Genomic DNA, 57,671 nt, shown 5'->3' on the forward strand with positions numbered 1-57,671 from the left:
TAAACAGATGACATTACCGCGATCGCCGTAGGTACTCATCAGCGTCGGATAAAGCCAGCCAATTGTGAGTTCAAGTTGTTCGGTCATGGTGACAGTCAAATTTTTTGATTTTTAACGCAAAGTAGCGCCAAGGAAATCGCAGAGGTACGCAAAGGAAGGCTACTTTCTGCGTACCGAGAGCGTTTAACATCTACAGAATTTTTCGTCCAGTCAAAATACCTCGGACTTCTAGCATCGCTGAGTAAGTCGGTAGAATGTGCAGGGTTTCGCCGGTAGCGGTGTGTTCTAAAGCAGTGGCGATCGCTTCTTGTAAATCTTCTTTCACAATCAGTTTGCAGCCATGTTCCTCGTCTGCTTGGCTGTATTGCAGGCGCAGCGCCATATCGTAAACGCGATCGCCGCTGACTACCACCGTTCCTCCCTGTTCTACCAATTTTTCGGTGTCTACATCCCAAATCCAAGAGACATCAGTCCCATCTGGGGTGCGATCGTTTAGCACCATCAGCGTTGTGGAGGAACCGCCGTGGCTTCTTTGCTGATTTACAGCGCGGATGGTTTCATTCAGCGCTACGGGATTTTTTGATAGCAAAATCCGCACCTTTTTCCCGGCGACTTCTAATTCCTCAGCCCGTCCAAACGCTGCATGGAAGTTTTTAATCGTGTCCAGGATATTTGCGGTATCAACGCCAATTTCTTGCGCCGCTAAAATAGCCGCCAGCGTGTTGTATTTGTTGTAAATCCCAATCAGAATCTGAGGCCATTGGCGACTATCGATTGCCAAGGGGCCTTTTTCAAAGCCACAGCTAGGACACCGATAATCGCCCTGATGAGATAAGTAGACGCCCTGATAATCGAGAGAATGTCCGCACCGGGGACAATATATAGAATCTACTGCATGAGGAATTTCGTCAAGATAAGCTTCAGGTTCGCTTAAACCGAAGAATAAAACTCGTTGCGATAACTGCTGACCCAGATGAGACAAGGTGGGGTCATCGCCATTTAAGATCGCTACCGTATCTTTGGATTGGGCGATCGCTTTCTGCCAACGCTGGCTAATCGTATCCACTTCCCCGTACCGATCCAGCTGATCCCGAAATAAATTTAAACACAAAATCAATTTTGGTTGAACTGGCGGCAAAACCTTCGGCAGAATATTTTCATCTACCTCTAAAATTGCATAGTCAGCGTTGAGCTGACCGATTAAATTGGTGTTGGTCAGCAGTGCGGTGATTAATCCATTCATGAGATTGGCACCCGCCGCATTGTGAACAACGCGCCATCCCTGACTTTCTAGCATTGTCCGCAACAGCAGCGATGTCGTTGTCTTCCCATTTGTCCCCGCAATGAAAATCACACCGTGCTTTACTTGACCAGACAGCAGGGACAACAGCTGCGGCTGAATGCGTCCGGCAATTTCTCCCGGTAAAACACTAGCAGCTCCCAAACGCAGCAGGCGCACCAGCCGCGTCACTGTCTTTGCCGTCCCGACTGCTACGCCCAGCCGTAACCTATCTAAAAGCGATATTCTCACCACCACACTCCTGCCCCGGCTACACAAGCCGCACGCTTTCGTCGCGGCTTTACTGCTACTTATTTACTGAGCGCTGCTTTGCTCGTCAGCATTCTACCGTACTTGGCTGTAAATCCCCTGTCAATGATGAGTAATAGTACCCAACAGCTAAGAAAAACAAATTTCTTGTCCGTACCGGCGATACAAACTCTCAGGGGATTTATAAACCGCGTAGGGGCTTTTTGATTGCCATGCCCCTACAAAACGGCAATGATTCCCGGTTATTTAGTCTTAATTCCTAACGAGATGCTTTCCACCCGTCCAAAAGATTTGGTCGCTCTACGGACGTAGGAAAGAGTCCTTTAAAGGCAGCCTGTCTGAGGTCTGGCTTTTCGGGGGTCATATTCCACAAGCTTTCATAGAAGAAGAATGACATCCCGGCAAATCCGCGCTGACGAACCGCTGCAACTTGCTCCTGAATTTGTGCAGCCTTAACCGGGTGAGGTTTCACGCCGCTGAGAATGCCGATGGCGACGGGGATATGGCGCTTTGCTGCTTTGACTTCTGGGCGCTCTAATTCCCCAATGAAGCGGCTCAGATCATCTCGATAGATTTGGACGATCAGTTCCTCAATCAGCCCCTGCTGTTCCCACTTCTGCCAGTCGGCTAGAAAGGAGTTGTAAGAGAATTCTTGGGGATTGGGAGAAAGGGCAAAAATAACGTTGGGTTTGCGGTCTTTGACGGCCTTGAACAACTGTTTCAGATAGGCAGTAATTTTGTCAGCCCGCCAGCGTATCCATTGAGGATCTTGGGCGTTGGCGGGAGGAGATTTCCCACCGTTTTCTTTCTTGTACAGTTCGACGGTAAAGGCGTCGTAGCCAAAATCGGCGGGAAAGCCGAAGTGGTCATCGAATTGAATGCCGTCAACATCGTATTTGCTAACAATTTCGACGACTAAATCTTGGATAAAATTCTGCACTTCGGGACGCATTGGATTCAGCCAAACTCGGTTATGTGTTCCTTCTTTCCAAGTTTGAGAACCGTCGCGTTTTTTGAGTAGCCATTCGGGGTGGCGTTTGGCGAGGTCAGAATCAGCGGGTGCCATGAAGCCGAATTCAAACCAGGGGATGACTCCCATGCCTTTTTGATGTCCCTGGTCTATGATTTCTTTGAGGATATCTCGTCCTTGTAAGCCTGGGGTGGGATCGAGCGATCGCCCGGTGACTTTTTGGGCTACCGCACTGGGATATAGGGTGTAACCCCAATTCCAAACGGTGGGATAAACGGTGTTGAAATTTAGCTCATCAAGGCGTTGCAGGGCTTTGCTCAGGCGATCGCGCTCAAACAACACGTCACTATCAATATTCGTCAGCCACACCCCCCGAATCTCTTCGGACTGCGCGGTTGGCGGCGTCCCAGCGCTAACAATGTATTGGGAAGGGACTAATCCAGCAGTTCCGGTGGCTTGACACAAGAAAGCTGCAACTTCTGCACGACTGGCTAGCTGATTGGGATTGAGTGTCTTGACGTTGGGGTAATTGACCACGATTTGTTTTTCGGTCGCAGCAGCGATCGCATTCCGCGCATAGCTAGGAATTGCCGTTGCATCGGTAAATGCCCCAGACAACGTGCTACTCACCGCCTGAGTAGGTGAATACTTCAAACCACTCGCTAAAGATACCAACGCTTGCGATCGCGGGATTTTTTCGTTCGGTTTGAACACCCCACCCGGATAACCCGACATAAATCCCTTTTGATAGGCTTTACGAATTGCATCTACCGCCCAGGAATTTGCTGGGATATCCGCAAACTGACCGCCGCTACGAACGTCCGCTGTATTGGGGAAAGCTTTGCCAACCATCGCGGCAAACTCACCCCTGGTTACGGGTGCCTTTGGTCGAAAACTTCCATCCGGGTAGCCACTAATAATCTGCTTTTGTGCCAACTGTTCTATACAGGGTTGCGCCCAAAGTCCTTCCACATCGAAAAATTTTGTCTGAGCAAATGCGGCAGGGTTTACGAGCGTCATGGTGAAGCTAAAGGCAACCAGGAAGACAAACCAAGCTTGACGCCCAAAGGCACGGCTAAACCAAACTAGCCCGTCTGCGAAGCTCGTAAAAAGTCGTTTGACAGCGTATTTCAATCTCTACCTCAATCAGGGTGTACGAAAACTTCCCCAAATATTATGGAACCACAAATCATGACTTGGGCATTTCGGCAAAGGTTGCAGCAAGTTGACTGGGTAAAGGTCTTGGTGTCATGGAAATCAGTGGTCATCGAAAATCGCGATCGCTCCCTTTAAGGATGCTGCAAGTGCAACCAGCATACAAGTTTTGAAGTGGCTGATGATTGAAAGGATGGCGGGGTAGGTCTTGTACCTGCCCTTCTCAATACCTGGGTATCCGCAAAATGTACCCTACATCGTCCGGCAATTAGGCAGCGTTAAACTTTTTGACTGGTTAGTAGAAACAAGGGGAAATGTCTTCAGGGACGAGAGTAAAATTGGAGTAATAATCGCACGATACCGGGTTCATTAATAGGATTGGTTTTAGCGATCGCGATCGCATCTTATTTCCATCTCAAGGTGCCCACAATTGGAGCCATTCCCCAATCCTTGCCGATGCCGCAAGGGATTCCCTACTGGAATGATTTTGGATTAATTCGAGAACCGATCGATCCGGCTTTGGTACTCCCAGCACTCGGCAGGATCGAGTCTTTATTATCAGCAGTCGTGGCGGATGGGATGACCGTGAGTGAAAAACACAATAGCGATCGCGAACTCATTGGTCAAGGCTTAGTGAATATCATCGTTCCCGTCTTTGGGGGAATTCCGGCTACCGGCGCGATCGCCCGTACCGTCATCAATGTCCATTCTGGTGGGAAAACCCGTCTTTCAGGGGAACATAAGCCTTCTTGAAGTAGAGGCGCGATCGCTTCGTTGACGTTCAAATGTGGAAGGGCGCTCGCTTAATTTACTAACTTTTGCGTATTCGCATCTACTATAAGTCTGGGTTTGGCTAAGAAAGCTGAAGATTACTTAATAAATCCCCCAAAGCTGCTGTCTCCTCTGCTACAGTTTTCATTTATACAGCCAAGAAAAAAGCAGATGTGTTTCTAAATCGCTCAAAAAGAGCCGAGTCTGCTGCTGTTGCTTTGTCAGCAATTTCTCATTCTTTCGGTAGTTTTATCAGGTAGGTGTGCAATGTTTGCATAGCGGCAATCAATCCTTATGGATTTTCTGCATAAAGCTCTTTCACTTAGACACAAGCTGTAGGTGGTTTCAAAAATTAGAGTTGCGGCTTTTCGTAGGATACGCAACGTCTAGGACATTCGGATGTCGCCAGCATCCAGCAAAGCGAGAGCGCTCTTAGCACATCGTGGTGCTGTCCGATCGAGCCGTTGGCATTCCATGTCCAGAGCCAGCACTTGTGACTTTAAGAACTATAGCGATATGTTAAGTTTTATTACATTTTATTCCTTGTTAAGGGAAAAGCCGAATGCCCCTGTGTAGCAAATAACCGGGTGTACGCATACATTCAACAACCCCTATAGGACTCTCAATCCAAGCTCAGCACTGTTCTAGCTACCTTTGGACAGGCAAGCTGAGATCACTTAAATTAAGTGATAGAGATCACGAAGCGAAAAGATAGCAGTCATTGTCCTGTTAGGACGCGATCGACCGAACGCTCCCAAAATCACCCGATATAAGGAAGCAAAAAGAAACTTAGATTGAAAAAATGTTAATTAAACTCCCTTTGGTACTCGCCATGACTGACCTTTATGATTCAGAAGATGTTCAGGCAAACCACAAGCGATCGCTCAGAAGACTCGCCAAGGCGATCGCGCTTTCTCAAGGTGAGTTCTCGCTGATTTTGGTGTCTTGTAACTATCCCCAGTTACAAGAGCAAATGGCAAAGCTGCTAAAAGAAATCTCCACGGTCGAAATTCAAGAACTCGTCCTGCATCCTTCGGTAAAGACGCTTTATACAACGATTCAAAAAACAATTGAAGATCGGCAGCCGCAAGCCTTGATGGTCTTCGGTCTAGAATCTGTGGTGGACATTAATCAAGTACTTACCTCGACGAACCTCGTCCGGAATCAGTTCCGCAAGCAGTTCGCTTTTCCGCTAGTGTTGTGGGTGAGCGATGAAATTCTGCAAAAGCTGACTCGGATGGCACCAGATTTTAAAAACTGGGCGACTACTGCCATTCGATTTGAGGTTCCCAACAATCAGTCGATAGAGTGGACAGCCATTACCGCCTGAAAGAGGAGCATCCTGCAAGATAACTAACGCGCTGACAGTCTCTAGGATGACCTATCTAGCCATAACTGTATAGGCGTCATTAAATAGTCACTGGTGACTCAACATAAATTGTTGGTTCCTGCATCTTAAACTCTATGCCATACTCGAGCAGATGCTTGGAGATTTTTTCGTTCGCCAATTCCAGTAGATGCTTTCGCAGTTGAATCGAGTTTTCACTGGAACCCAGAATAAAAAACGTTACTCTCGCTCTTGTTGTTTGCTTTTCTGCATTATTCATTAACGTAATATTTGTACTACCGGGATCGATCCCGAATACAGAGTCTGTACTCTGATTAATGACTTGCTGTACTAGCGCCTGTTCCCGATCTTCTAGTAACTGAAAAAAATCTAGATAAAGTAAAACCATTACTTTCTTGCCCATCGTCACATTCTCAATTTCTAAATTTGCCAATGTGGAATTGGGCACAATATATAACGTACTTTTAGCCGCCGTGCGAATCTTAGTAGAGCGCAAACCAATCGATTCAACGCGACCAAACAAACCTCCGGGTACATTGCCAATTGAAGGCAGACGAATATAATCCCCAGGAACAAAAGGGCGATCTAAATACAAAACAATCGTCCCTAAAAGCTGCTCTAGAGTCTTTTGAGCCGCAAACGCCACCGCCAATCCACCAATGCCTAAACTTGCCATCAAGCCAACTAAATTGAATTGCTGACTTTGGGCAAAAGCAAGAATGGCGATGAAGCCAATCGCAACATTTACTAAAGTCTCAATTACCAAAATCAGTTCATCAAAATCTCGACTAAATTTCCCAAGTATATCAATTCCATAAATTCGGATAAACTGCCGAAACAACCGGGATATTAACCAAGCTACGCTAATAATGACAGCTAAATCTACAAAAGGTTTGATTAATTTATAAAGGGATTGATAATCTTCAATCCAGGTTAGAGAAAGAGAGATAAGAATAAATGTACCCGCCACTCTAAACAAGTGTTTGATTGGCTCGATTAAGTCTTCATAAATACTCGTTACTTTCTCCGATGCAAAGCGGCGGACGATTAATTTGCTGATCCCAGGTGTGTATCGTCCCAATAGCAAAGACAGGAGGAAAAACAGCAAGAAAATAAGGGGTTTGGAAATATCAATTTGAAGAACCTGATAACGAATATCGGCAAGGTTTAGATTAGATAGTAATGGGTGAATCCACATAAATTGTTGGTTCTTCAATGTCGAAGACAATCCCGTAATATTTCAATTTATCTGTAATATTTTGACTCGCAATATCGAGGAGTTGACGCCGCAACCCCATCGACACTTCGCTAGAACCTAAGATAAAAAAAGTGATTTGTGCTTGCGTTTTGCTCTCGCTATCCTTGCTCAAATCTTTAAATGTAACTTCGGTGTTGCGCGAGTCGATTCCAAAAATATCCTCTGTACTGTCTAAGATGACTTGACGAATTAAGGCACGTTCTTCGTTCTCAATTTTTCGGTCGAAGTTTAAGTAGATGAGAGCCATAACTTTCTTGGCACCCGAAAAATTCTCAATATTCACCTGTGTTAAGGAACTATTCGGTACGATTACCAATGTTCCTTTGCCAGAGGTGCGAATTCTGGTGGAACGCCAGCCAATTGACTCAACTCTGCCAAAAATCCCATCTGGCAAGCCAATATAGTCATCGACAACAAAGGGACGATCGAGATAAATGACAATGCCGCCTAATACTTGTTCCAAAGTTTTTTGGGCAGCAAAGGCAACCGCTAAGCCGCCAATCCCTAAACTGGCTACTAAACCAAAAATATTAATTTTATGAGTTTCGGCAAAAATAACGATAATCAAAAATACAATAATGAAATTAGCAATTAATTTAGCCAGGATTAACAGTTCGCTATTGATTTTACGTCCGCTGTTGATGGCAGCATCTAAGAGATAGATATCAAAAACCTGCTTGAACAGGCGCGAACCTAACCAACTGGCAGCGATCGCGAGAGATAAACTAACTGCAAATTCGATTAAACCCGACTGAAAAAAAGCCGGGATTAAGTGTATGGCAGTGTCAGCGATCGCTAGCCCAATGACAACTCCCAATAAACCCTCATAAGGCTTAACGACTTTTTGATAGGCTTCAAGAGCCTGGGAAGAAACTAATTGCACAACTTCTGAGAATTCTGGTAATTCTTCCACTTTATTACAGCAGAATGGAAATTGATAAGCTTTTCATTTAACCCGAATCTCAAGGCAAGATGTCTGAAACGTTTGTGCAGGGGGGAACAATCGCCGCGATCGCTACCGCTGTTGTTCCCCAGCAGGGGAGTGTGGGGATTGTGCGCGTATCGGGAGCGGAAGCGATCGCGATCGCGCGTACCCTCTTCCACGCACCAGGGAAGCAGCAGTGGGAATCTCACCGCATCCTCTACGGATATGTGCGCCATCCCCAGACGCATGATGTGGTAGATGAAGCACTGTTGTTGATGATGCAAGCGCCTCGCTCCTACACCCGCGAAGATGTGGTAGAGTTCCACTGCCACGGCGGAATTATGCCAGTGCAGCAGGTATTGCAGCTGTGTTTGGAGGCGGGGGCAAAATTAGCACAGCCGGGAGAGTTTACCCTGCGGGCGTTTCTGAATGGGCGTTTGGATTTGACGCAGGCGGAGAGTATTTCCGATCTCGTGGGAGCGAAATCGCCTCAAGCGGCTCAATCAGCGCTTGCCGGGTTGCAAGGGAAGTTGCAAAAGCCGATTCGCTCCCTGCGTACCACTTGCCTCGACATCTTGGCAGAAATTGAAGCCCGAATCGACTTTGAGGAAGACTTGCCACCGTTGGATGAAGCGGATATCATCGCCCAAATCGAGCAGATATTGGCAGAAACTACAAAAATCTTGGCAACTGCCGCACAAGGCGAACTCCTCCGCACTGGCTTAAAAGTGGCGATTGTCGGGCGTCCCAACGTGGGGAAATCGAGTTTGCTGAATGCCTGGAGCCGGAGCGATCGCGCCATCGTCACCGACCTTCCCGGCACCACTCGCGACGTTGTAGAATCGGCTCTGGTCGTCGGTGGAATTCCCGTGCAAGTGCTAGACACTGCCGGGATTCGGGATACCGCTGATGTGGTGGAAAAGATTGGGGTTGAGCGATCGCGCGATGCCGCTCAAGCCGCTGACTTGGTACTACTCACCATTGATGCCCAAGCCGGTTGGACGCCCGCTGATGGAGAAATCTACGAACAGGTACAACACCGCCCCCTCATTTTAGTGATTAACAAAGTTGACCTGGTTGGGGAGATTCCAGAATTTTCCCTCCCAGACACTATTCACCGGGTTGTACCCACCGCAGCCGCCCATAACCAAGGCATTGACGCCCTAGAAGAAGCCATTTTGGATGCCGTACACACCAGCAACCTCAAGGCAGCCGACTTGGATTTAGCGATTAACCAGCGGCAAGCAGCGGCGCTAACGAGGGCTAAAACTTCTTTGGAACAAGTGCTGGCTACGATTACCGATCAACTCCCTCTCGACTTCTGGACAATTGACTTGCGGGGTGCCATTCAAGCTTTAGGAGAAATCACCGGAGAGGAAGTCACAGAATCGGTTCTCGATCGCATTTTTAGCCGATTTTGTATTGGGAAATAGGTAATGAGTTTTTCAGAAGTCTCTATTACCAAAATGCATTATTCTGTAGCCCCCGTAGGTAGGGCTAATTGTTTGTATAGCCCCATTCAAGCTGAGGGCATAATCACAATACAGACAATTTAATATTATGCACAAGCACAAGCAAAACTCAGGAAAATCTACCTCTTCTAACCAGCGCCAAGCGATTCGGAAAGGATACGAACAATATAGCGTCCAAGGTTTCTACGAACAATTTGGAGATGAATACCGAAATCCTCAAGAATCCGCCATTCAAAAAGTTTTGCAACTTGCAGCCAGTCAGTGGCAGCTAGATTTTCACAAAGTATTAGACTTAGCTTGTGGCAGCGGCGAAGTAACTTTAGCGCTGCAAAGTTTAGGATGTACCAACATTGATGGCATCGATCCCTATACCTACAACGCCTATTTAAATCGCACGGGTAAAGAAGCTGAACCCTATACTTTTGAGGACATTGCCTCTGGAATTCTCAACAACCGGCATTATAGTTTGATTGTGTGCAGCTTTGCGATGCATTTGCTGCCAGAGTCACGTTTGCCGATCGTCGTTTACCAACTAGGTCTAATTGCCCATTCAATGATAATTATTACCCCAAACAAGCGACCTCACTTGAAGCCAGAATGGGGATGGCTTTGCTTAGACGAAATTATGTGTAACCGCGTGCGATCGCGGCTTTATCAGCGAACTTATGGACAAGGAGAGTAAGGCATTGCTCACCCTCTGCCCAACTTAGTTCCTCACACTTGTTTCTCGCAGCAATTGTTTAACGGTTCCGACTAGCTCGTGGGGTTCAAAAGGTTTAGAAATATAGGCATCTGCGCCTTGCTTCATTCCCCAGTAGCGATCGAATTCTTCCCGTTTGGCTGAACACATCACCACAGCTACCTTCTGGGTTTTGGAGTCGGCTCTAATTTTACGGCAAACTTCGTAGCCATTCATCCGGGGTAGCACAATATCTAGCACCACTAAATCCGGACAATTGCCCTCCATTTGCTCCAGCGCTTCGACACCGTCACAAGCCACAGTAACACTCAGCCCGCTCTCTTGAAGGAGGCGTGAGATCATCTCCCGTTGCGTGTGACTGTCTTCCACCACCAGAACTGTAGTCATAACTCCTACCTACTTACGAGGTTCAAATGTTCGCGGGAAAAAAATCAGCGCACCCCAAGTCGAATTGCCTTTGGATTAGATAAAACTTATCTACTTCCGCTCATTTTCGCTTATGAGTCTAAAAATTGTTTACGTAAATACACGTAATTTTTCCAGTTTCTTTCCGTTATATTTTAAGCGATCGCTCTGAAATCCGATGATCAATCAACGGACATCTTTGCTTAATCTTCAAAGTTCCTCCGAGTTTTTCCAGAAAAGTTGTAAAGATTATGTAAATATCCGTCTAAATACGGAGAAGCTAAATTCCGGTCAACATCCTTATACGTAAGCATACAGAGCCATATTGGTGTTCCAATTTTTATTAAACTCTATGTATCGGTTATAACTAATAATTTTAAATTCATGGAAGGAAAACTGCGATCGCGGCTGAACCGTCGTCGGTTTCTACTTGGCTGTACCCTGACTGGAGGCGGGATCGTTGCCGCAGATTTATTATCAAAATCTGGACAAGCACAAGTCGCTGCCCCTGCTATTGTGACATCGGATAAGATGCGTCCGCAAATCCCGTTTGGGGTTGCTAGCGGCGACATCACAGGTAACAGCGCCGTCGTATGGAGCCGTTGTAATCGCCCTGGACGCATGATTGTGAAATATTCGATATACCGAGTCATTCCGGAATGTGCAGCGGGTCCCACAACCCGCTGCCCTGGAAAACAGCGATTTCACAGCACGGATTTACCTGGCTGACTTGCCATTAGGTCAGCAGATATTCTACCGAGTCACCTTCCAAGATTATCTGATATCAACATCTACAGCGCCCCCGCACAAGGCAGTTTCCGCACTACAAAAGTCGTATATCCGCTCTATATTTTCTCTTCCAGACTGCTCCTGGAACAGAGAATAAGTCGATCAGTCCGCAAGTACGCCGCTACGCTAACAGTATCTAGCACTTTTAGGACTTACGCAAAAACTCTCTCAAACTCTTATTCCTTCGTGCCTAAGCGCTAACGCGCAGGCTCCGCAAACGCGGTTCATTTTTCCGTTACTCGTGCGTAAGTCCTGACTTTTTAAGAAACTTCCCGCTCCATCAGCTGATTAAAGCGTTCTACGCCTTCTTTGTATCGCTGACCTTCATATCCCATGACTTTCTTGATAATCCACTCCTTGTGTTTTCCGTCTTCCAGAAGTAACGGGATTGCCAGAGTAAAAACTTCATCTTCTTGGATAAAGCGCTTAAACCAATTACACGTATCAGAGAAGCTACGTTCATGGTAATTGTAGACTTCCCCTAATATTGCCTTGAACGATAAACTGCCAATTTTTTCCGACTCTCGCCCTAGTAAAATTGAGTCTTCCGACCTCAGATGAGACTTCAATTGAGCTAACTTGTGAGAGTTGATCAGCTGCTTTCGCAAAGTGGAGAGAATGCCTGTACGAATGTGGGGAAATTTGCGATACAGGTAATCGGAGACAGCAGCATTGATGATCCCGTCGCCCAAAAATTCTAACTGTTTATTCGGCTGCTTACGCTCCTTCAAGTTCTGAAGATGATGCTCCAGAACCGGAGCGATTAAGTGCTTGACGATCCATTTCTGCGTCTGCGAGAAACGACGATCGAGGTACATTGCACCTAATAACGCTTCACATGCATCTTTAAAGGGGTTATTCACCTTCTGGCGCAGCAGGTTCCAGTCTTCACCCGAACCCAGCAACAGGTCTTCTCCTAACCCTAATTGGAACCAAAGCTTGGTTAGCCTTTCTCCCTCAACGAGCTTGTCTTGCAAAACTGAAAATTTGCTGACCTCTAGATAGGGGCAGCGTTCGTAAAGGTAGTCAGCAACCACGAAGTTGAGAATCGCCTTGCCGAGGAATTCTAACCGCTGATTGTCTTGCCCAGATTCGCCGATTTGGGTGGCAAAGGAGGTGTGGGTTAGGGCGAGGCGGAGTAGGTTCTTGTCTTTGAAACGGAGGCCAATTTTATTTTCGACCGTTTCTGGGTTCCATGCCATCTTCTTTTTCCTCTATGAAATGCCTAATTAACGAAGGCAAAAGGAAAAAGAAATTTTAGATTTGAGATTGAAAAAATCAATGGGCAATCTTAAAATTTACAACGATTTTTTCTTTTTCCTTTTGCCTTTTACTTGCCTTTATCTCGGACGCCCTAAGGTGGTGATGTACACAACCGCTTCATCAGCAGGGATACCCAAAACTTCATTCACCTGGTTATCAAAGAAGCCGCCGATGCCGCTGACGCCTAGACCAAGGTGAATGGCGGCTAAATTCAGCCGTTGCCCTAAATGACCGGCATCCATGTGTAAATAACGATAAACGCGATCGCCATACTGCGCCACTGCTGTTTTCAAATCTGCTGTGTGGAATAGCACCGCTCCCGCATCTCTACCCAAATCTTGCCCCAGGCACAGATAGTGCAATTCCTGGCGGAAATTTTTAAAGCGGATTTGCCGCAATTCCTGAGCTTTCGGTGCGTAATAGTAGCAGCCTTCCTCCAGTCCTTCTACCCCAGACACGGCGATAAAGGTTTCGATTAAATTTAAATCAAAATAGTCTGGAGAGCTATCTAAACCTTGGTCGATGTAGTGCTGGGGTTGGTAGGTGAAATCTAATAAAGCTTTCAGTTCCTCTAGAGTTAGATCTTCCCCCGTGTAGGCACGAGTCGAGCGCCGCTTGAGAATGGTTGTTTCCAAGTCGTGCAAATTTGCTGCCCAATCAATTGGCGTCGTGACGGTTGAAACCTTGAGACAGAAGGGAAAGTTGTATTTATCATCGGGAGTTGGCGGTTGCAGGACATCTTGTGAGATGGGCGTTTTGCCCGTTATCTGCTGGGTTTCCTCAATCTGCGTTGCTTGGTGGCAGTAGCCGAGCAATTCACCATCGGGGATATTAGGATAGTCCGTTTGGGTGACAGAGGGCAATGCAGTTGGGCTGAGGGGCAAGTTTTGTTTCACATCCAGCAAGTCTGCCAGAGCGATCGCGCAAATTGCTCCTTCCTCCTTTGGATCGAGGTAAAGTAACTCATTCACTGCCCGATCCGCAAACCCCCCAATTAAGTGAGGGCGGTAGTCATTCAAGGCACTCGCCAGCTCAATATTGCCCAGCAGATGCCCCGTATCCAAAAAAATCCGCCGATAAGCTCGGTCTTGATAGCGCCAAGCAGAACGGTAGAAGACGGCTGTGGTGACGAGGCACAATTGGGTACTATCTAACACCGGATGCCAAAAACAAGCTGTTTGCAGCGCTTTCCAGGCATCACTTTCCCAAAAATGAATTAAAGAATGGCTCTGAGGCTGATAGTTATAGAGTCCGGGTGGTAAAAGCGGCGTCCCACGGGAAATTAAATAAATCTCCGCGGGGTACAATCCCCCGGCGGAGGGGGCTGCCCGCAGATACATCGGATTTCCCATTGTCATTACTTTAGCCGTCAAGCCATAGCTGCAAAACAGCAGCCGCGACAGGCGACGCCATGCTTGGGTTTTTTCGCCCTCATCGACTAACGCCTCTGGTATTTCTGTTAAATAGGGCTTCAGGTCATAGGTTGAGCCAATTTTGTAGTCTTTAAAAGGCACTGGTTGACGCTCCCAGTCCAGCCCCTGGCTCTTAGAGGCGAGCGTCTGGGGATCGTATTTAGTCCGCTCGTGATAGTGCTGAGCAATTGATACTCGCAATTCTGGCATACAGCTGTCTAGCAACGCTTCCGCTTCGCCTTCCATCTTGCCATCCCCAGCAGCAAACGTGTCGTACCGTTAAGTACAAATAAATCTGTGTCGTTCTGGATTCATCCTGTTTTAACGGTCTTTCGGGGCGAATAGCAGTTTCCCCAATTCCTAAAATTAAGATTGATAAACCCACAGATTAACCGGCGTGCGGGGGTTCGGACGGTTGAGGAGATGATTGCGATCGCTGCTGTTTGAAGCGGTGATAGCCAACGGGAACCGCCACTAACACCAGCAAAAACGGGCTGAAAACTGCTAACCAAATCGCCAACCGGATCAAGCTGGTGGTGAGTTCGCCCAAGGAGTGAGTTGCTTGGTTCCAAGTTTCCCGAACGTCTGAACCTAAAGGTCGCGCTGGGGGAATACCTGCGATCGCTTCTTCTAAAGTTAGGGTAATGGTAGAGTAGGCGACTCGGCTGCGTAAGCTTTTCAATTGTGCATCCAGCTGTTCGATATTTTGCCGCACGTTGCTGAGTTCGTTGGCAACTTTCAGGACATCCCCCACTGAGCCGGAGCGTTCCATAATTTTGAGTAAGGTGCTTTCCTGTTTCCGCAGGTTCCGCAGTCGGGCTTCGTTATCCACGAGTTGATCGGTAACATCTTCAGCGGTGAGGGTGCGGCGCTGTACGGTTCCCAGTTTTGCCAAGAAATCGAGACTGGTTTCGAGCTGCTCTTGAGGAACCCGAATTTGCATGGATGCAGTGTGACGGGCGTTTTCGTCTTTGGGTTTTTGCTCTTGGAATTTTAGTAAGTCCCCCTGCTGTTGTTTAACAATTTTGGAGGCGATTTCAGTGCTTTTTTCGATGGAGTTGACACTCACCGATAGTTCGGCATTTTTGCTCAATTGGGGGCGCTGGCGAGGCACCTGAGCCTTCGCCCCAGCAGGGCTTGCTATGTCTTGGGAGCGAACGGCTCCGGCTTCGGCTGCTGAATTTGCCATTGGCTCTGAATTTGGGGCGGTAGGCGCGAGTTGCGCCAGTTGTGTCTTTTGTTCAAAAGAAGAGGCACAACTGGTTAAAACGATGCCTCCCAGCAAGGCGCTTAAGAATAAAGAAGGTTTTAGCTTTGGATGAAGTGAGCCGTTCATTGCATAACCCCCAATTTAGTTATTGCCAGTATGCCTTACTGAAAAAAGGGGCACGCTGATTGTTGCGGTTTATGCAACACAGGGTGTTGCGGTGATAGGAAAGGGCGACGATACTTTCTCTAATCCGATGAGCGCGATCGCATCTAACGGCTTCCCTAAGCTAGATACGTGCTTTGTTAATTTACTTCACACTAGATCGAGAATTCGAGGAAAAAAGGACAGTTTTTCGTGATTGCTAACTTAGTTGAAAACGGTTGGGAAGTAATTTATCATCGCGCCCATGCCTTGCTAGCTGCTCAAATAGCGGGTCACTGGCACCAAAAAGATCGCCCAGAACGCTTGATCGAGACGGTGGCGGCAATTTCCCATCACGACGACTTAGAACGCGAGTGGGAAGGAAATCACCTCACTGAAGCGGGGGCACCCTTGGACTTTACCCTCGACAAGAAAACGGATCTCAAAAAGCTGGCTACACTGACGCAGAATTCCCGCTACCGAGGACGCTGGGTAGCTTTGTTGATTTCGATGCATACCAGCTTTCTCAATGAAGGGAAACGGGGAGAGTCTCAGGAATTGGACAAATTTCTGGATGAGCAAAAAGAGCATCAAAAGCAATGGATTAAGGGGTTGAAGATTACCCAAAAGGAAGCCGATAAAGCTTATGCATTTATGCAATGGTGCGATCGCTTCTCACTCATCCTCTGCAATCACGAGTTGCCTGCTGGTGAGCGGGCTTTGGAAATTAGCAAGGGGCCAGACGGAAAGCGCTATGATGTGGTGCAGCGTAGCGATGGGAATCTCACCGTGCAACCTTGGCCTTTTGCAGAGGAAAAGTTTACGGTAAATGTGGAAGCGTGCTATCTCAGCCAAGTGAAATTCGACTCAAATGATGAACTCACGCACGCACTTCAAGAAGCACCGATCGACCTTTTAGAGTGGACGTTAGTGAAGTCTTGACGAATGGATAATGGGTAATTGGTCATGGGTCAGTCGCAACAAACCAAGGACTCGCGACTACTAACAATTACCCATTACCAATTTTCTAAGCCTAGGGTGATCTTGACGTAGTTTGATAGAATTAAGAGTTTGCACTACTCAAGATGCTTGCTCCAAGGAGTTGCCCCTATGGCCCGGATGTATTATGACAACGATGCCAACTTAGATTTATTAAGCGGAAAAACCATTGCTATCATCGGCTATGGCTCTCAAGGTCACGCCCACGCCCTCAATCTCAAAGATAGTGGCATGAATGTCATTGTCGGGCTGTATCCGGGTAGTAAGTCGGCTCAAAAAGCGAAAGAAGCTGGTTTAGCTGTCCACACGGTCGCTGATGCTGCCGCAGCGGCTGATTTCATTATGATTCTGCTGCCTGATGAGGCACAAAGAACAGTTTATACCAATGAAATTGCGCCGCATCTAACCGAAGGAAAGGTATTAGCCTTTGCCCACGGCTTCAATATTCACTTTGGTCAGGTTGTCCCGCCTGAGAATGTAGATGTGGTGATGGTAGCACCGAAGGGGCCAGGACATTTGGTGCGACGCACTTACGAACAGGGTGAAGGTGTACCTTGTTTATTTGCGGTGTATCAAGATGCCACGGGACAAGCACGCGATCGCGCGATGGCTTACGCTAAAGGTGTCGGCGGGACTCGTGCCGGAATCTTAGAAACTACTTTCCGGGAAGAAACTGAAACCGATTTATTTGGCGAACAAGTTGTGCTTTGCGGTGGCTTAAGTGCGCTGATTAAAGCGGGTTTTGAAACGCTTGTTGCTGCTGGCTATCAGCCGGAATTGGCTTATTTTGAATGTCTTCATGAAGTCAAACTGATTGTTGACTTGGTTGTGGAAGGCGGTTTAGCCAAAATGCGCGACAGTATCTCTAATACTGCTGAGTATGGCGATTTGACCCGTGGCCCTCGGATTGTCACTGACCAAACCCGCACCGAAATGCGGAAAATTCTCCAAGAAATTCAATCGGGTCAATTTGCTCGTGAATTTGTTTTAGAAAATCAATCTGGAAAAGCCGGATTTACAGCGATGCGGCGTCAGGAAGCCGAACATCCTATTGAGGAAGTTGGCAAAGATTTACGGGCAATGTTTAGCTGGTTGAAGAAAGTGTAAGCGGTTAGACAGGAAAATAACCCTGATTAAAAACCCGTTTTCTTTAAAGAAAACGGGTTTTTAAGTTTGTGCAATACCAATTCATTCTTTATGATGCCTCATTTAAGATTCCCCCAACGATTACAGCACTAACCGGGAAGGATTGCTGCTTATTTATTATGTGTAAAGTTTTATATGGAGAAAAACCGGCTCCCTGACAACTTTCCTTTTTCTTTATAAATGCGCTCGGAAGTACCAGTCATCGGTAATGGATAATGGGAATGAACATTTCCCACTAACCCATTACCGATTGACTATTTGGTTCCTTTTTCCTCTTGTTCAATCGCTTTTTCGGTTCGCTCGTAAACATTTCTGGGTTTCTTGGTAGGAAATAATCCCAGTAAAGAATTATTCAAAGCGGTTCGGGTGTTGAAACTAGCTGTACTTAAGGGTTTTGGCAGAACGCGATCGCCAAAACCAATAAACATCAAAGCTAAAATAATCACCAATGGCGTAACTGTCTTTTTATCCATAATCGTATGAAAATTTTTCTAAGGTACTTTCTTCTATTGTTCCCTCAAAAACAGGAAAAGTTAAACAGTCAAAAGGGATTTTATCTGTTTTGGGCGGCTGTCTTGTCTTTACTCGCACCTTTCTATTTATTACCCCCCTTATCAGCAGCATCGGCACGAGAAAATATCCTGAAGAATTCCCAGGCGCAAGGAGACGAGGATTTTATCAGTGGTGTCAGGGCAAGTGTCAGGAAAAGCTTACAAACCGCCCGTACAGAGAAAGCAGCCATAACGAAACAGGTTGTTAAACCAGATCCCGTCACCATTGATAATCGATCCCAGATATCTGACAGGCAAAGCGCTAACGAATTCAACGCAGATAAACTGCTGCAACTCGGAATTCGGCAGCATCAAACGGGACAATTTCAAGAAGCCTTAAAATCTTTGCAAAGGTCACTCAGGCTCTACCAAGAGATCGGTTCACGCCCGGGTGAAGCAAATGTGCTGTTAAATATTGGCGAAACTTACTTCACGTTAGGGCAATATTTGCGATCGCTTGCATTCTACTACCAGAGCTTAGACATTCTGCAAGGCATCGGCGATCAACCGGGTGCGGCTAAGGTATTAGATAATTTGGGCAATGCTTACTTTTATCTGGGGGATGAAAAACAAGCGAAAGATTTTCGCGATGCAGCGCAAAAGCTGAGACAAGAAATCGGCAACCCAAAACGAGAAGCAGCTTTTTTAGGGAATGTGGGAATCGCTCACGAATCAGAGGGAGAATATCCAGAAGCGATCGCACTTTACAAAGAACAGCTCGCGACGGCACGAGAAAGCCGCAATCCGAATGCAGTGCTGGATTCTCTCAATAACCTGGCAGAAGCTTATCGCACCTTGGGACAATACCCGGAAGCCATTGACTTTTATCAGCAGCAGTTGCTAATTGCTCGGATAAGCGGCAATGTCACCGAAGAAGGGTATTTTCTCAACAGTATTGCGGACGCTTTCGAGGCACAGGGGCAATATCCAGAAGCGATTGAAGTCAGAAGACAGCAAGTTGCGATCGCTCAAAAAAGTGGTGATGCCGCATTGCAACTGATTGCTCTGAATAATTTGGCAAAAACTTACCAAAATGCGGGGCAATTTGAGCAAGCGATCGCACTGTATCAAGAACCCCTGGAGGCGGCGAGGAAAACAGGCGATCGCTTAGCAGAAGGGACGGCGCTGAATAATTTGGCATTCGCGCTTCTCAAATCAGGTAAACCAGAAGAAGCCAAAGAAACCTTACTCAATTCAGTTAAAACTTGGGATGCTATCCGTGCCAACTTAGGCAGCACTAATCGCTATTTGGACGCGCAAACAACGACTTATCAGCGCTTGCAACAAGTTTTAATTGCTCAAAAACAGCCGATTGCCGCCTTAGAAATGGCTGAACAAGGGCGGATCAGGTCGATTGTCGATTTATTGCGGCTGCGCTTATCTACCGAACCCGTGGGATCGGGTTTAAAACCTGCACCGAAAAAACTGATTTTTCCCACGATTGAAGAAATTAAAAAAATCGCCAAACAAGAAAACGCCACACTTGTTGAATATTCAATTATTCCCGATGAAGGACTTTATGTTTGGGTGATTCCGCCTAGTGGGGAAGTGACGTTTCGGCGCATCGAACTCGGTGCCCAAAATACAATTTTTCCCGTCTCTTCCATCGAAAATGTAATTGCCAAAATTCCTGAATCTCTAGGATTACAAGCGCCTGCCAATTCTCCGAAACCCAAAGAAAGTTCAGGACAAGCGCCAGCCGGAAATGCAACTTCCTCACCGGCGAAAGCGCCAATCATTCAGCCCAAACCGTTGCTGCAACTGCATCAACTATTAATTAAACCAATTGCCGATTTATTGCCAGAAGATCCAAACGCCCGTGTTATCTTCATTCCGCAAAAAGAAATGTTTCGGATTCCGTTTGCGGCTTTAGTAGATGTTTATGGCAACTCCCTGATCGATAAACATACCATCCTGACAGCACCGGCAATTCAGGTACTTGCTTTAACCAAAGAACAACGAGGAAAAACTTCTGGGGGCAATCGTCTGGTGGTCGGAAATCCCGTGATGCCGCGAATTGCACCAGCACTGGGGCAAGCACCGAAAGCGTTACCGCCGCTAGCAAATGCAGAACAGCAAGCCTTAGAAATCGCTGATTTTCTCAAGACAAAATCCCTACTAATTGGCAATCAGGCGACAAAGGCGGCGGTTTTGGAACAGATGCGGAAAGCGAAGAGCGTCCATCTCGGAACTTATGCGATTCTGGATGATGTGAAGCGCCAAGGTGTACCCGGTGCGATCGCACTTTCTCCCGGTGGTTCCGATAATGGCTTACTTACTTCTGCTGAAATTCTGGAATCTTTTGCCCAACCCAAAGGGCAACACCTGCGTCCTGAATTAGTCGTTTTCACTGCTGTTGAAAACGGCAAGGGTAAAACAACTGGCGATGGAGTAATTGGTTTGTCTACTTCTCTGATTGCAGCGGGTGTTCCGACTGCGATCGTGCCTTTGTGGTCTGCGCCAGATGCTCCCACAGGTGCGTTAATGAGTGAATTTTACAAGCAGTTGAAGCAGAACGACGATAAAGCCAAAGCCTTGCGCCAAGCCATGCTCAAAATTAAGCAACAAAATCCCAATCCCAAAGACTGGGCAGGATTCACCTTAATTGGGGAACCCAGATAACTATCGCGGTTAGTATATACAAATATTTTTCGCGCGAAGGCGCAAAGGCGCAAAGACGAGACAGCGCTTTTGCGGGGAGGGGTTCTTCCCAGATTGCTGAATGAGGGGCGATATGGCTATGCTTCCTTATCTTTGAGCTGGAAGGTTTTCCGAAACACCCACTGCATAAAGCCGGGAAACATATTGTAAGAGGCTTTCGATAGATTGGCGGAACCCACCAACACCTCAGCCCGCTGATGCTTCACCGCCTCCCAAATTGCCTTTGCCACATCCTCCGGCTTCTCCACCACTGGGGTACTCAGCACCAGATCGAGCTGATCTCGACGCGCTTGGGCATCTTCTACATTCTTACCTCCAAAGATTGCCCGTTCCATCAAACTACTCTTGATTAGATTCGGGTAAATTCCACAAACATGAATGCCTTTGGGTGCGAGTTCTGAGTGCAGCGCTTCGGTCAATCCAGTTACCGCAAACTTGCTGGTATTGTAAGGCACAAGATAAGGAACGGGGACTTTGCCGCCGATGGAACTCAAATTAACAATCGTGCCCTGTTTCCGCTCCAGAAAATGAGGTAATAGGGCGTGAATCGTATGAATATATCCCCACAGGTTGAGGTCTATCGTCTGGTGCCAATCGTCTAGGGAAAACGAGTCTGCTGGCCCGGATATATAACGACCTGCATTATTGATCAGCACATCGATAGTGCCATATTCTTCCAGCGCCTTCTGAACGAGGGTTTTCACCTGTTCTGGGTCTCTCACATCGGTGGGAACGGCTAGAGCTTTTCGACCAAGCGATCGCACTTCCTGTGCTGCCGCTTCCAAGCGGTCAGCCTGACGCGCCGCCATTACTAAGTCATATCCTTTCTGGGCAAACAAGAGAGCAGTTGCTTTGCCGATGCCTTGAGAAGCACCTGTAATTAGTACTGTGGAAGCCATACGGTTATTTCAAATAATAGTGCTTTGCTCTCTAAGTTTGTTCAACAAAAACTGGGAAATCCTCTAGCTTTCGTCAGAGTTTTTAATAAAAACTGCTGTAGTTCTGCTCACATAAATCCGATGAACTTTGTGATATAAATTACTTTGTCTAAAACCCCTTACATCTTCCTTGAGAATTAAATGCAGTTTGGGACTATAGACAGAGAGCAGAGATTAATGGGGTAGTTAGGATGTATGCGTAATCAATTTGTTAAGGAATGTAAACGATGCAGACTCGCCCTACTGATTTACCACCTGTTGCTAGCGCCTACAATGGCAAAGACCGCAATGCCTTTCTGTTTGGCTGGAATCCTCAAGCTGAGCTATGGAACGGACGCTTGGCGATGATCGGCTTTTTAGCTTACCTACTTTGGGATTTCGCAGGCTACAGCGTCGTTCGGGACGTGCTGCACCTGGTTTCCTATACCCGCTAATGACTGACTTGCAAGATTCGTCTGGCTGGCAGTTGTAGATAAAGGCTTCATCTGCCAGCCAGACAGTCAAATATCCGATGAAGTTGCCACTGATGTGCAGTCAGAGGCAGCGGTTAAACGTCTCTGGTTCGGATCGCAGTACCAGCTATCCTTTACAATAGTTATATTATTTTTACAGTATTTAACAAAAAGGAAGCGCTATCTCATCCAGACACCGAGCATCAACAGAGTTTTCTTCCCAGAGGGACTTGCACTCGATCGATTTTTGAAGGATGAGTATCGTTGTAAACCAAGCGCGATCGCGGGTTCTTCAGGATAAGGTAGCGATCGCTTCGCTATTAGCTCCTAAATTTTTGCTCGAAAGGAAAGCTACAAATTTATACAAGCATGATTCAGCTCGAACACGCACCTCTGCAACAAGCGAAACTTCCGCGAATACAAAGAAGTGAAAATCCAATTATTGGACTTGTAATTGCTTTTACTATTATTGGCATCTGGGCAAGCAGTCTGGTTTTCTTAATTTCCCTTGACTGGTCGCAAATTCCTACTGTATGGAGAATCCCCGCCATCATTTGGCAAATGTTTCTGTATACAGGATTATTCATTACTGCCCATGATGCAATGCATGGAGTGGTATTTCCTCAAAACCGTAAAATTAATAACTTGATTGGTTCATTCGTTTTATTGTTATATGGATTCTTTTCTTTTGACGAGTTATTGAAAAAGCATGGGGTACACCACCAGCACCCAGCAAGCGAATTCGATCCGGATTTTCATAACAGTCAGCATAAAAACTTTTTTGCCTGGTACTTTCACTTTATGAAAGGTTATTGGAGCTGGAAACGCTTGTTTGCTTTAATGGCTTTCTATAACCTGATTGCTTTCACCCTGCCGATCCCCGAATTGAATTTGACTTTATTTTGGGTGATTCCTTCAATTTTAAGTTCGGTACAGTTATTCTTTTTCGGTACTTTCCTGCCTCATCGAGAGCCACAAGAGGGTTATAAAGACCCTCATCGCGCCAAAACTAATGCTCTGCCCGTTTTCTGGTCATTTATCACCTGTTATCATTTTGGCTACCACGAAGAACATCACGAACATCCTCATCTTCCTTGGTGGCAGCTACCAGAAGCTTACAGAATGAATCAGACCGCTTCTAGTTGACAAATCACCGTTTGTACTGCCAATTGCCATTGTAAATAACCTGAGTTCGGGTTAAGCAGAAGGAAGGAAAAACGCATTGATATTGAGAGAGGGCTTCTTGGGCTGATGGCAATAGGCAATTAATCCACAGACCAAATTCACCAAGAAATTGACCGGACTGCGATGCCTAGAATGCTCAATGTGAGAGATGTTTTTCAATTGGTCGATAATTGTCTCAATTATGGAGCGTTTGCGGATAAGCAGCTTATCTATCAGTGGCATCAGCTTATTCTTCATATTGCGCTTCGGCTTAGTAATCAGTTGAATCCCCATCTGGGTTAACATCTGCTCAAACAACTTTTGCGATATATAGCCTCGGTCAGCCACCACCTTACCAGACAACCCTTTGAGTAGAGTCAGCACAGGCTTACGGTCATCTATATTGCCAGCAGTGACAGCGATATTCAGCAGTTCCCCTTGGTCATTACAAATCAGATGTAGTTTAAAGCCGAAGAACCAATCTACAGAAGTCTTACCCCGCCTGCCGATATCCTTGAACACCTTGTGGCTTTTGATTCGTCGGTTATGACAGACCGCAATCTTGGTCGAGTCCATGACAGACACACCTGTACACTGACCAAAACAACTGTGTAGATAGATACTTAAAGGCATCAGGGTGGAAGGCATCCATTCTACAAAGCGTTGATAACTCACCAACTTGGGAAAGGCTGCACTCCACTGTCCATGTACCTTCTCTTGGTAAAACGCTTTAAAACTCCGGTAATGAGATTGATGAAATGCAATCTCGATGGTCATAATTTCGCTCAGGCACAGTTGACGATGGCGGTGGCGATGTTTGAGTGCATCCCTTATCAGTTGTTTATGCCACAAAGGTTCAAAAAGAAGGCAGAAATCATCGACAGAGCAAAAAAGTTCTTCTAGACTAAGCATGGGACGAGCCTGTAAAGCTGTTGTGTGATGACTTTTAGCTTACTCGCTTGCCCCTTCCTTATCCCGAACTCAGGTTAAATAGATAGAAGGGGCGTATCTAATACGCCCCTTTTTTATTACTTCTTAATCGGTAATTTTTTAGGTGGCGGGAGACTATTTTTCTTTTTCTCTTCCAATTTTTGTTCTTCCAACTTCTTTTCTTCCAATTTTTGGGTTGCTAGGGTTTTGTTTTCCAACGCTAAAGTGTTTTTTGGATCGAGTTTCAAAACTTCATCAAAGACAGCGATCGCTTCTTCTAACCGATCTAACAGCAACAGGGCGACGCCTCGACCGGCAAGACTATTCGCATCATTGGGCGTAATGCGAATTGCCTGGGCGTAAGCGGCGATCGCTTCTTCATACCGTTCTAAAGCGACTAACACGACGCCTCGGTTATACCAAGCTTGTGATAATTCAGGATTGAGGCTAATCGCGCGATCGCTAGAGGCGAGGGCTTCGGGGTTTCTTCCCAAATGCCATAGCACCACCGTTCGGTTCGCCCAGATATCGGCAAGAAGCGATTGATTGAAGTTCGGATCGCTACTTTTAATCGCTCGATCGTAAGCGGCGAGTGCCTTGGGATAGTCTTTTACTGTTCTCAGTATCCTGCCTTTGTTGAACCAAGCTTGGGCATAGTTCGGATTCAGGGTGGTGGCGCGATCGCTCGAAACGATCGCTTCGGAGTATCTTCCCAAAAACCACAGGGTAACGCTGCGGTTGTTCCAAGCTTCAGGGTAATCAGGGTTAAGACCGATCGCGCGATCGTGAGAGGCTAATGCTTCTTCGTATTTGCCTTGTCCAGATAAGGCATTCCCCCGCTGATCCCAGGCTAATGAGGGACTCGCCTCACCCCACCTCCCATCTCCTTGTAATGCTTTATCGCAGGCGGCGGCGGCGTCTTCGTACTTGCTGACTTTGTTTAGCGTCGCGCACTGGTTCGCTAACGCCACAGAGTAAGTGGGACTCAATTTAACCGCCATTTCCTGAGAGGGGAGTGCTTGGGCGTACTTACCCACCAGTGACAGCAAAACGCCATGTTCAGTCCAAGCGGTGGCGTCTGTGGGATTCAGCGCCAAAGCTTGATCGTAAGATGCGATCGCTTCTTGGTACTGACTTAATTTTTTCAGCGCCACGCCTCGGTTGTACCAGGCGATGGCTGGAGTGAGTGTGCCCCAATCAGCATCACTTTTCAGCGCCAAATCGCAAGCAGCGATCGCTTGCGAATATTGCCCAGACGCAGAAAGTGCGGCGCATCGATCCGCTAAAGCTAAAGAATAATCTGATTTAATTTCTAAGGCTTGGTCAAAAGAAGCGATCGCTTCGGCGTTCTGTCCCAGCTTCCTTTGCGCTAATCCTTTGTTATACCAAGCGATCAGCGGTGTATTGTTCTCCCAATTTCCATCGCCTCTGAGTGCTTTGTCGCAAGAGGCGATCGCGTCTTCATATTTGCCTAAGTTGGCGAGGGCGATGCACCGATCCGCCAAAGCTAGGGAATAGTCGGGTTTGAGGCGGATAGCCTTATCAGCGGAAACCAGGGCTTCGGTGTATTTTGCTTGTCCTAGCAGTCCATCCACTCGGTCAGTCCAGATTTTCGGCTTTTTGGGATCGAGAGCGATCGCTTGGTCACAAGCGGCGACGGCTTCTGCATATTTCTTCTCGTCCCCCAATAAGTCACACAAACTCCCCCAGTAATCAATGTCCTTCAACTCCAGGGGTGGCTGCGACGCTGGCTGTGCCAGTATCTTGAAGCAATAAAAACTAACACTTACACAATAAAAACTTAACAGAAATAAACTAAAAGTAAAAAATCTTTGGTTCGCCTTTTTCTCTCTGCGGGATTGCCCTAGCAATGCGATCGCCTTCTTTAAATTGCCGTAGTCTGCCATAGCGAGAGCTGAATTTTAGACTTCAAGAATAGCATAAGCGCGACCATTTATTCCCTTGTTTAAATTAATATTTAACACTTTATCTGTAAAGTAAAATAAACTCTTGCCAGGTTTAAAAAAATCAGAAAAGTATAATTATCTTATCCTTTCGGGAGCTGACAATAAATGTCCGGATTTTTATAAAAAACGCTTGAATATACTCTGTCAACGCCCTCATTGATGAGTAGAATTCTACAGTTTTTTACCTTAACAATTATGCAACGTAATTTTTTACTTGGTTTAGGCGCAAGCTCAATGCTTAGAATTGCCATTTTCTTGCTCGGAATCATTCCGCTACTATCAATCGATGCTGCTTACGCTCAAGTCCCGCCCTCTGGAACTTTCACCGCTACACGCACTTGTGTAGCACCACGAGCAATTAACGGGATAAATCCGGGTAATATCCAAGTCTCAAACGGTCAGCGTTATCAAGCAATTGGCTTCAATTCTCCAAAGCGAAAGTTTATTCAGCTTGCAGTCCCTGGTGCTAAGCCAGAACGTCGCTGGGTTAGTGCTGATTGTGGTAATTTTTCCCCCGCAACAGATGCGAGTTCTGAACCGAACTCCGGCACCGTAACGCAGCCATCGACATCGGTACTACCCTTTTTTGATAATGTTAATAATCCAGAGCTTCATGGCTTTCCACGCGGGCAAAAAGCAGACATCACACCGCCATTACCCCAACTCAATGCTTTTGACCAAGCAGTGTTGAGAACCTGCGGAGCGATTGGTAGCAAAGTGACGCCAAGTGCTTTCAAAAAATTGATGTTAGAAAATCGAGATGTACTGCGTGAAATTCAACAAGCAGTGGGTGGGGACCTGCGTGCCGTCCGCAGTACAGAAGCAGAATTTCTCGACGATTTAACGGCTGCTTGGTCTGCAAGAGGCGGCTTTGAACATATCTTTTGTGGTGAACTCGAAGGGGCAACGAAAATTGGCGGACTGCACTTTTTTGGTAGATACCGAGAACTGCAAGAGCAAGGAATTGGCGGACGACTTGCGAATAATTTGAACAAAGAAGAAGTCGTTCCAGGGTTAGTTTATACCTTAGGAGTATTCATCAAAAAGGATGGTCAAACTTGGAGAGATAATATCAAAGGATATGCTCTTGTCAGCGATGCCAAAGAAATGTTATTAGATGCGACAAAAGCATTGAAAGCACAGGGAAACGCTCAGGGAGCTTGCATTTTAACAGTGCAGGATGATGAAACGAAAAAATCTTATAAGGCGGTTTTTGTCAAGAGTCGAGATGCAATCGTTACTTTTTATCCTGATGCGACTCCTGGAGGAAAAGCTTGCAGAAATTAATTGAATAACCCCATCCCCGCCCCGTTGTTCGTACCGTATACACACACGTCTTCTAGAACCTATTTGTCCGGTTTTGCTCCCCGTAAATCCCCCAACTTATCGGAGGGATTTACGGGGAGAATCAATATTCTGCAACTGATACCTCAGATGGAAGGTGGGCGGAAATAGCACCAGTAGGATTTGAGGAGGATAGTGAATGGAATGCAGACATTATTGAAGCTTGGAAAAACGAATTGATTGCTTGGACTTGAGTGGAAGGGGCAGACATTGCTAACCCTGATTCTGTTCGTTTCCATCTAGCACCTAGCAATTATTGATACTTGTCCAGTACCTCTGAAGTAAAGACGCGATCGCTCTCTTAGCGATTGAACCACCACGATTGGCAGTTAATCCCCCTGCGTCACCGTTTGTTAAGAGGAATATGCCATGACTCTGAAAATAAAAGTTTTCTCCGACTACGTTTGTCCATACTGTTTTCTAGCCGAATTCCCCCTAGAAGCAGCCATTCAGGGAAAGGACGTTGAAGTTGAGTGGCTACCCTTTGAGCTTCGACCATCACCACAGGCGACGCTGAAACCGGAAGACGATTATCTTCAAACGGTGTGGAAGCAGTCAGTCTATCCGCTAGCAAGAAAAATGGGTGTTGAGGTCAAGCTACCAACTATCTCGCCACAACCACATACACATCTAGCGTTCGAGGGTTATCAGTACGCTAGAGAACATGGTAAAGCTAACGAATACAATGACCGTCTTCTCCGAGCGTTTTTTCAAGAAGATCGGGATATTGGCAATATCGAGATTTTGACGCAGTTAGCGGGAGAAATTGGGCTGGATGAAAAAGAGTTTAGAGAATCCTTGGAAACTCGAAAGTATAAAACAGCTCATCAGCAGGCATTAGAACAGACTCGCAAAGAAGTCGGTATTACCTCAGTCCCGACATTTATGATTGGCGATCGCATTTTGCCGGGTTTGTTAAGTCAAGAAAGCTTGGAACGAGCCATTGATCAGGCATTGGAGGGCAATCTTAGTCAAAAATAGCGATCGCCTAAACTGCCCATTTTTCTAACCATTGGCGTGAATTCCCTAACCGACAAATTCATCCCCATCGGGATGGGTAAAGTACAACTCTAGTCATTACAGGAGATAAAATATGGCAATCCTTTCAGGACGAGCTTGGATTACGGGTGCTAGTAGCGGCATCGGCGCAGCGACCGCCAAAATATTGGCTCAGAACGGAGCGAAAGTCGTTTTGTCGGCACGCCGCACAGAGCAACTCGAACAGCTTTCCCAGGAAATTGAACGTGCAGGCGGTCAGGCGATGATCAAACCCTTGGACGTAACGAATCGAGAAGCTGTGGCACAGCTTGGAGAGGAACTGGAAACAATGGGTGGCGTGGACATCCTGATCAATAACGCTGGTTTAATGCCTCTGGCACCGATGCTGGAAGGGCGCGTGGATGAGTGGGAGCGGATGATTGATGTGAACCTGAAGGGACTCCTCTACACCATTCATGCTGTCCTTCCCGGCATGGCTAAGCGCAAGCACGGTCATATTGTGAATCTTGGATCGGTGGCTGGACGCTTTGCCTTTAAAGGGGCGGCGGTCTATTGCGGAACCAAATTTGCGGTGCGCGCCATCTCCGATAGTTTGCGCCGAGAGGCAATTGAATATGGCGTGCGGGTGACAGACATTGAACCAGGAGCAGTAGCGACTGAACTTGCTGATTCAATTAAGCACGAGGCAACGAAAGAAGCTGTGACCGGGCAAGGCGGTTTTTATGCTCCGGGTGCGGATATTCTGCAAGCGGAAGATATTGCCAACGCGATTCTTTACGTGGTGAGCCAACCTGAACACGTCAATATCGGTGAGTTGTTGATTCGTCCGCGTATTCAGGAACTCTAACGAATTTAACCAGCAGGATAATCCCAGAGCATAAACTGTCTTGGGGCTAATTAGCCTCGTTCCCCAGCTGAGCCGGGGAACGAGAAACAGATATCGCTTTTATTGCGCGGCAAAGTCAGGACGGCGATCGCTCCAAAGTTTTGCAGCTTCTAGTTGTGCGGCGAGGGCAATCAACGTGGTTTCGTCAGCGGGGCGTCCCACCAACTGCACGCCGATTGGCAACCCGTTGGCGTCAAAACCAGTCGGAAGTGCGATTGCAGGCTGTCCGGTGGCATTGAATGGGGGACACGGAGCGATCCACTGAATGATTTTCTGCAATCTTTCCTCCGGATTCAGGTGCGCCCACTCCCCAACCCGAATTGGCTGATGCATATAAATGGGCACTACCAAAACGTCATAGTTGTCAAAAAAGGCAACAATGCGCCGCGCCATAATTTGCATCTGAGCAACCGCTTGCAGATATTCACCCGCAGAACCGGATTTCTCTAGCATCCAGCGATTCATCGGTTCCAAGTAGTCGCCGGGAATCCCCGTCGCCGCCACACCAGCTTGCCAAACTTTGGAAAAAGGTTTGATCAAATCGGTAAAGTCTGGACAACCGGGTTCAACGGTATGACCCATTTCTTCTAGCAATTGCACAGTTTTTTGGACGGCTTGCCCAGATGCCGAATCGGCTTCGCCTATCGGGGGAATTGTTGTAGAAAAAGCAATCCGCAAAGACCCCAATTTTTGGGCAGTTGCGGCAAGAAAAGTCGTTCCTGGGTCGGGCAACCAGTAGGGATCGCCCGCGACATAACCAGACATGACATCCAAAAGGGCGGCAGCATCGGCAACGTTACGCGCCAAGCAGCCATTGGTTGCAATGCCATTTAGATGATCGCCCACGGGTGCATAAGACACCCGACCCCTTGAGGGTTTAATGCCGACTAAACCACAACAAGCGGCGGGACCGCGCACCGAACCGCCGCCATCAGAACCTTGAGCGATCGCGCACAACCCCGCCGCCGTAGCCGCCGCAGCGCCCCCACTCGATCCCCCTGGTGTATAGTCGAGATTCCACGGATTCCGGGCGGGTGGAAACGCCGGAGGTTCTGTATAAGGGAAAGAACCTAGTTCAGAAGTCGCCGTCTTACCGAGAATCGTAAACCCCGCCAGCTTAATCCGCGTCACCACCGCATCATCATAAGCGGCAATTTTGTCCATCAGCGCGGCTGTTCCGTAGGTACAGCGAACACCAGAAACGGGGTTGAGGTCTTTAATTGAAATGGGTACCCCAAAAAAGGGCGGAAATTCTTCTGTGTTGCCTGCCAATGCTTCCGTCTTCGCCTGGGCATCGGCAAGCGCCATATCTGCCATGACGGTAAAATAACTCCCCAGTTGGGAATCCAGTCTCTGAATGCGTTCCAGGTAAAGTTCCACCAACTCTAGCGGTGATACTTGTTTGCTGCGGATGAGCCGCGCCTGTTCTATCGCTGGGGTAAAAGCTAAATCAGTTTGATTCATGGGAACTTTGGGCGATCGCTACTTAATCTTGAACGCCTGAGCGCGTCTAGGCAATAAAATCCTAGCTTGCCAATAAACATTGTTTCACGCGATCGCTTTTTCGCTTAAGTATCCGGATCGATACCAAGCGATCGCAGTTGTTCTGCCAGTCGTTCTGCCCGTCTTCGTTCCTGTTCTGCTGCCTCTTCTGGGGTGGGAACCAAAACACCTTCTGGGGTAAAGTAGCGCAATTTTCCAGCTTCTATACCCAAATACAAATCCATAACCTCACTCCACAGCCAACCTTGAGCATTAGGCACAATGGCTTGATACTGTTCTCCTACCAGCCGAAAACCTGCAAACTCTAAATCCTCCGGGTCGAACCAAAAGTATTCTGGCGTGCGAAATCGGTTTTGATAGAGGTCTTTTTTTAAATTTCGGTCAATATTAGCCGTGGAAGTCGAAAGCAATTCGATAATCAGATCGGGATATTTTCCTTCTTCTTCCCACACCACCCAAGAAGTGCGATCGCGTTTTTCGGTATTTTTCACCAGAAAAAAATCTGGCCCTCTAAAGTCTCGATTTCGCAATTGCTGCCGACTAAAATAAACTGTCAGATTAGCGCCAATAAAAAAATCATTGCGATCGCGCCAAAACCATTCTAAGCAACTCACCAATAAAGCTAGTTGCTTGTAGTGCAAAGAACTTTCCATTTCTGGTTCATCGCTCAAAAGTTTTGTAGCATCTGGCATTTGTGCTTCTAATTCTTGTGCTGTTTGGTACATATTGCCACCTGCTCATAGCTATTTTAAATTTCAAATTTTAGAGATGAGAATAGAATTTGTATCAAGATGCGATCGCTTTATCAACTTATTCTATAAAAATAAACAAAGCCCGCATAGGCGAGCTTTGTTTGTATAGTCCCAGCATTTTATGCTGCGGGTCAATCAATGTAACGATGCGTTAAACTTTCGAGCGGTCGGTCAAAATTTCATATCCATCTTCCGTTACCAGCACGGTATGCTCAAACTGAGCTGACAGGGCATTATCCACCGTCACTGCCGTCCACTTGTCGGATAAGATGCGGGTGAACTTTGAACCAGCATTTAAAATCGGCTCAATTGCCAAAGTCATTCCAGCCCGAAGCTTGACATTTGGCATCTCGCGGGTGCGGAAATTAAAAACAGACGGTTCTTCGTGCAAATTCCGCCCAACACCGTGTCCGGTGAAGTCTTCCACAATACTAAAACCATTGCTTAGCACATGGTCTTGAATGGCACCAGCAAGGTCGAGCAGGTAGGCTCCAGCTTTAACTTGTTCAATTCCTTTAAAGAGTGCTTCTTCTGCTACGCGGATTAACTTAGCCGCTTCTGGTGTCACTTCACCAACGGCGATAGTGATGCAGGAATCACCGTGATAGCCCTGGAAATAAGCACCTGTATCAACTTTCAAGACATCGCCAGTCCGAATCACTTTTTTGGCGTTGGGAATGCCATGTACGACTTCGTTGTTGATGCTGGAGCAAATGGAAGCAGGGAAGCCGTGATATCCCTTAAAACTGGGTGTTGCCCCCATTTCGCGGATGCGCTTTTCGGCATAAGCATCTAAATCCGCTGTTGTCATACCAGGCTGCACCATCTCTTGAATTTCTTTGAGTACGGTTGCCACAATCTTCGCCGCCTGTCGCATGATTTCAATTTCACGCTGTGACTTAATTTCAACGCCACGACGTTGTTTTTTCTCGCGGGGAGGTTGAGCGGGTTGGAAAAGCAGATTGTTCAGGATGTTCATTTGACAGATGGCGAGTGGTGGGATGTCAACAGGGTAAAGCGATCGCTCCTCCCGCCTGCTTCTGGGGTGATTGACGATTGAGGAAGCACTCTCCCTGTTAATTTGTCAGGTATTTATTATCTTAAGTTAACTTTGTTGAAACCATTCCTAGGGCGGGAGGCTCCACGGTTGTTCTCGCATCTAAATCGGTTCACGATTACAGCTACCAACTGGTATTAAGACTGGTTCTGCCGTGCTGCCATCAACTCTTTGAATCGAGGCTTAAAGGCTTCGATTGCCTCCTGAGTGGGCTGGGTTTTTTGCCATGCAGGACGCTGCACCAAGTTCTCACACCAGGCACTCAGTTTGGGATGGTTATCCAGCGATACGCCTAGCATAGGCAACAACGGCACCATCGTTCCGGCGACAATCTCAGCGAGGGTGAGACTAGCGCTACCTGCAAAGTATCGATCGTCGCCCAGTAGACTCTCAAAAAAGTTCAGCACTGTCAGAATTTTCTGCTTTGACTGCTCCAACTGCTGTGCGTCTGCATCCAAGCCCATCATTTGATTGGCGAATGGGTTTATGGCAGGCAACAGTTCGTTGACAGTCACCATTTCCACCATCCGCACGGTTGCTAGCGCCTTGGCATCCGTAGGTAGTAAGGCAGGCGTGGGATATTTTGCCTCTAGATAGTCAAGGATGGCTAAGGATTCTATAACGTTAAAGCCATCATCCACTAAAACTGGAATGTGGTGGAAGGGATTCATCGCTAGAAATTCTGGGTGAAATTGATCGCCATCCATATTCAGCGATACCAGCTCAAAGGGAATTTCTTTCTCCAGTAGCGCCACCCATACGCGCCTTGAGTTAGCGGAAAGGGGAGTGTGATAAAGCTTCAGCATGAGGATACCTCTCCAGAACTTATTTCCCAGGATACTCCGCTCCCTGGTCTGGCAACGAGCGCGATCGCGCCTGTAACTTTACCGCAGACTTCCCTCTCCCTATTCCATCTTGCTGCTAAGAAACACTAGCGAACCGTCTTTAAGCCTTCAACTTTATCCATAAATAAATCAGTGAAAATGCTCATGATTGTGCGTTTACGTACCTTCAGGTTGACACTTACCGACATCCCTGATTGCAGCGGGACTTCTCGACCCTTAATTAAAAGAGACTGATTATTTAAGCTAACTTTGGCAGGAAATGTATAATAAGGGCGGATTTGTTCGGGTGGTAGAGCATCCGATCCAATCCAGGTTAAACGACCTTTCGTATCGCCAAATTCTCGGAATGGAAAAGAGTCAATTCTAATATCTGCTTCCATTCCTTCTTTAACAAAGCCAATATCTTTATTGGTGATAAAAACTTTAGCAACTAGGCTGTCACTTGGAACGATTTTTAAAACGGGTTCGGTAGAATTAGTAACAAAACCTGGCCCATGAGGTTTTAGCTCAAAGATAGTTCCATCTACCGGAGCTTTAATTTCTTGATATTTTAAATTTTGTTCCGCTTGACTCATTTGGCTGTCAATTTCTGCAAGACGCTTGTTGTTTTCTACAATTGCCTTGTTTAGCTGATCGTCAATTTCTGCCAAACGTTTTTCATTCTCAGCAATTTTGGTTTGCAAATCTTGTTTCGTCAAAGCGATGGTATTTTGCAGCTTTTCATTCGCTTGCGCGATCGCTAGCTGTAACCGCTTCTGTTCCTGAGTCAGTTGATCCACCTCAGCTTGGCGAGTACGTACATCCTGCTTCTGCTTCAGGTATTGCACGCGGGAAACTGCTCCTTGCTTCATGATCGGTTCTATATCGTCGAGAATTCCCTGATTCACCTCTAATAGGTCTTTGGAACTCGCTATCTCTACCTGAGTTTGACTTAATTGCTTTTCTAATTGTTCAGCTTCTAACCTAGCCGTCGCAACGCGAGAATTTAGTTCTGCTATACTCGATTGAAAACGTTGCTGTTGATCTAAGCTAAGACTTGTTCCTTTGGCAGAACCTCTTAGTTGAGCGCGATACAGTTGATTTTCTGAGGCTAAAGAGGAGCGCACTTTAGTCAGAGAGACTAACTCTAATGGTAGTTTTAGTTGAGCAGTCTCTCCATCTATTGCAGCGGGGAAACCTGCGCCTTTTATTTGCGATCGATAAAACTGATTTTCTTGCTTTAATGCTGTCTGAATTTTATTCAGAGAAGTTAACTGAGCCTGAGCTGTTTCTGAGTCTAAACTCAGCAGTTTATCTCCTTTTTTTACTCGTTGTCCATCCTTGACATAAATTTCTTTCACTACCCCTGCTATTGGAGCTTGAACTTCCTTAACAGCACCTTGAGGTTCCAGTTTGCCAGTCGCAGGGATGGCTTCTTCAATTTGGAATACAGAAGCCCAAACTATCACAAAAGTTGTCATTCCCATGATTCCCCAAACAATCGCGCGAGACCAAGTCGGGGATTGTTGAAGAATAACGGCTTGATCGAAGTTGTTTGAGGTAGAGGCGGGTGGCGTTACTTCCTTATTAGGATTAGGACTTGGAACTGTATTAAGGCTAGGACTTGGGACTGCTTGGGGTACTAAAGATAGGTGTTCGTTAGACTGTTTTCCATTTTGTTGGAGCATAGCTGACAATAGTGCTGAGTGCTAGGACTGGGGACTGTGGACTGAGGACTAAGGACTGAAGAGTGTTAGCGAAGCGGCGCTGTGTTCGCGGACTGAATAATAGAGGGTGAGAGGGGGATTTATTAATTACCCATTAGCCATTAGCAATTCCCATTCAGTTTTCTATAGTTGCGCTTCTTGTTGTTGATACAGGCAGTAGTAGCGACCTCTGAGAGCCATTAATTCATCATGAGTGCCCTGTTCAACGACTGCACCTTGATCCATCATCAAAATCAGACTGGCATTTCTAATTGTAGTTAAACGATGGGTAATAAAAAACACAGTGCGATCGCGGAATGTCGAGGCTAGATTTAAACACACTTGTCGCTCTGCGTTGTAGTCCAAAGCGCTGGTTGCTTCGTCTAAAATCAGTAACTGAGGATTTTGTAAAACGGTACGCGCGATCGCAATTCGCTGTCTTTGTCCCCCAGATAAGGCAGAACCCCGTTCTCCGACGCGAGTGTTGTAGCCGTTCGGCAAAGCCATGATAAAGTCATGGGCAAAAGCTACTTTGGCAGCTTCAATGATTTCCTCATCGCTCGCATCTGGATTGGTTAGCGCGATATTTTCTTGCACCGTCCCATCAAACAAGAGAGTATCTTGAAGCACCATTCCAATCTGACGCCGCAGGGAATAAAGTTCTACCTTACTAATATCGTAGTCATCAATGATAATCCGCCCCGATCTTGGCTCATAGAGTCTGGGTAAAAGTTTTGTTAGGGTACTTTTACCCGATCCACTTTGTCCTACGATGCCGATAAATAGCCCTGCTGGAAAGTCTAGATTAATGTTACTTAGCTGAAGAGCGCCGCTAGGATTGAAGCTAAAAGAAACATTTTCAAACTTCACGCTTCCTTGAATGGCTGGCATGAGAATGTTGTGGCGCTCGGTTTCATCTGCTTCGAGATTTGCGTCGAGAACATCGCCCAGTCGCTCAAGAGATAAAGCGGTTTCTTGAAAGTTTTGCCACAGTTGTACTAATCGCAATAACGGACTTGTTACATAACCGGAAAGGATGCGGAAAGCAATTAATTGTCCTAATGTTAATTCTCCTTTTAGGACTAAATAAGCTCCCGCCCATAACACTAACAAACTGGAGAGTTTATTTAGGAAACTGCTAATTGAACTGGCAGTCGTAGAGGTGGAAACTGTTTTAAATCCAGCACTGATATAACGACCATAACGCTCTTGCCATTGCCAGCGCGATCGCAATTCTAAATTTTGCGCTTTAACTGTTTGGATTCCTGACAGAACTTCCACTAAATAAGAGTGAGTTTCGGCGTTGCGCTCTGCTTTCACCCGCGACTGCTGCCGAATGATCGGTGACACTCCAAGTGTTAGCAAAGCAAACAGTGGCACTGTTGCCAATGCGACTAGCGTTAGCACTCCGCTGTAAATCAACATCACCGCAATGTAGATGACTGAAAAGATGGCATCTAACACTACAGTTAAGGCAGTTCCGGTTAAGAAGGAGCGAATATTTTCTAGTTCATTAACGCGAGTAGCGAGTTCCCCAACAGGTCGCCGTTCAAAATAGGACAAGGGCAGGCGTAGAAGGTGGCTGATGACCTCTGAGCCTAAAGCCAAGTCCATCCGGTTGGTGGTATCAACAAATAAATGCGTGCGTAAACTGGTCAGAACTGCTTCGACAGCAGCGACGACTACTAAGAAAATGCCTAAAACAGATAAAGTATCGATACTATTTTGTACAAGAACTTTGTCAATAATCACCTGAGTCATCAGGGGATTTACTAGACCAAAGATTTGTACAAAAATGGAAGCAATTAAAACTTCTATTAAAACTTTGCGGTAGCGATAGATAGAAGGTAAAAACCAACGCAGACTAAACCGCTCTTTAGAAGCTTCTTTTGTGGGTCGGAGCAGCAAAACTTCCCCTTCTGGCCCCCACGTTTCCATAAATTGGGCGGGTTTTTTGCGTAAAATGCCAATTTCTGGCACCGCCAGCACTAACTCGCGATCGCTAATTTTGTAAAGAATCGCAAAACTATCTTGCCAGCTAATCATGGCGGGAGCTTGCAGGCGACACACCGCAGCCGCAGGCACTTTAATTAATTGCGTATTTAACCCGGTTAACTCAGCCACCGCACCGCAAAATTGCAGAGATAAGTTCTCGGTGTGCTTGAGGTGATTGACTAAGACTCTCTTGATGACATCCCGTCGGAAAGGTATCCCCAAGTGCTGAGACAGCATTTGGAAGCAAGCTAATGTTGCATCCAAACGACCTCTCCCGTAGATGTAGGGGTGTTTCTCCTGTTTAAAGGGCGTCGCCGTTTCACCGGCGGGAGGCTGTTCCGGCGCGTAGGGAATCGCTTCCCAGTCGGTTGTAGGGGCAAGGGACGCCGATGCCAATGCGATCGCGTCTTTCGATTCCGAGGGAAACAGGATTGACTTCTGCAAGCCCAATAAACGAACCCCTCTCGCGCCTTCTACGTGTAAATTTCCTGGTGTACTCGGTATTAAGCGGCTTCCTACGGGGAAATCAGCGGCGGTTCCGCCACTCACCAGCCATACCCAGTTAGGATCTATCTTGCTGAGGGGAGTTTTTCCGGGGGGTAAGTTGAGAATCGTTGCTTCTGAAACCGCTTTTAAAGCGAGTTCCTTGAGATTGGTTGTCCCATCAGCTTGACGCGCCAATTCTTCCCCAATCAGATCGAAGACTTCAATCAAAGAACAACGGTTTTCAAAAGCAGCCGCAAATGAGCGTTCCTGGTTTAATAAAGCTAAAAAATCGGTGTCTGGGAGGATTAAACAAATAGTTTCTGTCGAAGCGATCGCTGTCTCGCAAGCTGTTCCCCGAATTAAGCTAACCCATCCGAGAATTTCTCCGGGTTCTAATAATTTCAGGGTGACAGGTGCTTGGCTCCGGGGGTCATAACCTAAAAGGCGGGCTTGCCCTTGATAGATGATGGCAATTTGCGCTGGCATTGTTTCTCGCACAAACATTGCCTGTCCCATGCGGTAGCGCAAAAATTGAAATTTTGTTGCGACTCTTTCTAAGACAACCGATGGCAGTTGATTAAACGGAGATATACCAGCGAGAATTTCTTTGATACTAATTGCCGTATGGGTCATCCCGTTTTGCGGCTACGCTCTCCATCCAAGCTGCTACTTGATGGGAAAGAAAGCCACCCTCCTTGTTCAAATATTTACAATCTATTACAGTTAAACCCGATACTTTTGCTGAAAAAAACAGAATATTTTAATAAGTGATGCCTCAGATCCTTGTGAATCATTTTGACAGGTTTAGCACCACTCTTCTGTAGTTTATCAGAATAGTTCAGGGCAAGAAAAATGCGTATTATCGAAGTTGTTTTTAACACCTAAATAGAGCGATGCTCTACTTAGCGATCGCTCGTTTACGCTGCTGCCAGTTGACCGCTTGGTTCAACTTTACGATTTGTTGCAGCCCCCAGCCAAATTTTATCTGCTTCGGGTAGGTTCCCGATTTGCTCTTGCACCCACGTTTCAAAAAGTTCTCGCAGCAATCGTTGACGCATGAATTCATTTAATTGGGCGGGAACTAACTTTTCTAGGCGCACAATGACCATCCATTCACCTAAAGGTCTGGGCGACCAAAGTTGATTCTTTTGACTAACCGATAGCAGTCTCGCCAGATGCGGGTGGAGAGTCCCAATCTCTACCGGGCCGATAGTTCCACCCGTTTGTGCTTCAGGCCCTTGGGAATACTCAGCCGCCAGTTCGCTAAAAGATTGCTCTTGTTCGGAAAGGCGGAAATAAAGTTCTTGGGCAATGCCTGGATCTTTCGTCCGAATCAACGAATAAATGGCTTGATCCAATTGACCTTTGCGCTTGAGAAAATAAGATTCTAGTTTGTTACCCCAAGTCGCTTGTTTAAATTTTTCAATTCTTAACTTCCGCGTTGTCAAGGCTTCTAAATGCTCTTGGCTCATCCCGTAGCGCTCTAGCCAAGCTTGCTGTTCGGCTTCAGAAGTCAGTTGATTTTCCTGGTAGAAATTCCCGCAGGCATGAGCAATTTCTTCAGGCGTACAGTTAACAGAAGCGATCGCGCTATCAATAATGCTCTCACGCAGCAATTGAGGAAACATTTGGTAGCTAGCCAGTAGGGGAATGATTTCCTCAGCTGTGAGGGTGCGATTACCGATTTGTAAAGCTGTAGTCATACCTGAGTCCCTTTGAATTTCTGGTTTGCGACTGATATTTTGAGCGCGATTGCTCTGACAAAATCTGCAAATCTCTAAGGATGTATCAGCCGAAAAATCAGGAATTATGCAATACGTTACAAAACTTTACTTGTACCCCTTTCTAGGAGCCAGCGCAGGAAGTGGCGTGAGGCATCCCTGTGGGCGATCGCGCGGTGAGAATGACCTCGCCAAAGTTATTCCTCACCCATCCTTGGGCTTCCATCAACTGCTCGGTAGTCTGCCCGGTAGCCGGATGGCTGGGAACAACCGCAGGATTCGGAAGATTCCCGACTTGCTGAGTTCTCAGGCGCAAATCGCTCCAAACGGTGACGCTGCTGAGGGTTTCGCCGGGATTGGGTGGAATTCCACCGCGTCCGGTAACGACCAATTCGCTTTTTTGTTGCCCGACCGTGGTTCCACAACTTGATGCAATCAGTCCAGAGGCATCCACCAAGTCCGTCGGTAAAGCGACTACACCGCGACTGGGGTCAACATCCGGCGTATTGATTTCCACCACACCGTTCACCCCAAACTCAGAACTGGCGGTGATGTCGCTCAAGAGAGTTTCGTCTTCCCGAAACTGAATTCCAAAGATGCCTTGAGTCGTAATTTGGATATTCCCCCCATTGCCAGTAAAAGCATTGGCAGTAATGTCGCTATTTTCCCCAGGGACGGCGACGATAAATGAGCTGTTAATCGTGATGTTGCCACCATTGCCACCCGCACCTGCAATGCCAGCGGTACTTGAGATTCTACTGTTGTGGCGCAGCAGTAACAAATCCTGCACTAACACCATATTTCCCCCATTACCGGATGCAGTTGCTGCCGTAATCGTTGCCTGGTTATCTAAACTCAGGCTTTGAGCAGTCAGCTCAAGGTTGCCAGCACCTTTGGCATCGTTCGCTGGATTAAAACTGCTCGCGGCTACGGCTGCTCCATCCCGGAGCGTCAACTTTCCAGTATTAACCCTCAGACTTCCCCCGCGACCTGTGGCGTCAAAAACACCTGGAAAGCCGGGAATTCCTCCAGAAACAGCAAGCAAGCTACTGGGAAACTGACTGCCTTTAGCAGTACCCGCTAATTCCACAAACTCGGAAGCTTGAACGGTTAAATTTCCCGCATCCCCTGCACCTAAAGTAGAAGTCTGGATGACGGCTCCATCGCGGACGCGCAATCGTTCAGTCTCAACGCTTAAGGCTCCTCCATCTGCCTGGGAACCGATACCGCTTCCAGAAAATAAGCCGCTCGGAAAAGGCAAACCGAGCTGATTTGTCAGCAATTGACCGTCTGCGGAAACCGCAACCCCCGCCAGTTCAACGTCTGAAGCTCGAACGGTCAAAGTGCCTGCCTTGGCTTGGCTAAACTTGCTAAGCGTCGTCACTGCAACTTGTGCCCCATTTTGAACGCTCAAGCGATCGCTCTCTATAGTTAAATTTCCTCCAGTTCCGGTGGCGTTTTGTTCTACTTGGGCACGCAAACTGCTTTGCCTGAGCGTATTGTTTTCATCGAAACCATAACCCATGGCTTCCACTTGGGTCGCTCTCACGGTCAAATCTCCGGCTTTCCCTTGCCCAAAAGTAGAAGTTGTTACTTCGGCTCCATCTCGGACAATCAATTGTCCAGTTTCAACGGTTAGATTTCCCCCATCCCCTTTCGCTCCCCCTTGGACTGTAGCCCGCAATCCACTCCCAATTTCGCGATCGCTCGATCTGCCACTGACTTCTACCGAATCCGTCGCCCGCACCGTTAAATTCCCGCCCTGCCCTTGACCGAAAGTAGAAGTGGAGACTTGCGCCCCATCCCGGACAATGAATTTTCCGGTTTCAACGGTCAGATTTCCCCCAGATCCGGTGGCTGTTTTTGAATTAACCCTGGCAAATAAACCACTGCGATCGCCACTAGGCGAACTGCCACTAATGTCCACCAACTCCGAGCCAGTGACCGCTAAAGTCCCTCCGGGTGCTGAACCCAAGGTATTCGCCAGCATCTGAGAACCCTCTGTAAGCGCGATCCGCCTACCTTGGACGTGGATATCGCCTCCCCCATTGCCGCTGGTCGTTACCGTCGTTTGCTGGGACTGGATGTCTTGGAAGTTCTGGATATTCGGATACCCCAGAGCATAGCCTTGGGCAGTTGGGGTGAGGTTAACTTGTGCGGGGGAAGTGGGTGTGGATGCTCCAGCGACGCTGCCTAATTCAATCCGTCCCCCCGCCGCCTGTAATCTTCCTCCCACGAGCGTCAAGTTACCACCCACTAGCCCCAAGGTTTTCCCAGACGGCACTTGCAGCTTAGCCCCCTGTACTTGAATGCTGGCTGCTGGTTTTCCAAATTGCAAACCAATCGGGACGCTGGCTGTCAGCAGCGGTGTCGTTTGGGGATTCGTGGCGCTGAACGAAGTTCCATCCGCCAAGCTGAGGCTAGTCGCCGTACTCGCCAAAAAAGATCCGCCAATCTTCAGCGCCGCATTTGAGCCGAAAGTAATCCCATTGGGGTTAATTAGAAATAGGTTGGCTGTCCCGTTGGCTCGAATCAAGCCGTCAATCTTAGACTCCGAGGAACCCGTGACGCGGCTGATAATGTTTTGAATATTGGCAGCATTGTTAAAGTAAGCACTGCCGTTAGTCGGAATCGAAAATTCCTCAAAACTGTGGAACAAGTTGGAGTTAGCTTGCGTACCTCCGGTAATTATTCTGCTGTTGCCACTTTGAGTAACGATGGAGGGCTGGGGTAGGGTTGAATCCTCGACAATTTGCGCCTGCATGGGGCTGGTTGTCACCAGACAGAACCCGGAAAGACTGCCAAAAAGCCAAAATGACAGAGAACGCAGTTTCATACACAAACCCCACAACTGGGTCGGATTCAACCATTTGCCTGAGTAAAAACGTATCCAGACGTCTGTCAGGATGAAAAAGGCGATCGCTTCCCAGAATAGCGTGCCATTTTGCACGCACGATATCTAAACAATAATCATGTCTGAGGCAAGAACAAAACCCGAATCGATTTGCACAGACGCCAACTGTGTCTGCTCAAAGAACAAAGCACCTGTGCTGCTGTCGTAGCTGAACTTATCGGATTGACCTTTCCCAATGCCGAAACCACTAGCAGAAATCTGAATCTTATCCCCCTCTAGGGAATTGAAGTCCAGGATGTTATCAATTCCCTCCCCCGGAGAATTAAAGACAAATTTATCCGCCCCCTCACCACCCGTCAGCCGGTCATTGCCAAAACCGCCGCCGAGAGTGTCCTTGCCAACCTGACCCTTGAGGACATCATTCCCGTCGCCGCCAGATAGCCAATCGTTACCAGACCAGCCCATCAGAAGGTCATCGCCAGCATCCCCATAAAGGCTGTCATTCCCATTTAAACCATCTAAAATATCATTTCCGGCTTCGCCGTACAGCTTGTCTTTACCGTAACCCCCATTCAGATAGTCGTTGCCAAAACCACCCAGTAGCGTGTCCTTCCCGGCTTCACCGTAAAGGCTATCGTTGCCGTTCCAGCCATTGACGTAGTCTTTCCCGGCTTTCGCATAAACAACGTCATCCTCCTGACCACCATATAAAGAGTTGTTGGCAGCATTGCCGATAATGGGGGCGACAATATTGTTAGCGTCTTCGATGGTAATGACGGCAGTTTTAATATTCGAGTTGAGGCTTAACTGAATTGGAACAACGCCGTTGTTCGGATTGTTGGCATCGTTTTCCTTGAATGTATAGGTCTCCTGCGTAAACCCAAAAGGAGCTGAGTCCTTAATGGTCCATACTAGAGTGTCATTTCCATCAACGACATTATCGTTAAAAATTTGCAGGGGGATAGACGCTTGCCCGTCCACAAACTTGACATCAGCCTTGGCAAACCAGGGTTCGTCAAAGTTCTGTTCCCACTCGTTGAAGTTCCCTTGTCCTCCTGGAAGATCGTAGTCACCGCTGCCTTCGGTAGCTAGAAATATAGGAATCCCTGTACCTTCTTGTTCGTCAACGATCGCATCTTCAAATTCCATAACTTCATCCCTCCAGAACAGGTAGATATGAAAGTAAGTTTTGATTCAGAGCAGATGTTTGCCGAAAGCAAAAAATTTTGAAGATTGCTGTAAAGAAAAGAAACGCGATCGCCTCAAAAACTCAGTGAACTGATTTTTATCGCAGCAGCTTGAGGAAACCTCAATAAAACGGGTTTATTCGTGCCATCATTTCAGCCTTCCCTTAACATGGATAAATTAGAGGGACAGCTACTCTCTCGTAAAACTAAAATTTAGGCATCAAGCCAAAGCTACCCTGTCTCCAAAAAAACCAAACATTGAGCAAAGTGCAATCAATCACGGGAAATCACGATTCCTTCCTATAGCAACCCGATTTGATTGGTCAGATATTTTTTAACGAACCGTCAAGGACGCGCTAGCCCTTAGGCGATGCAAAGCATTAGAAATCGAAAGCATAACAGCTCAAAATCCTTTAAAATTACTCTACCCTAATTACTAACAATATAAAGCATTTATTTTAGCTATTGATACCTTCTTAGCTTATTTTTACAACTGAATTTTGCCTGCAATTGGCCAACCGCTCTACCTTTAGATTGGTAGTATAATTTCTATAAATCAATGGCACTCGTTAACCCAAAATTTATTCTCAAAATGTAGAATTGCCTAATATTCTTAACTCCTATTGTCTTTAGGTTCCTTAGAATTTAGGTGCTAAGCCCAGTGGCATCTGGAACGCAGAGTCACAATCAAGCCAATAGAGGCAAAGTTTATTAGTGAGAGTTGGCGCAAATAAATGGTTCATTGCCATCATTTTCTTTTGCTCAAGAATAAATTCGTTGTAATCAGCTAGGTTATCGAGTCCCAAGAGGTTCAGAATAATCTCAGTAACTAGCCAAACAGTTGTTTTAACGAATACTCTTTTCCACTGCGCCTTCATTGGTTTATACCTTCCGGGACGATCGAGGTTTGTACCCTGGTTGCGGTCTCAATAAGATTGGGTTCTAGATGAACCGCTATAGACTTGTCAGATACAGGTGCAGTAGTTTTGCAAAGCTTTACAAACGTTTACAATGATTCTGCTAATCGGCAGGTACAGCAATATATTTAGGCACTTTACCTGTGCAATCCCGCCCTCTTTAGGGTCATTTGATGTCCCTTTCATATTGTTCAGCTAGGGGTAGTCATTGCCTCAGCAGAAAAAAAAGCCCCCCAGAGATTCATGTCTCTGAGGGGAGCTGAAGTTATCGAGTCAAGTTATCCCGATGTGTCAACCTAAACGCTGACAAAGTCAGCAGAAGCGTAAACATTGGTCGTATCCTGAACCACCGCAATCAAGTCATTGCCCTTATAGATTGCCGTATCCAGCGCCGTGGTGCCTCCGAAGTCATAGCTCTTACTCAGGGTGTAGTCAGTGTAGCTGCCCTTGACGTGAATCTTGTCGCCCTCATTCCACTTGAAGTCAGTGATGGTTGCGTAGCCACCACCCAGGTAAGAGACGCCACCGTAAGCGGTACCTAGCACGAAGGTGTCACCCTCGCTGCCACCACTCAAGGTATCGTATTCACCAACCGTGCCGCCATAGCCATTCAGGGAATCCTTACCGGCTTCGCCATAGAGTTTGTCACTGCCAGTGCCGCCATACAGGCTGTCGTTGCCATAGTAGCCCAGCATCGTGTCGTTGCCCGCACCACCGGATAGGTAGTCATCCCCATACCAGCCATCCATGTGGTCGTTGCCTACTTCGCCATAGAGACTGTCGTTGCCGTAGCCGCCATTGATGTAGTCATCGCCGTCATAGCCGAGGATAGTGTCATTACCATCCTCACCATAGAGGCTGTCGTTGCCAGTCCAACCATCTACGTAGTCATTGCCTGCGCCAGCTTTCACAATATCGTCACCGGCTCCAGCATAGATAGAATCGTCGTAGGCAGTGCCGTTGAGCTGACTGTGGTAGTTGAATGGATAGCCGGGGCCGTTGAAGGTGTTGTTGTCGTTGTAAGCGGTGCCGTTAATAATCGCCATAATCTTTGCTCTTTAGGATTGCTTAGGATTGGTGTTGGTCGGGGTGTTGGAATCAATCAATCGCTTGAATCGGTTGATTGGTGGTCAGTGATGTCCAAAAGGTTTGTATTCTCAGGAAATGTTATTGTTCGCCGTTGCACTTCTAGAGAGCTTTTGAATCTCGCTGGTTGCTCTATCGACTGGAGGCGGTTGATGCTGCTGGGAAAACCAGAATTTACTTTGTTTTTTCCCTGGTGCATTTTGTTGACCTCTATGCACTTGTCAGCCTGAGTAGCGCTAGTTATGCAAGTTGTTACAAACGTTTACATGAAATTGTGCAACCATACAGTTTAAGTAAGGGTAGCGATCGCGTAAACAGAAAAGAAAAAAGCCCCCCAGAGATTCATGTCTCTGAGGGGAGCTGAAGTTATCGAGTCAAGTTATCCCGATGTGTCAACCTAAACGCTGACAAAGTCAGCAGAAGCGTAAACATTGGTCGTATCCTGAACCACCGCAATCAAGTCATTGCCCTTATAGATTGCTGTATCCAGCGCCGTGGTGCCTCCGAAGTCATAGCTCTTACTCAGGGTGTAGTCAGTGTAGCTGCCCTTGACGTGAATCTTGTCGCCCTCATTCCACTTGAAGTCAGTGATGGTTGCGTAGCCAGTACCTAGGTAGGAGACACTACTAGCGGTACCCAGAACGAAGGTGTCACCTTCGCTGCCACCACTCAAGGTATCGTATTCACCAACCGTGCCGCCATAACCATTCAGGTAGTCCTTACCGGCTTCGCCATAGAGTTTGTCACTGCCAGTGCCGCCATACAGGCTGTCGTTGCCATAGTAGCCCAGCATCGTGTCGTTGCCTGCACCACCGGATAGGTAGTCATCCCCATACCAGCCATCCATGTGGTCGTTGCCTACTTCGCCATAGAGACTGTCGTTGCCGTAGCCGCCATTGATGTAGTCATCGCCGTAGTAGCCGAGGATGGTGTCATTGCCATCTTGACCATAGAGGTTGTCGTTGCCATACCAGCCATCAATGTAGTCATTGCCACTTCCGCCATAAACTGTATCGTTCCCGTCTTTGGCGTAAATGGAATCATTGTAAGCGGTGCCGTTGAGTGTGTCGTTGTAAATGGTGCCGTTGATAATCGCCATAATCTTTGCTCTTTAGTAAGGATGAGAATTGGTGTTGTTTGGTGTGTTGGAATCAATCAATCGCTTGAATCGGTTGATTGGTGGTGGCGGCTCTCCGAAAGGTTTGTATGTTCAAGAAGTGTTATTGTTCGCCGTTGCACTTCTAGAGAGCTTTCGGACATCGCTGGTTGCTCTATTGACTGGAGGCGGTTGATGCGGTTGGGAAAACCAGAATTTACTTTGTTTTTTCCCCGTTGCATTTTGTTTACCTCTATGCACTTGTCAGCCTGAGTAGAGCCAATTATGCAGGTCGTTACAAACGTTTACATAAAATTGGCAAATATGGGTGGTTGTGCCTCAGATCAGTGGGGAGATAGGAAATGAAAAACCTTCCTACATAGGCTTTTCAGCTTTGGCACTGTAGATAAATGTTGTTCAAAGCGGCGTTAACAATTGCTTTTGACGTTGAAACATATCTTGGATCGCTCAAATGAGTGTCCCTGAATCGTGCGACAGTTGGGCTATTTACTTTCAACCAGAGCGATCGCTATCCTTGAAGAACGCATAATTACGCGCCTAGTTCTTCCTTGCCACCTGCCGGAATCCTGATTCATCAGCTATCGAGAATCCGTAATCTCTAACTGTATGGAGTAGACATCAAGGGGAAAGTTATCTTAAATAGATAGGCTTCCAGACAAAATTGGCGCTGTATCAACCGAAGGGGCGATCGCAAATTATGGATGGACTAGAGTCAAAGCTTCGCTATCTGGTGAAAGAAGCCTGTATGCACCCGCATGGAAGTGCCCAGCGCCAGAAAAACTTAACTAGGGTGATCCGCTTAATCGCACACAAGCTTTGGAAAGAATATACGCCTTACTATGAAGATGCACTGCAACAGACCTGGGTGTATTTCTGTCAAAACATCTGTGAAGGGAATACCGGCGAAGCTTATGACCCGAATCGCAGCAGTGTCATCACCTGGCTGAATACCTACCTGAAACGGCGGCTTCAAGATTTCTATATTGACGGTAAAAAACAAGAATCGAGAACCGTTACAGGTCAAGCCAAAAGGTCAAAGTCGGGCGATATCGGTGAAACGACTGACCCGGTGGATAGTCTGGAAGCCACTCCGGATGTTCCCCCCTTGTTGGACGACATCATAAAGTGGGTGGAAGCCGATTCTCAAGGTGAGTTGCGCCGCACGCACATTGCCGGTCGTCCCGAAGTGAATGCTCAAGCGTTAATCTTGCGACGCTTACCCCCAGAAGCCGGTTGGAAAGAGCTTTCAGCGGAATTTAACCTCCCCATTTCCACATTGAGCAGTTTTTATCAGCGCCAATGTATCCCTCGCTTGCGTAAATTTGGTGAATCGGAGGGATATCTATAAATAAAGAACGGAGCCTCCCAACAATGACTTTTAACCCCCACGAACTAGAAGATTTTGCCCTACCGTTACCGATTACCCAAGCCGCACGCACGATAGCACAGCAGTTTGCCACTCAGCAGCCGACACCGCACAAAGCAGAGCAAGTTCTCTTGAATACCCTATCTGTCTGTGTGGTAAACGATTATTTGCAGATGATGGGGATTCCCACCAATCTTGCAGCCAGTGATAGCTGGAATCCCATCGTGCGCTTATGTTCTGATGTAGCTGACCTAGAAGTGCGGGGACTTGGTCGCTTAGAATGTCGTCCGTTGAGAAGCACCGAACAAATCTGCCACATTCCCCCCGAAGTTTGGTCAGATCGAATTGGCTATGTGATGGTTCAAATCGATGAATCGATGCGAGAGGCAAGTGTGTTGGGATTTACCCCCAGCGTTACTACCTCAGAGTTGTCGATCGGTCAATTGCGATCGCCTGAAGATTTACTCGATCGCTTGCAGGAATTAATGCATCCGATTACAGCGGCTGCATCGTCTCTCGCCCCTGCCTTCCGCAGAACCCAAGCCAACTTGAGCCAGTGGTTCAACAATGTTTTTGAAGCCGGTTGGCAAACCGTTGAAACCTTGCTAACTCCGCCTGAATCAAATCTAGCCTTTAGTTTTAGAGGCGATGTACTTGCTCCCAGTTTGGAACAGCCAGAAGCTGCCGTTCGCAAAGCAAAATTGATAGACTTAGGGGTAGAGATTGCCGACCTTTCTGTCGCTTTAGTTGTTGAAATCAATCCAGAATCTGAGGAGAAAACGAATATTCTTCTTCAGGTGCATCCTAGGGGTAATCAAGCTTATCTACCCCCTTCTCTTCAATTGATTGTCCTTGATGAATCTGGCTCTAATTTTCTAGAAGCTGAGTCAAGAGATGCAGATGATTACATTCAATTAGAGTTTAGTGGCAATTCTGGAGAACAGTTTAGCGTTAGAGTCGCTTTGGGGAATGCCAGCATTCAAGAAGACTTTGTTATTTAGCGATTATTTGTAAACTTGAGGCACCTCTTGTAATCCAAGAGCAATTTTTCCATTTATCTGGAAACAACCCTTACATTTAATTGCTGAAAACTAATCGTCCTACCGTCAAAATGGTTAAATTAGTTGTTATAAAACTATGGAGTGGTTCTTTTGAAGAAGGTTTCCCAGTCTCATTACAAATTGGGAACGATGGTGAACGCCCTTCGATAGAAAGCGTTGGAATGTTACCTCCCGCTCCAGAAATTCCCCAACACTACACCATCTGGACAACCGCTTATCGTCGTTTGGGAGTGCCCTACAGACTAGAAGCAAAAATTAGTCAACCGACTAATGTTGCCAAGATTGATGACTGTAGTTTGGCAGCCAATGTATTGCGCGATCGCTTAAATGTCTGGCTAAATTCAGAGCCGTTTCGGGCAATTCGAGAAAAACTCTTAGAACAATTAGTTCCTGCCGATGAAATTCGGTTCATTATCCAAACCGAAGACGTTCAGCTACGGAAATTACCTTGGCATCTTTGGGAATTATGCGATCGCTACCCAAAAGCCGAAATTGCTTTAAGCGCTCCAGTCTACGAACGTGTAGAACAACTCTCATCGCCTATCGAGAAGGTGAGAATTTTAGCAATTTTGGGGAATAGTACGGGAATTAATACCCAAGCCGATCGGATTTTATTAGAGCAATTACCCAACGCAGAAATCAGATTTCTGGTAGAACCACAACGGGAAGAATTAACCGAACAGCTTTGGAAACAAGGCTGGGATATTTTATTTTTTGCGGGTCATAGTTCCAGCCAGAAGAATGGCGGAACGGGACAAATTTATATTAATCAAACAGAAAGTTTATCAATAGAAGAACTTAAATATGGATTAAAAAAAGCGGTTGAACGCGGGTTGAAAATCGCGATTTTTAACTCTTGCGATGGGTTAGGTTTGGCAAAAGATTTGGCTTCTTTACATATTCCGCAAATTATTGTGATGCGGGAACCCGTACCGGATAAGGTTGCACAAGAATTTTTGAAGTCTTTTCTCGAAGCCTTTGCTCGTGGTGAGTCGTTTTATTTAGCAGTACGGGAAGCACGGGAAAGATTGCAAGGACTAGAAGCTAAATTTCCTTGCGCGACTTGGTTGCCAATCGTTTGCCAAAATCCGGCTGTGTTGCCACCGACTTGGCAAGGAATTGTTGGAAAAAGGAAAGAAGAATTCCCGATTCTCGATTCCCCACTACCATCCCCCTCCCGAACCTCCCAGACTCAAGCTCAAACCTGGCGGGGACGACTGCGGGCAGCGTTGCTTGCCAGCGTAGCGATCGCATCATTGATTGCGGGGGTGCGGCATCAGGGAATGCTGCAATCAATAGAACTAAAAGCTTTTGACCAAATACTGACCAGGCGACCCGATGAAAAGCCAGATCCGCGCCTTTTGGTGATTACCATTACTGAAGCAGATGTTCAAGCTCAGAATCCAGAACAGAGGCGTGGGTCGTTGTCAGATCCGGCACTCAATCAACTGTTGCAGAAACTAGAGCAGTATAAACCGCGAGCGATTGGCTTAGATATTTATCGAGATTTTCCAGCATTACCCAGTCAGAAAGATTTAGCCAATCGGTTACGCCAAAGCGATCGCTTAATTGGTATTTGCAAAGTCAGCGATCCTCAGGCGGAGGAACCGGGGATTCCACCACCACCGGAAATCCCGACAGAACGCTTAGGGTTTAGTGATTTCATGGTCGATTCCGATGGAGTGGTTCGTCGCCATCTGTTATCGCTGAAACCAGACCCCGCCTCTCCCTGTACGGCTTACTACGCCTTCAGCGCCCAATTAGCATTCCGTTATTTAGCGGCAGAAGGCATTGTACCGACAATTAATTCAGAGGGGTTCTTGCAACTGGGCAAGGTGGTTTTTAAGCCTTTGGAGAGTTTTACAGGTGGCTACCAAGGAACCGATGCCTGGGGTCATCAAGTGCTGCTGAATTATCGCTCCCACCGCTCCCCGGAAAATATTGCGGATCGAGTGACCCTCAGAGAAGTTCTCAACGGTCAGATCGATCCCAATTCCATCAAGGATCGGATTGTTTTGATCGGCACGAGCGCTAACAGTTTTCATGACTATTGGCTCACACCCTACAGTCAAGGTCAGTGGGCTGAAAAGCAAATGCCGGGAGTATTTGTGCAAGCGCAAATGGTGAGTCAAATGATTAGTGCAGTGAAAGATGGGCGATCGCTATTATGGGTGTGGCCTCAGTGGGGCGAAGTTTTTTGGATTTGGGGCTGGTCTTTACTGGGAGGGTTGTTCGTCTGCTATCTGAAGTCCCCGGTCCACTTAGGGATAGCGATCGCCGCCGCACAAATCTTGTTGTATGGTTTATGCTTGGCACTGTTAATCCAAAGCGGTTGTTGGGTGCCTTTGGTTCCACCAGCGCTAGCCTTGGTAGCGAGCAGCACCAGCGTAGCCGTGTATGCAACCTTTCGAGCTAGACGATAGTCACTCACCTTAAAATTCCTTCGACTAGCTATATGAAGTTCCCTTTTAAACAGATAATCCTTGCCAGAGCGATCGCGCAGCGTGCCAAACCTTATATCTTGCACCTGAAAAACCTAAGCCCCCCTTCGCCTTCCCTGCAAGGCAAGACTGAGTCGGACTCCCCTCGCCTTGCAGGAGAGGGGTTGGGTCAGAGGTCTCCTAATACAAGCGGTGCCAAATGGCCTACCCTCTTCCTAGTTGCTTTTATCGGCAGTTTGACGCAAATCCCCGTAAAACCTGCTTTCGCAGAAGTCTTAACCGTACAGTCCAACGCGCCACCACCACCAGCAGACCGTAGCGCCCCCACTGGACGAAGGCAAGGAGGCGCTAGCCGTAGCCCTGGCACCCTTCTGTTCAAGGCACCCCCACCACCAGCAGACCGCAGCGCCCCCGCTGGACGACAGCGAGGAGGGGCTAGCCGTGGTACGTGTCCAGCCGCGATCGGCGAGGAGCCTCTGACTGCCTTGGTGCCTGCGACTCAGACAAGTTTGAATGAAGGACAATCTGGGAACTCACCCTTAAAAACCTTTGAGTCCGTATGGGCATTAACGGCTGCTGAGGCTCCTACCTTTTGGTATTACATTCCTTATGCGCTCACACCCGACCTGCCTGTGGAATTCATCCTACAGGATGACCAAGGTAACAATGTCTATCAAACCAAGTTCATCGCATCCCAAAAGCAGCCTGGTGTAGTCAAAGTGCGTCTTCCGGCTACAATAGCGCCCCTAAAAGTGGGCAAGATGTACCGTTGGTTTTTCATGATTGATTGCGATCCGGATGCTCCACCCTTGGTTGAAGGATCGGTTCAACGGATTGCACCTTCTGCCACTTTGATGAGTCAGTTACAGAAAGCAACCCCACGGGAACGAGTGGTTCTTTATGCCAAACAAGGAATCTGGCATGATGCCCTCACTGCTCTTGCTGAACTCCGGAGTGCGAATCCCAACGATGCTGCCCTCACGAATGATTGGGTAAGTTTATTAAACTCTGGTGGCTTGGAAGCGATCGCTCAAGAACCTGTAATTGATTGCTGCACCGCTCAACAACAGTAAACAAACAAGTCTAATGTGGCCTCAAGGCTTTGGCAGGCGATCGCGGATTATGCGGTAATTCACCGGATTTGACATCGAAGCGATCGCACTCCTCAATGATTCGTGAAGGCGAGATACCCGACTTCAAGAGAGAAGCCGGGTATCTGAAGGGCTAGCTCACCATTAAAACAAGATTCCTATCAATCGATGCTGTTAGCTTCAGCCCTACTTACATAACTAAATTTCACTTTTGTCCAAAAAATACTAAAGAATCCGGAAGCTAAAAATTCGGTTTGTAGATAAATGTGTTTCTAAAAAAGTAGGAAACTTCAGTGTTGTATATTTCAACACTAAAATCACAGCCAAACCACTAATTTTTTCAAGGACTAATTAATATGGCACTTATCAATGGCACTGTAGGAAACGACCCGAATTTGAAGGGAGGTACAGAAAATGACACCATCAATGGTTTTGCCGGAAACGATAACCTCTATGGCGGCAATGGCATAGATACCCTCAACGGTGGAGAAGGCAATGATACCTTAGTTGGAGGTGCTGGCTTTGACACTCTCACGGGCGGTCCTGGCGCTGATATCTTTGTATTTAAAGGCTATATTAACCACACTCCACCGTCGGGCGGCGTTGTCCATGTTCAGAGTGCGGATGGTTTTGACACCATTACAGACTTTAATCCAGATCAGGATGCTATCAAAGCATTTGTTTCTGATCCTGGTATTCCTCCCCATTTTAAACACGTTACAGGCCCACCCATCATACCTCCAGGGGATGTTCTTGGCGCGCTGACAAATAGCGGCTTTGTCAGCACATTTCCAACGCTTGACCTTAGTAGTTTTTTGATCGATCGCATAAGTTACGTAAATCAATTTGAGTCGGGATTTAACCCAATTTTCACACAATCGCTGCTGTTTTAAATTCCCGAACTTTGAGCGCTAGACATGACCTAGTAAAAACGCTTAGCTGTCACTGTTCTAGCGCTCAGATAAATGTGCAAAATAAGATTAACTTATCTCAGTTAAGTGTCACTCAATTAGGTGACACTTAAACGAGCTACCACAAATATGTTTTGCCAAAACAAGCGACTGACAACAAGTTTTGAAAACAGTTAGACTTATAAAATAAAAGTCGAAAGTTTGTTGCTCAAAAAATTATTTTCAATCAGTTCTATGCCCTTAGTCCAATTCCAATGGCAAATAGTCACTCAATGCACTGAAACCCCTCCTGTTTGGAGAAGGTTGAAAGAATTTTATAGCGTTTCTCAGTTGAGTGGAATATATTGCACGTTCCCGCTGCCTTGGTAAGGACATAGCATTGCCATGTTCCTACAGAATGTATCGCAACCAAGCGAGAATTGCTATACAACTAACCTCGTATTTAGCTGCAAAGCGAATAGAGTTTTTAACTGAGTAAGTTTCCACAAAAGCGGATAGTTAGCCTTATATCTTTTAACACTAAACTACCACCAAAACATTAGGAAAGAGTAATCGACATGGCACTTATCAACGGCACTTTGGGAAATGACTCTAATTTGACGGGAGGCACAGAGGATGACACCATCAATGGTTTTGCCGGAAACGATAACCTTTATGGCGGCAAAGGCATGGATACCCTTGGCGGTGGAGAAGGCAATGATACCTTAATGGGAGGTGCTGGCCCTGACACTCTCACGGGCGGTTCTGGCGCTGATATTTTTGTATTTAAAGGCTCTGTTTCATATGGAGTTAACCCAAAAGGCGGTTACTACGTTCAGAGTGCTGATGGTTATGACATCATTAAAGACTTCAATCCATCTGAGGATGCTATCAAAGAATTTGTTTCTGATAAACCTGGTATTCCACCCCATTTTAAACACGTTACAGGCGCACCCATCCGGCCTCCCCTGGAGTTTCTTGGCGCGCTGACAAATAGCGGCTTTGTCAGCACATCCCCAACACTTGACGTTAGTATTTTTTTGAGCGATCGCATAAGTTACGTAAATCAATTTGAGTCGGAATCAAACGCGATTTTCATATAATCGTTGCTGTTTTAGGTTTCCGAAATTTGAGCGCTAGATATGACCTAGAAAAAACGCTTGGCTGTCACTGTTCTAGCGCTCGGATAAATCTACTAAATAAAATAAACTCATATCATCTAAGTGTTACCTAACTGAGTGAAGCTGAACCGAGCTACCACAAATGTATTTTGCCTGAACAAGTGACTGGTAACAAGCTCACAAAATAGTTAACCTTATAAAGTAAGGGTTGAATAAAGGTTTGAAATTTGCTGAGCAAGAGATTAGTTTCAAGCAGTTGTGTGCCATTAATTCAATTCCAGTGGCACATTGTCACCCAATGTCTCCAACCCTTGAATTGCTATACAGCTAATCTCGCATTTAGCCGCACAAAGATAGAGTTTGTAGCTGAGTGAATTTCTCTAAAAACGGGCGTTTATTGTTGTATTTTTTAACACTAAACTACCAACAAAAACATTGAGTAATCGACATGGCAATTATCAACGGCACTTCTGGAAATGACCCGAATTTAAAGGGGAGTGTAGAAAATGACACCATTACTGGTTTTGAAGGAAAGGATGACCTCTATGGCGGCGATGGCATTGACGATCTCATCGGTGGCGCTGGCGATGATACCTTAGTTGGAGGTGCTGGCTTTGACACTCTCACGGGCGATGCTGGCAGTGATATTTTTATATTTACCAACGTTATTAGCTGGGGCATACAGCCGGGAGTTGGCTATTATGTCCAAAGTGCTGATGGTTTTGACATCATTAAAGACTTCAATGTAGCTCAGGATGCCATCAAAAGTTATGTGCCCGCTACTCCGACTCCTAACGTTCCTGCCCATTTCAAACATATCGTAGGCGCAATGCTTAACGAGCGACCTCTGGTTGGGTTCGCTTTAGCAAATAGCAACTTAGTCAGCCAAACTCTAAAAATTGACCCTAGTAGTTTGGTGAGCGATCGCGTAACTTTTGCAACTCTATTCGAGTCAAGTTTGAACTTGAGCTTCACGGAATAGGTGCTAGTGGAAATTTGGGTAAATCTGGGAGTATTTAAACGCTCAATTCCCATTTTTAAGGTGGGTTAGGAAAGAGCGAAAAATTTCTAGACATCTTATAAACTTTGTTGCAGTGAAATACCATACTCAGTTTTTCACTTACCTGAATGGAGACAAATGCTGTGAATCCTAAAAGCTGGCTCCAGCAGACTTTGCAGTTGGGGCTGGTATGCACGTTGGCGATAGTAGGGGCGCTTTTCAAAGTCAGCCGCTTATGTTCCCAGATCGTACCCGATGAAACTTTAGAAACTGAAAGTTCTGTAGTGGTACCTTTTGCTCCTGGCTTCCCAGTTGAATTCATTTTTGGCGGAGCAACGCGGGGTGCTAATTTGTTTCACAGTTTTAAACAATTCGACATTGGAGAAATCGGAGCTGCCTATTTTCTCCCTCCTCCAGAAATTAAAAACATACTGAGTCGGGTGACAGGAGGGAGCCGTTCCGAGATTTTGGGGACGCTGGGGGTAATTGGCGATGCCAATCTATTTTTAATGAACCCCAATGGGATTATTTTTGGGCCAAAGGCTTCTCTAGATATTGGTGGTTCGTTTGTAGCGACGACAGCGAATGCAATTGCGTTTGACACTCAGGGTTTTTTCAGTGCTTCTGCGCCGAATGTTCCCCCAATTCTGACGGTTAATCCTTCAGCTTTTTTATTTAATCAAATTGCCCCTCAGCCGATTGTCATTCAATCTGAGATAGGTTTACAAGTTCCTGATGGTCGGAGTTTGTTGTTAGTAGGTGGGGATATAGAGTTGCAAGCAGGGCAATTAAAAGCTCCCGGCGGTAGCGTCGAAATCGGAGGAGTGGCGCAAGCAGCAACCGTAGAGCTAAATGTTGATGGTAAAAATCTGCATTTGAATTTTCCGGCAGGGGTACAACTAGCAGATATTTCCCTAACAGAAAAAGCGCTCATTGATACCAGTGGTGAGGGTAGCGGTGCTATCCAGCTTTCAGGCAAGCGGATTACGCTCACCGATGGCTCAAAAATTGAGGCGAACACCATCGGATCAAAACCAGGGGGAACAATTACCGTAACCGCACAGGAGTCCCTTGAAGTGTTAGCAGGAAGCCGCTTCTTAACGCAGACTATCGGAGATGGAGCGGCTGGAGACGTAACAATCGAAACTGGGCAATTGATTGTCAAAGATGGGGCACAGATAGGAAGTGTTACTTTTAGCACAGGTCAGGGGGGAACGTTAACCGTATCTGCCTCAAAGTTTGTGGAATTGATTGGTACTTCAGCGGATGGGGTAGATGTCAGCGGCTTGTTTACTCAAACTGAAGGTGCTGGAGCCGCCGGAAACTTAACGCTGAAAACGGATCAGCTAACTCTCAAAGATGGGGCGCAGGTCTCAGTTTCTACGGTTGATGCAGGTCAGGGCGGAAAATTGAGTGTCACCGCACAAGAGTCCGTACAATTGATTGGCACCTCCGCAAAAGGGAATCCTAGCGGTTTGTTTGCGGTAACTCAAGGCGGCTCCGGAGCTGCTGGAAACTTGACTATTAAAACCGGACAGTTGATTGCCCAGGATGGGGCACAGGTTTCCGCTTCTACTTTTGGCGGCGCGACAGGCAAAGGCGGAACGGTTAGCGTCACCGCAGATTCGGTGCAACTGATAGGAACATCCAAAAATAGTGACTATAGAAGCGGCTTGTTGGTGGGGACGGAAGGGAGCGCCGCAGCTGGAGATTTGACGATTGAAACGGGACAGTTGACCGTACAAAATGGAGCAGTGGTATCGGCGGGGACTTTAGGTCAGGGTCAGGGAGGTAAATTGACCATCACCGCCCAGAAGTTTGTGCAGTTGGTGGGAACATCGGCAAATGGGCAAGCCAGCAGCTTGCTGACTCAAACATCAGGGGCTGGAACTGCGGGAGACTTAAAAATTACCACGGGGCAGTTAATTGTCCAAGATGGCGCTCAAGTCAATGTCAGCAGCCAAGGGACGGGAAATGCAGGCAATCTAGAAATCGAGGCAGGTTCAATTCTTTTAGACAACCAAGCCGCCTTGACTGCAACAACCAAATCGGGAAATGGCGGCAATATTACCCTACAGGTGCAGGATTTAT

48 protein-coding genes and 1 pseudogene (2 of these 49 cut by a window edge) are annotated in these 57,671 nt (G+C 46.9%); 24 read left to right on the top strand and 25 right to left on the bottom strand.

The annotated features are described in order from the left end of the window. The 3 genes from NDA03_RS07370 to NDA03_RS07380 form a co-directional block, all read right to left on the bottom strand. Nucleotides 1-87, bottom strand: the 5' portion of a protein-coding gene (locus NDA03_RS07370; RefSeq protein ID WP_190436509.1) for a type 1 glutamine amidotransferase. Its footprint begins 738 nt before the window's first position; 87 of the gene's 825 nt are visible here — the first part of the coding sequence; the start codon lies at nucleotides 85-87; the stop codon falls past the left edge of the window. Between the two features lie 103 nt (nucleotides 88-190). Next, nucleotides 191-1,531 carry a MurT ligase domain-containing protein gene (locus NDA03_RS07375; protein WP_190986603.1) on the bottom strand — a complete coding sequence of 447 codons (1,341 nt, stop codon included), beginning with the start codon at nucleotides 1,529-1,531 and terminating at the stop codon, nucleotides 191-193. Nucleotides 1,532-1,808: 277 nt separating this feature from the next. Further along, nucleotides 1,809-3,653 (bottom strand): family 10 glycosylhydrolase, encoded by a 1,845-nt coding sequence (locus NDA03_RS07380; RefSeq protein WP_190986604.1) that lies wholly within the window; start codon nucleotides 3,651-3,653, stop codon nucleotides 1,809-1,811. Nucleotides 3,654-4,028: 375 nt separating this feature from the next. Between NDA03_RS07380 and NDA03_RS07385 the strand changes: the two are divergent. Further along, nucleotides 4,029-4,409, top strand: a pseudogene (locus NDA03_RS07385) (SulP family inorganic anion transporter); the annotation flags it as partial. An 838-nt stretch (nucleotides 4,410-5,247) separates the two neighbouring features. Continuing rightward, a complete protein-coding gene (locus NDA03_RS07390) occupies nucleotides 5,248-5,775 on the top strand; it encodes a hypothetical protein (RefSeq protein ID WP_242028965.1) in 528 nt (175 codons plus the stop codon). Nucleotides 5,776-5,854: 79 nt separating this feature from the next. On the opposite strand, the gene NDA03_RS07395 is transcribed toward NDA03_RS07390, so the two are convergent. Together NDA03_RS07395 and NDA03_RS07400 are read right to left on the bottom strand one after the other, a co-directional pair. Then, nucleotides 5,855-6,991, bottom strand: coding sequence for a mechanosensitive ion channel domain-containing protein (locus tag NDA03_RS07395; protein ID WP_190436516.1), 1,137 nt, complete (start codon nucleotides 6,989-6,991; stop codon nucleotides 5,855-5,857). Further along, entirely contained in the window at nucleotides 6,966-7,964 is a 999-nt protein-coding gene (locus tag NDA03_RS07400; RefSeq protein WP_348237708.1) for a mechanosensitive ion channel domain-containing protein, read from the bottom strand. The genes NDA03_RS07395 and NDA03_RS07400 overlap by 26 nt, the downstream gene beginning before the upstream one ends. Before the next feature lie 59 nt (nucleotides 7,965-8,023). On the opposite strand from NDA03_RS07400, the gene mnmE reads away from it, so the two are divergent. Continuing rightward, a complete protein-coding gene (gene mnmE, locus NDA03_RS07405) occupies nucleotides 8,024-9,409 on the top strand; it encodes a tRNA uridine-5-carboxymethylaminomethyl(34) synthesis GTPase MnmE (RefSeq protein ID WP_190686780.1) in 1,386 nt (461 codons plus the stop codon). A 127-nt stretch (nucleotides 9,410-9,536) separates the two neighbouring features. Further along, entirely contained in the window at nucleotides 9,537-10,130 is a 594-nt protein-coding gene (locus NDA03_RS07410) for a class I SAM-dependent methyltransferase (RefSeq protein WP_190436525.1), read from the top strand. Between the two features lie 24 nt (nucleotides 10,131-10,154). Here NDA03_RS07410 and NDA03_RS07415 read toward each other — a convergent pair whose 3' ends face one another. Further along, nucleotides 10,155-10,535, bottom strand: coding sequence for a response regulator (locus NDA03_RS07415; RefSeq protein ID WP_190410155.1), 381 nt, complete (start codon nucleotides 10,533-10,535; stop codon nucleotides 10,155-10,157). A 402-nt stretch (nucleotides 10,536-10,937) separates the two neighbouring features. On the opposite strand from NDA03_RS07415, the gene NDA03_RS07420 reads away from it, so the two are divergent. Then, entirely contained in the window at nucleotides 10,938-11,282 is a 345-nt protein-coding gene (locus NDA03_RS07420; RefSeq protein ID WP_190410156.1) for a hypothetical protein, read from the top strand. Then, nucleotides 11,215-11,439: a hypothetical protein gene (locus NDA03_RS07425; RefSeq protein ID WP_339380684.1), complete on the top strand. Its 225-nt coding sequence runs from the start codon at nucleotides 11,215-11,217 to the stop codon at nucleotides 11,437-11,439. Before NDA03_RS07420 ends, NDA03_RS07425 begins: the two co-directional genes overlap by 68 nt. A 163-nt stretch (nucleotides 11,440-11,602) precedes the next feature. On the opposite strand, the gene NDA03_RS07430 is transcribed toward NDA03_RS07425, so the two are convergent. The 3 genes from NDA03_RS07430 to NDA03_RS07440 form a co-directional block, all read right to left on the bottom strand. Further along, entirely contained in the window at nucleotides 11,603-12,544 is a 942-nt protein-coding gene (locus tag NDA03_RS07430) for a ribonuclease III domain-containing protein (protein WP_190410157.1), read from the bottom strand. 138 nt (nucleotides 12,545-12,682) lie between these two features. After that, the gene (locus NDA03_RS07435; protein ID WP_190410178.1) at nucleotides 12,683-14,227 is read right to left on the bottom strand and encodes a SagB/ThcOx family dehydrogenase; all 1,545 of its coding nucleotides are present in this window, start codon (nucleotides 14,225-14,227) and stop codon (nucleotides 12,683-12,685) included. Nucleotides 14,228-14,405: 178 nt separating this feature from the next. After that, a complete protein-coding gene (locus NDA03_RS07440) occupies nucleotides 14,406-15,353 on the bottom strand; it encodes a DUF4349 domain-containing protein (RefSeq protein ID WP_190410158.1) in 948 nt (315 codons plus the stop codon). Nucleotides 15,354-15,581: 228 nt separating this feature from the next. Here NDA03_RS07440 and NDA03_RS07445 point away from each other — a divergent pair, with 228 nt between their 5' ends. Continuing rightward, on the top strand, nucleotides 15,582-16,310 hold the full coding sequence (locus tag NDA03_RS07445) for a DUF3891 family protein (RefSeq protein WP_348237709.1): 729 nt from the start codon (nucleotides 15,582-15,584) through the stop codon (nucleotides 16,308-16,310). A 168-nt stretch (nucleotides 16,311-16,478) separates the two neighbouring features. Then, nucleotides 16,479-17,474, top strand: coding sequence for a ketol-acid reductoisomerase (gene ilvC / locus NDA03_RS07450; RefSeq protein ID WP_190410160.1), 996 nt, complete (start codon nucleotides 16,479-16,481; stop codon nucleotides 17,472-17,474). A gap of 293 nt (nucleotides 17,475-17,767) precedes the next feature. Here the strand turns inward: ilvC and NDA03_RS07455 are convergent, their stop codons facing one another. Further along, on the bottom strand, nucleotides 17,768-17,986 hold the full coding sequence (locus NDA03_RS07455) for a hypothetical protein (RefSeq protein WP_190528860.1): 219 nt from the start codon (nucleotides 17,984-17,986) through the stop codon (nucleotides 17,768-17,770). A gap of 6 nt (nucleotides 17,987-17,992) precedes the next feature. On the opposite strand from NDA03_RS07455, the gene NDA03_RS07460 reads away from it, so the two are divergent. Further along, nucleotides 17,993-20,686, top strand: coding sequence for a CHAT domain-containing protein (locus NDA03_RS07460; RefSeq protein ID WP_348237710.1), 2,694 nt, complete (start codon nucleotides 17,993-17,995; stop codon nucleotides 20,684-20,686). A 116-nt stretch (nucleotides 20,687-20,802) separates the two neighbouring features. Here NDA03_RS07460 and NDA03_RS07465 read toward each other — a convergent pair whose 3' ends face one another. After that, nucleotides 20,803-21,624: an SDR family oxidoreductase gene (locus tag NDA03_RS07465; protein WP_190410162.1), complete on the bottom strand. Its 822-nt coding sequence runs from the start codon at nucleotides 21,622-21,624 to the stop codon at nucleotides 20,803-20,805. A gap of 266 nt (nucleotides 21,625-21,890) precedes the next feature. Here NDA03_RS07465 and NDA03_RS07470 point away from each other — a divergent pair, with 266 nt between their 5' ends. Then, a complete protein-coding gene (locus NDA03_RS07470) occupies nucleotides 21,891-22,097 on the top strand; it encodes a chlorophyll a/b-binding protein (RefSeq protein ID WP_190410163.1) in 207 nt (68 codons plus the stop codon). Nucleotides 22,098-22,484: 387 nt separating this feature from the next. Continuing rightward, nucleotides 22,485-23,261 (top strand): beta-carotene ketolase CrtW, encoded by a 777-nt coding sequence (crtW, locus tag NDA03_RS07475; protein ID WP_348237711.1) that lies wholly within the window; start codon nucleotides 22,485-22,487, stop codon nucleotides 23,259-23,261. A 51-nt stretch (nucleotides 23,262-23,312) separates the two neighbouring features. Here crtW and NDA03_RS07480 read toward each other — a convergent pair whose 3' ends face one another. Further along, nucleotides 23,313-24,191, bottom strand: coding sequence for an IS982 family transposase (locus NDA03_RS07480; RefSeq protein WP_348237712.1), 879 nt, complete (start codon nucleotides 24,189-24,191; stop codon nucleotides 23,313-23,315). Nucleotides 24,192-24,307: 116 nt separating this feature from the next. Further along, entirely contained in the window at nucleotides 24,308-26,116 is a 1,809-nt protein-coding gene (locus tag NDA03_RS07485) for a tetratricopeptide repeat protein (protein ID WP_348237713.1), read from the bottom strand. A 255-nt stretch (nucleotides 26,117-26,371) separates the two neighbouring features. On the opposite strand from NDA03_RS07485, the gene NDA03_RS07490 reads away from it, so the two are divergent. The 3 genes from NDA03_RS07490 to NDA03_RS07500 all read left to right on the top strand — a co-directional run bounded on the left by NDA03_RS07490 (nucleotide 26,372) and on the right by NDA03_RS07500 (nucleotide 29,366). Continuing rightward, nucleotides 26,372-27,463 (top strand): EndoU domain-containing protein, encoded by a 1,092-nt coding sequence (locus NDA03_RS07490; protein ID WP_348237714.1) that lies wholly within the window; start codon nucleotides 26,372-26,374, stop codon nucleotides 27,461-27,463. A gap of 426 nt (nucleotides 27,464-27,889) precedes the next feature. Further along, complete coding sequence (locus tag NDA03_RS07495) at nucleotides 27,890-28,501, top strand: DsbA family oxidoreductase (protein ID WP_348237715.1); 612 nt, start codon at nucleotides 27,890-27,892, stop codon at nucleotides 28,499-28,501. Between the two features lie 112 nt (nucleotides 28,502-28,613). After that, nucleotides 28,614-29,366 (top strand): SDR family oxidoreductase, encoded by a 753-nt coding sequence (locus NDA03_RS07500; protein WP_190528837.1) that lies wholly within the window; start codon nucleotides 28,614-28,616, stop codon nucleotides 29,364-29,366. Between the two features lie 99 nt (nucleotides 29,367-29,465). Here the strand turns inward: NDA03_RS07500 and NDA03_RS07505 are convergent, their stop codons facing one another. From NDA03_RS07505 to NDA03_RS07555, 11 genes are all read right to left on the bottom strand, one after another. Continuing rightward, nucleotides 29,466-30,869: an amidase gene (locus NDA03_RS07505; protein WP_348237716.1), complete on the bottom strand. Its 1,404-nt coding sequence runs from the start codon at nucleotides 30,867-30,869 to the stop codon at nucleotides 29,466-29,468. Between the two features lie 104 nt (nucleotides 30,870-30,973). Continuing rightward, nucleotides 30,974-31,633 carry a Uma2 family endonuclease gene (locus NDA03_RS07510; RefSeq protein WP_348237717.1) on the bottom strand — a complete coding sequence of 220 codons (660 nt, stop codon included), beginning with the start codon at nucleotides 31,631-31,633 and terminating at the stop codon, nucleotides 30,974-30,976. Between the two features lie 178 nt (nucleotides 31,634-31,811). Beyond that, the gene (gene map, locus NDA03_RS07515) at nucleotides 31,812-32,639 is read right to left on the bottom strand and encodes a type I methionyl aminopeptidase (RefSeq protein ID WP_190678420.1); all 828 of its coding nucleotides are present in this window, start codon (nucleotides 32,637-32,639) and stop codon (nucleotides 31,812-31,814) included. A gap of 215 nt (nucleotides 32,640-32,854) precedes the next feature. Continuing rightward, nucleotides 32,855-33,523 (bottom strand): glutathione S-transferase family protein, encoded by a 669-nt coding sequence (locus NDA03_RS07520; protein ID WP_190428560.1) that lies wholly within the window; start codon nucleotides 33,521-33,523, stop codon nucleotides 32,855-32,857. Between the two features lie 125 nt (nucleotides 33,524-33,648). Next, the gene (locus NDA03_RS07525; protein ID WP_190986100.1) at nucleotides 33,649-35,229 is read right to left on the bottom strand and encodes an HlyD family efflux transporter periplasmic adaptor subunit; all 1,581 of its coding nucleotides are present in this window, start codon (nucleotides 35,227-35,229) and stop codon (nucleotides 33,649-33,651) included. Between the two features lie 162 nt (nucleotides 35,230-35,391). Then, complete coding sequence (locus NDA03_RS07530; protein ID WP_348237718.1) at nucleotides 35,392-38,361, bottom strand: peptidase domain-containing ABC transporter; 2,970 nt, start codon at nucleotides 38,359-38,361, stop codon at nucleotides 35,392-35,394. Between the two features lie 284 nt (nucleotides 38,362-38,645). Next, nucleotides 38,646-39,431, bottom strand: coding sequence for a peptidylprolyl isomerase (locus NDA03_RS07535; protein ID WP_348237719.1), 786 nt, complete (start codon nucleotides 39,429-39,431; stop codon nucleotides 38,646-38,648). 142 nt (nucleotides 39,432-39,573) lie between these two features. Next, nucleotides 39,574-42,399, bottom strand: a complete 2,826-nt coding sequence (locus tag NDA03_RS07540) for an S-layer family protein (protein ID WP_348237720.1) — start codon at nucleotides 42,397-42,399, stop codon at nucleotides 39,574-39,576. 9 nt (nucleotides 42,400-42,408) lie between these two features. Next, entirely contained in the window at nucleotides 42,409-43,452 is a 1,044-nt protein-coding gene (locus NDA03_RS07545; protein WP_348237721.1) for a calcium-binding protein, read from the bottom strand. A gap of 676 nt (nucleotides 43,453-44,128) precedes the next feature. After that, a complete protein-coding gene (locus tag NDA03_RS07550; RefSeq protein ID WP_190426808.1) occupies nucleotides 44,129-44,368 on the bottom strand; it encodes a hypothetical protein in 240 nt (79 codons plus the stop codon). A 335-nt stretch (nucleotides 44,369-44,703) separates the two neighbouring features. Further along, the gene (locus tag NDA03_RS07555) at nucleotides 44,704-45,453 is read right to left on the bottom strand and encodes a calcium-binding protein (RefSeq protein WP_348237722.1); all 750 of its coding nucleotides are present in this window, start codon (nucleotides 45,451-45,453) and stop codon (nucleotides 44,704-44,706) included. Here NDA03_RS07555 and NDA03_RS07560 point away from each other — a divergent pair. Then, the gene (locus tag NDA03_RS07560; RefSeq protein WP_348237776.1) at nucleotides 45,379-45,723 is read left to right on the top strand and encodes a hypothetical protein; all 345 of its coding nucleotides are present in this window, start codon (nucleotides 45,379-45,381) and stop codon (nucleotides 45,721-45,723) included. The two genes, NDA03_RS07555 and NDA03_RS07560, sit on opposite strands and share 75 nt — an antisense overlap. A gap of 167 nt (nucleotides 45,724-45,890) precedes the next feature. On the opposite strand, the gene NDA03_RS07565 is transcribed toward NDA03_RS07560, so the two are convergent. After that, a complete protein-coding gene (locus tag NDA03_RS07565) occupies nucleotides 45,891-46,592 on the bottom strand; it encodes a calcium-binding protein (RefSeq protein WP_348237723.1) in 702 nt (233 codons plus the stop codon). Between the two features lie 31 nt (nucleotides 46,593-46,623). Between NDA03_RS07565 and NDA03_RS07570 the strand changes: the two genes are divergently transcribed. The 9 genes from NDA03_RS07570 to NDA03_RS07610 all read left to right on the top strand — a co-directional run. Then, the gene (locus tag NDA03_RS07570; RefSeq protein WP_348237724.1) at nucleotides 46,624-46,785 is read left to right on the top strand and encodes a hypothetical protein; all 162 of its coding nucleotides are present in this window, start codon (nucleotides 46,624-46,626) and stop codon (nucleotides 46,783-46,785) included. Between the two features lie 522 nt (nucleotides 46,786-47,307). Continuing rightward, the gene (locus NDA03_RS07575) at nucleotides 47,308-47,958 is read left to right on the top strand and encodes a sigma-70 family RNA polymerase sigma factor (RefSeq protein ID WP_190426806.1); all 651 of its coding nucleotides are present in this window, start codon (nucleotides 47,308-47,310) and stop codon (nucleotides 47,956-47,958) included. 23 nt (nucleotides 47,959-47,981) lie between these two features. After that, nucleotides 47,982-48,977: a DUF1822 family protein gene (locus NDA03_RS07580; protein WP_348237725.1), complete on the top strand. Its 996-nt coding sequence runs from the start codon at nucleotides 47,982-47,984 to the stop codon at nucleotides 48,975-48,977. Between the two features lie 110 nt (nucleotides 48,978-49,087). After that, nucleotides 49,088-51,460 carry a CHASE2 domain-containing protein gene (locus NDA03_RS07585; RefSeq protein ID WP_348237726.1) on the top strand — a complete coding sequence of 791 codons (2,373 nt, stop codon included), beginning with the start codon at nucleotides 49,088-49,090 and terminating at the stop codon, nucleotides 51,458-51,460. A gap of 32 nt (nucleotides 51,461-51,492) precedes the next feature. Continuing rightward, a complete protein-coding gene (locus NDA03_RS07590) occupies nucleotides 51,493-52,551 on the top strand; it encodes a DUF928 domain-containing protein (RefSeq protein WP_348237727.1) in 1,059 nt (352 codons plus the stop codon). 374 nt (nucleotides 52,552-52,925) lie between these two features. After that, a complete protein-coding gene (locus NDA03_RS07595) occupies nucleotides 52,926-53,462 on the top strand; it encodes a hypothetical protein (protein ID WP_348237728.1) in 537 nt (178 codons plus the stop codon). Nucleotides 53,463-54,037: 575 nt separating this feature from the next. Next, complete coding sequence (locus tag NDA03_RS07600) at nucleotides 54,038-54,562, top strand: hypothetical protein (protein WP_190529753.1); 525 nt, start codon at nucleotides 54,038-54,040, stop codon at nucleotides 54,560-54,562. A 466-nt stretch (nucleotides 54,563-55,028) separates the two neighbouring features. Beyond that, nucleotides 55,029-55,562 carry a hypothetical protein gene (locus tag NDA03_RS07605; RefSeq protein WP_190529755.1) on the top strand — a complete coding sequence of 178 codons (534 nt, stop codon included), beginning with the start codon at nucleotides 55,029-55,031 and terminating at the stop codon, nucleotides 55,560-55,562. A gap of 161 nt (nucleotides 55,563-55,723) precedes the next feature. Beyond that, a protein-coding gene (locus NDA03_RS07610) for an S-layer family protein (protein ID WP_348237729.1) crosses the window boundary here: on the top strand, nucleotides 55,724-57,671 show its 5' portion. The gene runs 680 nt beyond the window's last position; 1,948 of the gene's 2,628 nt are visible here — the first part of the coding sequence; its start codon is at nucleotides 55,724-55,726; the stop codon falls past the right edge of the window.

The organism is Trichocoleus sp. Lan (assembly GCF_039961855.1).
In the GTDB taxonomy this organism is placed as follows: domain Bacteria; phylum Cyanobacteriota; class Cyanobacteriia; order Cyanobacteriales; family FACHB-T130; genus FACHB-T130.

Bases quoted from the DNA above. Each gene is read 5' to 3' on its own strand.
- NDA03_RS07390 (WP_242028965.1), top strand. From the start codon at position 5,248: ATGTTAATTAAACTCCCTTTGGTACTCGCCATGACTGACCTTTATGAT.
- NDA03_RS07395 (WP_190436516.1), bottom strand. From the start codon at position 6,991: ATGTGGATTCACCCATTACTATCTAATCTAAACCTTGCCGATATTCGT.
- mnmE (WP_190686780.1), top strand. From the start codon at position 8,024: ATGTCTGAAACGTTTGTGCAGGGGGGAACAATCGCCGCGATCGCTACC.
- NDA03_RS07410 (WP_190436525.1), top strand. From the start codon at position 9,537: ATGCACAAGCACAAGCAAAACTCAGGAAAATCTACCTCTTCTAACCAG.
- NDA03_RS07415 (WP_190410155.1), bottom strand. From the start codon at position 10,535: ATGACTACAGTTCTGGTGGTGGAAGACAGTCACACGCAACGGGAGATG.
- NDA03_RS07420 (WP_190410156.1), top strand. From the start codon at position 10,938: ATGGAAGGAAAACTGCGATCGCGGCTGAACCGTCGTCGGTTTCTACTT.
- NDA03_RS07430 (WP_190410157.1), bottom strand. From the start codon at position 12,544: ATGGCATGGAACCCAGAAACGGTCGAAAATAAAATTGGCCTCCGTTTC.
- NDA03_RS07435 (WP_190410178.1), bottom strand. From the start codon at position 14,227: ATGCCAGAATTGCGAGTATCAATTGCTCAGCACTATCACGAGCGGACT.
- NDA03_RS07440 (WP_190410158.1), bottom strand. From the start codon at position 15,353: ATGAACGGCTCACTTCATCCAAAGCTAAAACCTTCTTTATTCTTAAGC.
- ilvC (WP_190410160.1), top strand. From the start codon at position 16,479: ATGGCCCGGATGTATTATGACAACGATGCCAACTTAGATTTATTAAGC.
- NDA03_RS07455 (WP_190528860.1), bottom strand. From the start codon at position 17,986: ATGGATAAAAAGACAGTTACGCCATTGGTGATTATTTTAGCTTTGATG.
- NDA03_RS07460 (WP_348237710.1), top strand. From the start codon at position 17,993: ATGAAAATTTTTCTAAGGTACTTTCTTCTATTGTTCCCTCAAAAACAG.
- NDA03_RS07465 (WP_190410162.1), bottom strand. From the start codon at position 21,624: ATGGCTTCCACAGTACTAATTACAGGTGCTTCTCAAGGCATCGGCAAA.
- NDA03_RS07470 (WP_190410163.1), top strand. From the start codon at position 21,891: ATGCAGACTCGCCCTACTGATTTACCACCTGTTGCTAGCGCCTACAAT.
- crtW (WP_348237711.1), top strand. From the start codon at position 22,485: ATGATTCAGCTCGAACACGCACCTCTGCAACAAGCGAAACTTCCGCGA.
- NDA03_RS07480 (WP_348237712.1), bottom strand. From the start codon at position 24,191: ATGCTTAGTCTAGAAGAACTTTTTTGCTCTGTCGATGATTTCTGCCTT.
- NDA03_RS07485 (WP_348237713.1), bottom strand. From the start codon at position 26,116: ATGGCAGACTACGGCAATTTAAAGAAGGCGATCGCATTGCTAGGGCAA.
- NDA03_RS07490 (WP_348237714.1), top strand. From the start codon at position 26,372: ATGCAACGTAATTTTTTACTTGGTTTAGGCGCAAGCTCAATGCTTAGA.
- NDA03_RS07495 (WP_348237715.1), top strand. From the start codon at position 27,890: ATGACTCTGAAAATAAAAGTTTTCTCCGACTACGTTTGTCCATACTGT.
- NDA03_RS07500 (WP_190528837.1), top strand. From the start codon at position 28,614: ATGGCAATCCTTTCAGGACGAGCTTGGATTACGGGTGCTAGTAGCGGC.
- NDA03_RS07505 (WP_348237716.1), bottom strand. From the start codon at position 30,869: ATGAATCAAACTGATTTAGCTTTTACCCCAGCGATAGAACAGGCGCGG.
- NDA03_RS07510 (WP_348237717.1), bottom strand. From the start codon at position 31,633: ATGTACCAAACAGCACAAGAATTAGAAGCACAAATGCCAGATGCTACA.
- map (WP_190678420.1), bottom strand. From the start codon at position 32,639: ATGAACATCCTGAACAATCTGCTTTTCCAACCCGCTCAACCTCCCCGC.
- NDA03_RS07520 (WP_190428560.1), bottom strand. From the start codon at position 33,523: ATGCTGAAGCTTTATCACACTCCCCTTTCCGCTAACTCAAGGCGCGTA.
- NDA03_RS07525 (WP_190986100.1), bottom strand. From the start codon at position 35,229: ATGCTCCAACAAAATGGAAAACAGTCTAACGAACACCTATCTTTAGTA.
- NDA03_RS07530 (WP_348237718.1), bottom strand. From the start codon at position 38,361: ATGACCCATACGGCAATTAGTATCAAAGAAATTCTCGCTGGTATATCT.
- NDA03_RS07535 (WP_348237719.1), bottom strand. From the start codon at position 39,431: ATGACTACAGCTTTACAAATCGGTAATCGCACCCTCACAGCTGAGGAA.
- NDA03_RS07545 (WP_348237721.1), bottom strand. From the start codon at position 43,452: ATGGAATTTGAAGATGCGATCGTTGACGAACAAGAAGGTACAGGGATT.
- NDA03_RS07550 (WP_190426808.1), bottom strand. From the start codon at position 44,368: ATGAAGGCGCAGTGGAAAAGAGTATTCGTTAAAACAACTGTTTGGCTA.
- NDA03_RS07555 (WP_348237722.1), bottom strand. From the start codon at position 45,453: ATGGCGATTATTAACGGCACCGCTTACAACGACAACAACACCTTCAAC.
- NDA03_RS07565 (WP_348237723.1), bottom strand. From the start codon at position 46,592: ATGGCGATTATCAACGGCACCATTTACAACGACACACTCAACGGCACC.
- NDA03_RS07575 (WP_190426806.1), top strand. From the start codon at position 47,308: ATGGATGGACTAGAGTCAAAGCTTCGCTATCTGGTGAAAGAAGCCTGT.
- NDA03_RS07580 (WP_348237725.1), top strand. From the start codon at position 47,982: ATGACTTTTAACCCCCACGAACTAGAAGATTTTGCCCTACCGTTACCG.
- NDA03_RS07585 (WP_348237726.1), top strand. From the start codon at position 49,088: ATGGTTAAATTAGTTGTTATAAAACTATGGAGTGGTTCTTTTGAAGAA.
- NDA03_RS07590 (WP_348237727.1), top strand. From the start codon at position 51,493: ATGAAGTTCCCTTTTAAACAGATAATCCTTGCCAGAGCGATCGCGCAG.
- NDA03_RS07595 (WP_348237728.1), top strand. From the start codon at position 52,926: ATGGCACTTATCAATGGCACTGTAGGAAACGACCCGAATTTGAAGGGA.
- NDA03_RS07600 (WP_190529753.1), top strand. From the start codon at position 54,038: ATGGCACTTATCAACGGCACTTTGGGAAATGACTCTAATTTGACGGGA.
- NDA03_RS07605 (WP_190529755.1), top strand. From the start codon at position 55,029: ATGGCAATTATCAACGGCACTTCTGGAAATGACCCGAATTTAAAGGGG.